66 protein-coding genes and 1 pseudogene are annotated in these 54121 nt (G+C 62.1%); 38 read left to right on the top strand and 29 right to left on the bottom strand.

Going from position 1 to position 54121, the window contains the following annotated elements:
- The coding region (locus VXJ37_RS19655; RefSeq protein WP_331324691.1) for a hypothetical protein at positions 1–247 on the bottom strand (247 nt) is incomplete at its 3' end.
- 88 nt (positions 248–335) lie between these two features.
- On the opposite strand from VXJ37_RS19655, the gene VXJ37_RS19650 reads away from it, so the two are divergent.
- Entirely contained in the window at positions 336–1586 is a 1251-nt protein-coding gene (locus VXJ37_RS19650) for an Nramp family divalent metal transporter (RefSeq protein ID WP_331324688.1), read from the top strand.
- Between the two features lie 5 nt (positions 1587–1591).
- Here VXJ37_RS19650 and VXJ37_RS19645 read toward each other — a convergent pair whose 3' ends face one another.
- A complete protein-coding gene (locus VXJ37_RS19645; RefSeq protein ID WP_331324687.1) occupies positions 1592–3049 on the bottom strand; it encodes a GH1 family beta-glucosidase in 1458 nt (485 codons plus the stop codon).
- Between the two features lie 395 nt (positions 3050–3444).
- Between VXJ37_RS19645 and rpsJ the strand changes: the two genes are divergently transcribed.
- The 24 genes and pseudogenes from rpsJ to map all read left to right on the top strand — a co-directional run bounded on the left by rpsJ (position 3445) and on the right by map (position 16558).
- Complete coding sequence (gene rpsJ, locus VXJ37_RS19640; RefSeq protein ID WP_003803825.1) at positions 3445–3753, top strand: 30S ribosomal protein S10; 309 nt, start codon at positions 3445–3447, stop codon at positions 3751–3753.
- Between the two features lie 17 nt (positions 3754–3770).
- Positions 3771–4421: a 50S ribosomal protein L3 gene (gene rplC, locus VXJ37_RS19635; RefSeq protein ID WP_141942678.1), complete on the top strand. Its 651-nt coding sequence runs from the start codon at positions 3771–3773 to the stop codon at positions 4419–4421.
- Positions 4422–4425: 4 nt separating this feature from the next.
- Positions 4426–5046: a 50S ribosomal protein L4 gene (gene rplD / locus VXJ37_RS19630; RefSeq protein ID WP_331324686.1), complete on the top strand. Its 621-nt coding sequence runs from the start codon at positions 4426–4428 to the stop codon at positions 5044–5046.
- Positions 5043–5348, top strand: coding sequence for a 50S ribosomal protein L23 (gene rplW, locus VXJ37_RS19625; RefSeq protein ID WP_011692807.1), 306 nt, complete (start codon positions 5043–5045; stop codon positions 5346–5348). The genes rplD and rplW overlap by 4 nt, the downstream gene beginning before the upstream one ends.
- A 29-nt stretch (positions 5349–5377) precedes the next feature.
- Positions 5378–6217 (top strand): 50S ribosomal protein L2, encoded by an 840-nt coding sequence (gene rplB, locus VXJ37_RS19620; protein WP_026264302.1) that lies wholly within the window; start codon positions 5378–5380, stop codon positions 6215–6217.
- Between the two features lie 12 nt (positions 6218–6229).
- Complete coding sequence (gene rpsS, locus VXJ37_RS19615) at positions 6230–6511, top strand: 30S ribosomal protein S19 (protein WP_003803803.1); 282 nt, start codon at positions 6230–6232, stop codon at positions 6509–6511.
- A gap of 38 nt (positions 6512–6549) precedes the next feature.
- The gene (gene rplV / locus VXJ37_RS19610; RefSeq protein WP_009358304.1) at positions 6550–6915 is read left to right on the top strand and encodes a 50S ribosomal protein L22; all 366 of its coding nucleotides are present in this window, start codon (positions 6550–6552) and stop codon (positions 6913–6915) included.
- Positions 6916–7746: a 30S ribosomal protein S3 gene (rpsC, locus tag VXJ37_RS19605; protein ID WP_331324685.1), complete on the top strand. Its 831-nt coding sequence runs from the start codon at positions 6916–6918 to the stop codon at positions 7744–7746.
- Entirely contained in the window at positions 7747–8163 is a 417-nt protein-coding gene (gene rplP, locus VXJ37_RS19600) for a 50S ribosomal protein L16 (protein ID WP_015937848.1), read from the top strand.
- 2 nt (positions 8164–8165) lie between these two features.
- Positions 8166–8495, top strand: a complete 330-nt coding sequence (gene rpmC, locus VXJ37_RS19595; RefSeq protein WP_018769136.1) for a 50S ribosomal protein L29 — start codon at positions 8166–8168, stop codon at positions 8493–8495.
- Positions 8492–8797 carry a 30S ribosomal protein S17 gene (rpsQ, locus tag VXJ37_RS19590; RefSeq protein ID WP_043454607.1) on the top strand — a complete coding sequence of 102 codons (306 nt, stop codon included), beginning with the start codon at positions 8492–8494 and terminating at the stop codon, positions 8795–8797. The genes rpmC and rpsQ overlap by 4 nt, the downstream gene beginning before the upstream one ends.
- Positions 8798–9296: 499 nt before the next feature.
- A complete protein-coding gene (gene rplN, locus VXJ37_RS19585) occupies positions 9297–9665 on the top strand; it encodes a 50S ribosomal protein L14 (protein WP_003803789.1) in 369 nt (122 codons plus the stop codon).
- 3 nt (positions 9666–9668) lie between these two features.
- Positions 9669–10031: a 50S ribosomal protein L24 gene (gene rplX, locus VXJ37_RS19580; protein WP_043454610.1), complete on the top strand. Its 363-nt coding sequence runs from the start codon at positions 9669–9671 to the stop codon at positions 10029–10031.
- A complete protein-coding gene (gene rplE, locus VXJ37_RS19575; RefSeq protein ID WP_043454613.1) occupies positions 10031–10612 on the top strand; it encodes a 50S ribosomal protein L5 in 582 nt (193 codons plus the stop codon). Before rplX ends, rplE begins: the two co-directional genes overlap by 1 nt.
- A gap of 82 nt (positions 10613–10694) precedes the next feature.
- Complete coding sequence (gene rpsH / locus VXJ37_RS19570; RefSeq protein ID WP_018769139.1) at positions 10695–11093, top strand: 30S ribosomal protein S8; 399 nt, start codon at positions 10695–10697, stop codon at positions 11091–11093.
- Positions 11094–11111: 18 nt separating this feature from the next.
- Entirely contained in the window at positions 11112–11648 is a 537-nt protein-coding gene (rplF, locus tag VXJ37_RS19565) for a 50S ribosomal protein L6 (protein ID WP_331324684.1), read from the top strand.
- 2 nt (positions 11649–11650) lie between these two features.
- Positions 11651–12034, top strand: a complete 384-nt coding sequence (gene rplR, locus VXJ37_RS19560; protein ID WP_141942669.1) for a 50S ribosomal protein L18 — start codon at positions 11651–11653, stop codon at positions 12032–12034.
- Positions 12031–12747 carry a 30S ribosomal protein S5 gene (rpsE, locus tag VXJ37_RS19555; protein ID WP_331324683.1) on the top strand — a complete coding sequence of 239 codons (717 nt, stop codon included), beginning with the start codon at positions 12031–12033 and terminating at the stop codon, positions 12745–12747. The genes rplR and rpsE overlap by 4 nt, the downstream gene beginning before the upstream one ends.
- A 2-nt stretch (positions 12748–12749) precedes the next feature.
- Positions 12750–12956 (top strand): 50S ribosomal protein L30, encoded by a 207-nt coding sequence (rpmD, locus tag VXJ37_RS19550; RefSeq protein ID WP_009358731.1) that lies wholly within the window; start codon positions 12750–12752, stop codon positions 12954–12956.
- Positions 12957–13442, top strand: coding sequence for a 50S ribosomal protein L15 (rplO, locus tag VXJ37_RS19545; protein ID WP_331324682.1), 486 nt, complete (start codon positions 12957–12959; stop codon positions 13440–13442). It begins immediately after the preceding gene.
- A gap of 210 nt (positions 13443–13652) precedes the next feature.
- Positions 13653–14963, top strand: coding sequence for a preprotein translocase subunit SecY (gene secY / locus VXJ37_RS19540; RefSeq protein ID WP_331324681.1), 1311 nt, complete (start codon positions 13653–13655; stop codon positions 14961–14963).
- Positions 14960–15079 (top strand): annotated as a pseudogene (locus VXJ37_RS19535) (nucleoside monophosphate kinase); the annotation flags it as partial. The gene secY and the pseudogene VXJ37_RS19535, both read left to right, overlap by 4 nt.
- Positions 15080–15092: 13 nt before the next feature.
- Positions 15093–15656, top strand: a complete 564-nt coding sequence (locus VXJ37_RS19530) for an adenylate kinase (protein WP_331324690.1) — start codon at positions 15093–15095, stop codon at positions 15654–15656.
- Positions 15657–15730: 74 nt separating this feature from the next.
- Positions 15731–16558, top strand: a complete 828-nt coding sequence (gene map, locus VXJ37_RS19525; protein ID WP_331324680.1) for a type I methionyl aminopeptidase — start codon at positions 15731–15733, stop codon at positions 16556–16558.
- An 87-nt stretch (positions 16559–16645) separates the two neighbouring features.
- Here the strand turns inward: map and VXJ37_RS19520 are convergent, their stop codons facing one another.
- From VXJ37_RS19520 to VXJ37_RS19510, 3 genes are all read right to left on the bottom strand, one after another.
- Positions 16646–17995 carry an ABC transporter substrate-binding protein gene (locus VXJ37_RS19520; protein WP_331324679.1) on the bottom strand — a complete coding sequence of 450 codons (1350 nt, stop codon included), beginning with the start codon at positions 17993–17995 and terminating at the stop codon, positions 16646–16648.
- Between the two features lie 73 nt (positions 17996–18068).
- Complete coding sequence (locus VXJ37_RS19515) at positions 18069–18989, bottom strand: carbohydrate ABC transporter permease (RefSeq protein WP_331324678.1); 921 nt, start codon at positions 18987–18989, stop codon at positions 18069–18071.
- Positions 18986–19945 carry a carbohydrate ABC transporter permease gene (locus tag VXJ37_RS19510; RefSeq protein WP_331324677.1) on the bottom strand — a complete coding sequence of 320 codons (960 nt, stop codon included), beginning with the start codon at positions 19943–19945 and terminating at the stop codon, positions 18986–18988. The genes VXJ37_RS19515 and VXJ37_RS19510 overlap by 4 nt, the downstream gene beginning before the upstream one ends.
- Before the next feature lie 223 nt (positions 19946–20168).
- On the opposite strand from VXJ37_RS19510, the gene VXJ37_RS19505 reads away from it, so the two are divergent.
- From VXJ37_RS19505 to VXJ37_RS19470, 8 genes are all read left to right on the top strand, one after another.
- A complete protein-coding gene (locus tag VXJ37_RS19505) occupies positions 20169–21104 on the top strand; it encodes a P1 family peptidase (RefSeq protein WP_331324676.1) in 936 nt (311 codons plus the stop codon).
- A 171-nt stretch (positions 21105–21275) separates the two neighbouring features.
- A complete protein-coding gene (gene infA / locus VXJ37_RS19500) occupies positions 21276–21497 on the top strand; it encodes a translation initiation factor IF-1 (RefSeq protein ID WP_009358723.1) in 222 nt (73 codons plus the stop codon).
- Positions 21498–21568: 71 nt separating this feature from the next.
- The gene (gene rpmJ, locus VXJ37_RS19495) at positions 21569–21682 is read left to right on the top strand and encodes a 50S ribosomal protein L36 (RefSeq protein WP_009358722.1); all 114 of its coding nucleotides are present in this window, start codon (positions 21569–21571) and stop codon (positions 21680–21682) included.
- Between the two features lie 184 nt (positions 21683–21866).
- Positions 21867–22241, top strand: a complete 375-nt coding sequence (gene rpsM, locus VXJ37_RS19490) for a 30S ribosomal protein S13 (protein ID WP_003803743.1) — start codon at positions 21867–21869, stop codon at positions 22239–22241.
- A 101-nt stretch (positions 22242–22342) separates the two neighbouring features.
- Positions 22343–22744, top strand: coding sequence for a 30S ribosomal protein S11 (rpsK, locus tag VXJ37_RS19485; protein ID WP_018760435.1), 402 nt, complete (start codon positions 22343–22345; stop codon positions 22742–22744).
- A gap of 129 nt (positions 22745–22873) precedes the next feature.
- A complete protein-coding gene (locus tag VXJ37_RS19480) occupies positions 22874–23884 on the top strand; it encodes a DNA-directed RNA polymerase subunit alpha (protein WP_009358719.1) in 1011 nt (336 codons plus the stop codon).
- Positions 23885–23952: 68 nt separating this feature from the next.
- Positions 23953–24498 (top strand): 50S ribosomal protein L17, encoded by a 546-nt coding sequence (gene rplQ / locus VXJ37_RS19475; protein ID WP_331324675.1) that lies wholly within the window; start codon positions 23953–23955, stop codon positions 24496–24498.
- Positions 24499–24530: 32 nt separating this feature from the next.
- Positions 24531–25424 carry a tRNA pseudouridine synthase A gene (locus VXJ37_RS19470; protein ID WP_331324674.1) on the top strand — a complete coding sequence of 298 codons (894 nt, stop codon included), beginning with the start codon at positions 24531–24533 and terminating at the stop codon, positions 25422–25424.
- A 136-nt stretch (positions 25425–25560) separates the two neighbouring features.
- Here VXJ37_RS19470 and VXJ37_RS19465 read toward each other — a convergent pair whose 3' ends face one another.
- Positions 25561–27228 carry a sensor histidine kinase gene (locus VXJ37_RS19465; RefSeq protein WP_331324673.1) on the bottom strand — a complete coding sequence of 556 codons (1668 nt, stop codon included), beginning with the start codon at positions 27226–27228 and terminating at the stop codon, positions 25561–25563.
- A 252-nt stretch (positions 27229–27480) separates the two neighbouring features.
- Between VXJ37_RS19465 and VXJ37_RS19460 the strand changes: the two genes are divergently transcribed.
- Positions 27481–28266 carry a response regulator transcription factor gene (locus tag VXJ37_RS19460; RefSeq protein ID WP_331324672.1) on the top strand — a complete coding sequence of 262 codons (786 nt, stop codon included), beginning with the start codon at positions 27481–27483 and terminating at the stop codon, positions 28264–28266.
- Positions 28267–28277: 11 nt separating this feature from the next.
- Here the strand turns inward: VXJ37_RS19460 and VXJ37_RS19455 are convergent, their stop codons facing one another.
- The 19 genes from VXJ37_RS19455 to VXJ37_RS19365 form a co-directional block, all read right to left on the bottom strand.
- Positions 28278–28790, bottom strand: coding sequence for an Hpt domain-containing protein (locus tag VXJ37_RS19455; RefSeq protein WP_331324671.1), 513 nt, complete (start codon positions 28788–28790; stop codon positions 28278–28280).
- A 94-nt stretch (positions 28791–28884) separates the two neighbouring features.
- Positions 28885–29769 (bottom strand): type II secretion system F family protein, encoded by an 885-nt coding sequence (locus VXJ37_RS19450; RefSeq protein WP_331324670.1) that lies wholly within the window; start codon positions 29767–29769, stop codon positions 28885–28887.
- Positions 29770–29776: 7 nt separating this feature from the next.
- On the bottom strand, positions 29777–30709 hold the full coding sequence (locus VXJ37_RS19445) for a type II secretion system F family protein (RefSeq protein WP_331324669.1): 933 nt from the start codon (positions 30707–30709) through the stop codon (positions 29777–29779).
- A 10-nt stretch (positions 30710–30719) separates the two neighbouring features.
- Positions 30720–32204 carry a CpaF family protein gene (locus VXJ37_RS19440; RefSeq protein WP_331324668.1) on the bottom strand — a complete coding sequence of 495 codons (1485 nt, stop codon included), beginning with the start codon at positions 32202–32204 and terminating at the stop codon, positions 30720–30722.
- A complete protein-coding gene (locus VXJ37_RS19435; RefSeq protein WP_331324667.1) occupies positions 32204–33400 on the bottom strand; it encodes an AAA family ATPase in 1197 nt (398 codons plus the stop codon). Before VXJ37_RS19435 ends, VXJ37_RS19440 begins: the two co-directional genes overlap by 1 nt.
- Complete coding sequence (gene cpaB, locus VXJ37_RS19430; RefSeq protein WP_331324666.1) at positions 33397–34152, bottom strand: Flp pilus assembly protein CpaB; 756 nt, start codon at positions 34150–34152, stop codon at positions 33397–33399. Before cpaB (VXJ37_RS19430) ends, VXJ37_RS19435 begins: the two co-directional genes overlap by 4 nt.
- A 43-nt stretch (positions 34153–34195) precedes the next feature.
- Positions 34196–35212: a pilus assembly protein TadG-related protein gene (locus tag VXJ37_RS19425; protein WP_331324665.1), complete on the bottom strand. Its 1017-nt coding sequence runs from the start codon at positions 35210–35212 to the stop codon at positions 34196–34198.
- Positions 35213–35214: 2 nt separating this feature from the next.
- Complete coding sequence (locus VXJ37_RS19420) at positions 35215–35604, bottom strand: TadE/TadG family type IV pilus assembly protein (protein WP_331324664.1); 390 nt, start codon at positions 35602–35604, stop codon at positions 35215–35217.
- Between the two features lie 94 nt (positions 35605–35698).
- The gene (locus tag VXJ37_RS19415) at positions 35699–35923 is read right to left on the bottom strand and encodes a Flp family type IVb pilin (protein ID WP_331324663.1); all 225 of its coding nucleotides are present in this window, start codon (positions 35921–35923) and stop codon (positions 35699–35701) included.
- 269 nt (positions 35924–36192) lie between these two features.
- The gene (locus VXJ37_RS19410) at positions 36193–37101 is read right to left on the bottom strand and encodes a type II secretion system F family protein (RefSeq protein WP_331324662.1); all 909 of its coding nucleotides are present in this window, start codon (positions 37099–37101) and stop codon (positions 36193–36195) included.
- 9 nt (positions 37102–37110) lie between these two features.
- Positions 37111–38058 carry a type II secretion system F family protein gene (locus VXJ37_RS19405; protein ID WP_331324661.1) on the bottom strand — a complete coding sequence of 316 codons (948 nt, stop codon included), beginning with the start codon at positions 38056–38058 and terminating at the stop codon, positions 37111–37113.
- Positions 38055–39491, bottom strand: a complete 1437-nt coding sequence (locus VXJ37_RS19400; protein ID WP_331324660.1) for a CpaF family protein — start codon at positions 39489–39491, stop codon at positions 38055–38057. Before VXJ37_RS19400 ends, VXJ37_RS19405 begins: the two co-directional genes overlap by 4 nt.
- Positions 39488–40684: an AAA family ATPase gene (locus tag VXJ37_RS19395; RefSeq protein WP_331324659.1), complete on the bottom strand. Its 1197-nt coding sequence runs from the start codon at positions 40682–40684 to the stop codon at positions 39488–39490. Before VXJ37_RS19395 ends, VXJ37_RS19400 begins: the two co-directional genes overlap by 4 nt.
- Positions 40681–41421 (bottom strand): Flp pilus assembly protein CpaB, encoded by a 741-nt coding sequence (gene cpaB / locus VXJ37_RS19390; protein WP_331324658.1) that lies wholly within the window; start codon positions 41419–41421, stop codon positions 40681–40683. The genes VXJ37_RS19395 and cpaB (VXJ37_RS19390) overlap by 4 nt, the downstream gene beginning before the upstream one ends.
- A gap of 21 nt (positions 41422–41442) precedes the next feature.
- Positions 41443–42450, bottom strand: a complete 1008-nt coding sequence (locus VXJ37_RS19385) for a TadE/TadG family type IV pilus assembly protein (protein WP_331324657.1) — start codon at positions 42448–42450, stop codon at positions 41443–41445.
- Positions 42447–42851 carry a TadE/TadG family type IV pilus assembly protein gene (locus VXJ37_RS19380; protein ID WP_331324656.1) on the bottom strand — a complete coding sequence of 135 codons (405 nt, stop codon included), beginning with the start codon at positions 42849–42851 and terminating at the stop codon, positions 42447–42449. Before VXJ37_RS19380 ends, VXJ37_RS19385 begins: the two co-directional genes overlap by 4 nt.
- 231 nt (positions 42852–43082) lie before the next feature.
- The gene (locus tag VXJ37_RS19375) at positions 43083–43274 is read right to left on the bottom strand and encodes a Flp family type IVb pilin (RefSeq protein WP_331324655.1); all 192 of its coding nucleotides are present in this window, start codon (positions 43272–43274) and stop codon (positions 43083–43085) included.
- Between the two features lie 29 nt (positions 43275–43303).
- Positions 43304–43498: a Flp family type IVb pilin gene (locus VXJ37_RS19370; RefSeq protein ID WP_331324654.1), complete on the bottom strand. Its 195-nt coding sequence runs from the start codon at positions 43496–43498 to the stop codon at positions 43304–43306.
- Between the two features lie 281 nt (positions 43499–43779).
- The gene (locus VXJ37_RS19365; RefSeq protein ID WP_331324653.1) at positions 43780–44445 is read right to left on the bottom strand and encodes a prepilin peptidase; all 666 of its coding nucleotides are present in this window, start codon (positions 44443–44445) and stop codon (positions 43780–43782) included.
- A 294-nt stretch (positions 44446–44739) separates the two neighbouring features.
- On the opposite strand from VXJ37_RS19365, the gene rplM reads away from it, so the two are divergent.
- Both rplM and rpsI read left to right on the top strand, forming a co-directional pair.
- Positions 44740–45183, top strand: coding sequence for a 50S ribosomal protein L13 (gene rplM, locus VXJ37_RS19360; RefSeq protein WP_043454696.1), 444 nt, complete (start codon positions 44740–44742; stop codon positions 45181–45183).
- 39 nt (positions 45184–45222) lie between these two features.
- Positions 45223–45729, top strand: a complete 507-nt coding sequence (rpsI, locus tag VXJ37_RS19355) for a 30S ribosomal protein S9 (RefSeq protein WP_043454698.1) — start codon at positions 45223–45225, stop codon at positions 45727–45729.
- Between the two features lie 67 nt (positions 45730–45796).
- Here rpsI and VXJ37_RS19350 read toward each other — a convergent pair whose 3' ends face one another.
- The 3 genes from VXJ37_RS19350 to VXJ37_RS19340 form a co-directional block, all read right to left on the bottom strand.
- Positions 45797–47680 carry a glycosyltransferase family 39 protein gene (locus tag VXJ37_RS19350; protein ID WP_331324652.1) on the bottom strand — a complete coding sequence of 628 codons (1884 nt, stop codon included), beginning with the start codon at positions 47678–47680 and terminating at the stop codon, positions 45797–45799.
- Positions 47681–47762: 82 nt separating this feature from the next.
- Positions 47763–48872 (bottom strand): acyltransferase family protein, encoded by a 1110-nt coding sequence (locus VXJ37_RS19345; protein ID WP_331324689.1) that lies wholly within the window; start codon positions 48870–48872, stop codon positions 47763–47765.
- A 19-nt stretch (positions 48873–48891) separates the two neighbouring features.
- A complete protein-coding gene (locus tag VXJ37_RS19340) occupies positions 48892–50115 on the bottom strand; it encodes a bifunctional glycosyltransferase family 2/GtrA family protein (RefSeq protein ID WP_331324651.1) in 1224 nt (407 codons plus the stop codon).
- Positions 50116–50417: 302 nt separating this feature from the next.
- Between VXJ37_RS19340 and VXJ37_RS19335 the strand changes: the two genes are divergently transcribed.
- On the top strand, positions 50418–51569 hold the full coding sequence (locus VXJ37_RS19335; RefSeq protein ID WP_331324650.1) for an acyltransferase family protein: 1152 nt from the start codon (positions 50418–50420) through the stop codon (positions 51567–51569).
- A gap of 116 nt (positions 51570–51685) precedes the next feature.
- Here the strand turns inward: VXJ37_RS19335 and VXJ37_RS19330 are convergent, their stop codons facing one another.
- Positions 51686–52666 carry a hypothetical protein gene (locus VXJ37_RS19330; RefSeq protein ID WP_331324649.1) on the bottom strand — a complete coding sequence of 327 codons (981 nt, stop codon included), beginning with the start codon at positions 52664–52666 and terminating at the stop codon, positions 51686–51688.
- A gap of 50 nt (positions 52667–52716) precedes the next feature.
- On the opposite strand from VXJ37_RS19330, the gene glmM reads away from it, so the two are divergent.
- On the top strand, positions 52717–54078 hold the full coding sequence (gene glmM, locus VXJ37_RS19325) for a phosphoglucosamine mutase (protein WP_331324648.1): 1362 nt from the start codon (positions 52717–52719) through the stop codon (positions 54076–54078).
- Positions 54079–54121: the final 43 nt, after the last annotated feature.

Here is a 54121-nt window from a genome sequence, read left to right as displayed (position 1 = left end):
TGGAGCTCGCACATTTACGAGTCCAACTTTCGGGGACCACTTCATCGAGCAGCGGGGCTTTCTTTTTGCCCTGATACTGTTGCAGCACTGAAAGGAGCTCATCATGGGATGGCTGATATTCCTCATTATTGCGGTTGCCGTCGTGGCCGGGGTGTTCTGGGTCAGAAGAAACTTCCGCCACGAGATTGACCGTGCCAAGCGGATCAACCGGGCAAACAAGAACCAGTAGCCCCAGCCCGCGGCGCACGCGCAGGTGTGCCTTAGTCCTACTTTTCGGTACACCTAAATTCGCGGTATCCTCGTCTTAGTAACGCCCCCAACGACGAGGACACGTGATGGCTGTTCCAACCATGACGGCGAAACCCGCCACCAAGAAGGCCTTCTCACGCCTCCTGCTCCTCGGGCCGGCGTTCGTGGCAGCTATCGCCTACGTGGACCCGGGAAATGTCGCGGCGAACCTGACCGCAGGAGCGAACTTCGGATACCTGCTGGTGTGGGTCTTGGTGGCCGCCAATGCCATGGCCGTACTGATCCAGTACCAGTCCGCCAAGTTGGGACTTGCCACCGGGATGAGCCTGCCGGAGATCCTGGGCAGGCGACTGGGGACCAAGCGCCGCCGCGCCTACTGGCTGCAGGCCGAGGTGGTTGCCGGGGCCACCGACATGGCCGAGGTTATCGGCGGGGCCGTGGCGCTCAACCTGCTGTTCGGCCTGCCCCTGCTGGCCGGCGGCGTCGTGATCGGCGTGGCCTCAATGGTGCTCCTGACGCTGCAGTCGCGCCGCAGCCAAAGGTCCTTTGAGCTCGCTATCCTCACCCTCCTGGGCGTGATCGCCGTGGGCTTCGTCTCGGGCCTGTTCGTAGCTCCGCCGGACGCCGGCGGCGCCCTTGCCGGACTCGTCCCCCGGTTCGAAGGAACCGACACCGTTTTGCTGGCAGCGAGCATGCTCGGTGCTACCGTCATGCCACACGCCATCTACCTGCATTCGGCCCTTGCGCGTGACCGGCACGGATTTTCCCACGACCCCCAGGTAAGGACCCGGCTGATCCGTGCCACGCGCGTTGACGTCGCCGGCGCCCTGCTGCTTGCCGGCGTCGTGAACGTCGCGATGCTGCTGCTGGCTGCCACCAGCCTCCGGGGCGTGGAGGGGACCCATACTATTGCCGGTGCGCACGCAGCTGTCACGTCGGCACTTGGGCCGGTTATCGGCGTCGTGTTCGCTGTAGGCCTCCTGGCGTCAGGGCTGGCGTCCACCTCCGTGGGATGTTACGCCGGAGCCACCATCATGGGGGGACTGCTGAAGACGAGGATCCCGCTGATGGTCCGCCGCACTGTCACGCTGGTTCCGGCGCTGGTGGTCCTGGCTGCCGGCGTAGAGCCCACACTGGCCCTGGTCCTCAGCCAGGTCCTTCTGAGTTTTGGCATCCCGTTCGCGCTCATTCCGCTGATCCGCCTCACTGGGAGCCGCGAGGTGATGGGGATTCACGCCGACTCCAAGCCGCTGCGGATTGCCGGCTGGACAAGTGCCACCCTGATCGTGGGCCTGAACTGCGTCCTGATCTTCCTCACGATGTTCGGCCGCGGCTGACCCAGTTATCCGTTTGCTCCTGTGGCCCGGCCCTGCCGCTTGGTGCGTGCACGCGAGAGCGCCTGGTACCAGTAGAAGGACCTCTTCGGGGTTCGCTGCAGCGAATCGAAGTCCACGTGGACCAGGCCGAAACGCTGCGAATAGCCTGCGGCCCACTCAAAGTTGTCCATCAGCGTCCACACGTAATAGCCGCGCAGGTCCACGCCTTCCGCGTTGCCGCCGGGCGCAGTGGCCTCAAGCGCTGCGCCAAGGTGCGCGGCGAGATAGTCCACGCGGTCGGAATCTTCGAGCGTCCCGGAAACGCGGTCTGGTTCCGGGAAGCTCGCGCCGCCCTCGGTGATGTACACCGGGGGAAGGGCCTGCCCGTAGCGGTCCCGCATTTCCTGGAGCAGGATGCCCAGATGCTCCGGTGCTACAGGCCAACCGAACCCCGTGCTGCCGAACTCCGGGTAGCCCACCTCATGGAAGGGCAGCTTGGCGAGTTCCTGGTGCATGTCGGCTGGCATCGGGGTGATGCCCGGTCCCAGGGCCACCTTGACGGGGAAGTAGTAGTTGAGTCCGTAGAAGTCCAGGGGCTGGTGGATCGTCGTGAGATCCGCATCGGAAATTTTTCCAATGGAGCGCAGCCAGGGCCTGGCGTACAACGGCAATGAGGGGTACCGGCCCAGCAGCACGGGGTCGGCGTAGACCCTGTTCATCAGCAGGTCGTAGAGGTGGGCAACGAGCCGGTCACCGACCTTCCGGCTGGCGGGCCTGACGGGGGAGTGGAGGTTGGTGATACCCACGCCGCCGGCTACGCCCGCTGCCCGCAGCGCCTGCACTCCGAGCCCGTGTGCCAGGAGCTGGTGGTGGACGGCGGGAAGTGCATTGAACATCAACCGGCGTCCCGGGGCATGCACTCCCAGTGCATATCCGTTCAGGGTGACCGAGACGGGTTCGTTGAGGGTGACCCATTGGGCCACGCGGTCCCCGAACCGCTCCCCGGCGGCACTGGCATACTCGCCAAACCGTTTGGCCGTATCGCGGTTCAGCCAGCCGCCGCGGTGCTCGAGCGGCAAGGGGGTGTCCCAGTGGTAGAGGGTGGCCATGGGAGAGATGCCGGCGTCAAGGAGCTGGTCAATCAGGCGGTCGTAGAAGTCCAGGCCTTCCCTGTTGAAGCCGCCCTGCCCGTCCGGCTGGATCCGTGGCCACGACAATGAGAACCGGTAGGAATCGACTCCCAGCTCCTTGAGCAGGGCTACGTCCTCCGGCAGCCTGTTGTAATGGTCGCAGGCCACGGCGGGGGAGTGCCCGTCCATGATCGTGCCGGGTTTCTCCGCGAACGCATCCCATCCCGAGGGGCCGCGGCCCCCTGCTTTGACTCCGCCTTCGATCTGGAACGCCGCAGCAGCGACGCCGAGGGTGAACGACGGCGGCACGCGCCCGGCCAGTTCCGTCACCGATTCAGTGCCTTCCAGGGTCATGCCCCTATCATCCAGCCCGTTCCCTTCCACGGCAATGGCATCAGGAGGGCGGCGGCGGCCCCGATTCGCATCTGCTGTTGTTTTCCGGCATACTAGATGAGTTGTTCAAGCGCTTCTTCGCGTCCCGATCCGGATAATGCCGGGTGCAGGGTCCAAGTTGAAGACCAAACATAACCCACCCCAATGGATTTGCGGATTTGTATGCGTGTTCAGCGCGACACGCCCGACCGCGGGGGTCGGTTGCGCCGGCAGGTTGAGGAACCCGGATTTATCCGGATTCAGCTTGTGCGGCGGATGGTGGTTACGACCTCAAATGCTTCGGCAGCCATACAACGAGAAAGTGAACAGGGCAGCCCTAAACCGGGGAAGCACAGACTGAAAGAGAGTCAGGCGACATGGCGGGACAAAAAATCCGCATCCGGCTGAAGTCATACGACCACGAGGTCATTGACGTTTCAGCACGGAAGATCGTTGAGACGGTCACGCGCGCAGGCGCAACGGTAGTTGGCCCCGTGCCGCTGCCCACGGAGAAGAACGTGTACTGCGTAATCCGCTCTCCGCACAAGTACAAGGACAGCCGCGAGCACTTTGAAATGCGCACGCACAAGCGTCTTATCGACATCATCGATCCCACGCCGAAGGCTGTTGACTCGCTCATGCGTCTCGACCTGCCGGCTGACGTGAACATCGAAATCAAGCTGTAGGGAGGTGCTGAGAAACTATGACCGCAACCCGTAACGTAAAGGGCCTGCTGGGCACGAAGCTCGGCATGACCCAGGTCTGGGACGAGAACAACAAGCTCATCCCCGTCACTGTGGTCCAGGCAGACTCGAACGTCATCACCCAGCTGCGCAACGCAGAAGTTGATGGCTACGTCGCCGTTCAGATCGGCTACGGCCAGATCGATCCCCGCAAGGTCACCAAGCCGCTGGCTGGTCACTTTGAGAAGGCAGGCGTCACGCCTCGCCGCCACGTCGTCGAACTCCGTACCGCAGATGCTGCCGAGTACGAGCTGGGCCAGGAGCTCTCCGTAGAGCTCTTCGAAGCCGGCCAGAAGATCGACGTCATCGGCACCACCAAGGGTAAGGGCTTCGCCGGTGTTATGAAGCGTCACGGCTTCCACGGCGTTGGTGCTTCCCACGGTGCCCACAAGAACCACCGTAAGCCCGGTTCAATCGGTGGCGCATCCACCCCGAGCCGCGTCTTCAAGGGCATGAGAATGGCCGGCCGTATGGGCGCCGTTCGTCACACCACGCTGAACCTCACCGTTCACGCGGTTGACGTCGAGAAGTCGCTGCTCCTGATCAAGGGTGCCGTTCCCGGTGCCCGCGGCCAGGTCGTCTTCGTACGTACCGCCGTGAAGGGAGCCTAGTTCAATGGCTAACACTGTCCAGGTTGACCTGCCTGCAGAGATCTTCGACGTTCAGACCAACGTGCCGCTGCTGCACCAGGTTGTCGTTGCCCAGCTCGCTGCTGCCCGCCAGGGAACCCACAAGACCAAGACCCGTGCTGAAGTTTCCGGTGCAGGCCGCAAGCCGTTCAAGCAGAAGGGCACCGGCCGCGCCCGTCAGGGTTCCATCCGTGCTCCGCACATGACCGGCGGTGGCGTTGTCCACGGTCCCACCCCGCGTGACTACAGCCAGCGCACCCCCAAGAAGATGATTGCTGCTGCACTGCGCGGCGCACTGTCTGACCGGGCCCGCAACGGTCGTATCCACGTTGTCTCCGAGCTGGTTGCGGGCGACAAGCCCTCCTCCAAGGCTGCTCTGGCGACGCTTCGCGGTGTTTCCGACCGCAAGAACCTGCTGGTCGTCATCGAGCGCGATAACGACGTTGCTGCACTCTCCGTGCGCAACCTCGCCGGCGTTCACGTTCTGTACGCAGACCAGCTGAACACCTACGACGTTCTCGTCTCTGATGACGTTGTCTTCACCAAGGCTGCCTACGACGCATTCGTTGCCGCTAAGGCAGCAAAGAACGAGGAGGATGCCAAGTGAGTGCAGCCACCATCAAGGATCCCCGCGACGTCGTGCTTGCACCCGTCGTATCGGAAAAGAGCTACGGCCTGATCGACGAGGGCAAGTACACCTTCCTGGTGGACCCCCGTTCGAACAAGACCGAGATCAAGCTGGCCGTGGAGAAGATCTTCTCCGTCAAGGTCGAATCGATCAACACCATCAACCGTGCCGGTAAGCGCAAGCGCACCAAATTCGGATGGGGTACCCGCAAGAACACCAAGCGTGCGATTGTCACCCTCAAAGAAGGCACCATCGACATCTTCGGCGGTCCGCTCGCGTAGCGGAGACCACTTTAACGAGGAAATAAATTATGGGAATCCGTAAGTACAAGCCGACTACCCCGGGCCGTCGTGGCTCGAGCGTAGCGGACTTTATCGAAATCACGCGGTCGACGCCGGAAAAGTCGTTGGTACGTCCGCTGCCCAAGAAGGGCGGCCGTAACAACACCGGTAAGATCACCACCCGTCACAAGGGTGGTGGACACAAGCGCCAGTACCGTCTGATCGACTTCCGTCGCCACGACAAGGACGGCGTCAACGCCCGCGTTGCCGAAATCGAGTACGATCCGAACCGCACGGCTCGCATCGCCCTCCTGCACTACGTTGATGGCACCAAGCGTTACATCATCGCTCCCAACAAGCTCTCCCAGGGTGACGTTGTTGAAGCAGGTGCCGGTGCTGACATCAAGCCCGGTAACAACCTGCCGCTGCTCAACATCCCGGTGGGTACTGTCATCCACGCAGTTGAACTGCGTCCCGGTGGCGGCGCCAAGATGGGCCGCTCCGCCGGCGCGTCGATCCAGCTTGTTGCCAAGGAAGGCCGCTTCGCCCAGCTGCGCCTGCCTTCCGGCGAAATCCGCAACGTTGACGTGCGCTGCCGCGCAACCGTCGGCGAGGTCGGCAACGCCGAGCAGTCGAACATCAACTGGGGCAAGGCCGGCCGTATGCGGTGGAAGGGCGTCCGCCCGACCGTCCGTGGTGTCGCCATGAACCCGGTTGACCACCCGCACGGTGGTGGTGAAGGTAAGACTTCCGGTGGTCGTAACCCCGTGAACCCGAACGGTAAGCGTGAAGGCCGCACCCGCCGCCCCAACAAAGAGAGCGACAAGCTTATTGTTCGTCGCCGTCGTACTGGCAAGAACAAGCGATAGGAGCCTGGACACATGCCACGCAGCCTGAAAAAAGGTCCTTTCGTTGACCAGCACCTCTTTGTGAAGGTAGCCAGGGAAAACGAAAAGGGCACCAAGAACGTCATCAAGACCTGGTCCCGCCGTTCGATGATCATCCCCGACATGCTCGGACACACGATCGCCGTACACGACGGACGCAAGCACATCCCGGTGTTTGTCACTGAGTCGATGGTCGGGCACAAGCTCGGCGAATTCGCTCCCACGCGGACATTCCGCGGCCATGTCAAGGACGACCGTAAGGGCAAGCGCCGCTAGGCGCCTGCGTTTACGTCAAAGACGAGAGAAGGAAAGCAATGGAAGCCAAGGCAATTGCGCGCCACATCCGCGTAACGCCTATGAAGGCCCGGCGCGTCGTCAACCTTGTTCGTGGATTGCAAGCGAATGAGGCTCTGGCAATTCTGAAGTTTGCCCCGCAGGCAGCTTCGGAGCCGGTATTCAAGGTAGTTCAGTCGGCAATCTCCAACGCCCGGGTCCTCGCGGACCGTGATGGCGTTGCGTTTGACGAAGGCGACCTCATCATCAGCGAAGCGTTTGTTGATGAAGGCCCGACCATGAAGCGGTTCCAGCCGCGTGCCCAGGGTCGTGCATTTCAGATCAAGAAGCGCACCAGCCACATCACCGTGGTAGTCGCTACCCCGGAGAAAGAGGAGGCTCGCTAAGTGGGACAGAAAGTAAACCCGCACGGGTTCCGACTCGGCATCACCACCGATCACGTATCGCACTGGTTCGCTGACAGCACCAAGGCCGGCCAGCGGTACAAGGACTTCGTTCGCGAAGACATCCGCATCCGCCAGCTCATGTCCACGGGCATGGAGCGGGCCGGCATCGCCAAGGTCGAGATCGAGCGCACCCGTGACCGCGTCCGCGTGGACATCCACACGGCACGTCCCGGCATCGTCATCGGCCGCCGTGGAGCAGAAGCAGACCGCATCCGCGGCGAGCTCGAAAAGCTCACCGGCAAGCAGGTTCAGCTGAACATCCTCGAGGTCAAGAACCCCGAGATGGAAGCCCAGCTTGTTGCCCAGGGCGTTGCAGAGCAGCTGACTTCCCGCGTGGCATTCCGCCGTGCGATGAAGAAGGCCATGCAGTCCGCACAGCGTGCAGGTGCCAAGGGCATCCGTATCGCCTGCTCGGGCCGCCTGGGTGGCGCTGAAATGTCCCGCTCGGAGTTCTACCGCGAAGGCCGTGTGCCCCTGCACACCCTCCGCGCGAACATCGACTACGGCTTCTACGAAGCCAAGACCACCTTCGGCCGCATCGGTGTGAAGGTCTGGATCTACAAGGGTGACGTCACCGCCAAGGAACTGGCCGCACAGGCTGCTGCCGCACCGTCCCGCGGTGGCCGTGGCGAGCGTCCGGGCCGCCCGGGTGGCGCTGACCGCGGTGACCGCCGCCGTCGCAACGACCGTCCGGCCGCTGAAGCAGCTCCTGCTGCCGAAGCACCGGCAGCTGAAGCTGCACCTGCAGCAGCAGAAGGAGGACAGGCTTAAATGCTTATCCCACGTCGAGTCAAGCACCGTAAGCAGCACCACCCGGGTCGTTCCGGCGCTGCTACGGGCGGCACCGAGGTCTCGTTCGGTGAGTGGGGTATCCAGGCTCTGAGCCCGGCATACGTCACCAACCGTCAGATCGAATCCGCCCGTATCGCGATGACCCGCCACATCAAGCGTGGCGGTAAGGTCTGGATCAACATCTACCCGGACCGTCCCCTGACCAAGAAGCCGGCCGAAACCCGCATGGGTTCCGGTAAGGGTTCACCGGAATGGTGGGTCGCCAACGTCAAGCCGGGCCGGGTTCTGTTCGAACTCTCCGGTGTCAATGAAGAGGTAGCTCGCGAGGCCCTGCGCCTGGCAATCCACAAGCTGCCGTTGAAGGCACGCATTGTGCGTCGCGAAGGTGGTGAGTAGAAATGGCAGTAGGATCCAAGGATCTGGCTCCCGCACAGCTGGACGGTTTCGACAACGAGCGTCTCGTTGAAGAACTCCGCAAGGCCAAGGAAGAGCTGTTCAACCTGCGTTTCCAGTCCGCCACCGGACAGCTGGAGAACCACGGTCGCCTGCGCGCGGTAAAGAAGGACATCGCACGCATCTACACCGTTCTCCGCGAACGCGAGCTGGGCATTCGTGCCGAGGTTGCCGCACCGGTTGTGGAAGCCAAGGAAGAGAAGAAGTCCAAGAAGGCTTCAACCAAGAAGGCCGACAAGGCTGAAAAGGCTGAGACCGAGGAGGACGCCAAGTGAGTGAAAAGGACCAGAACGTGACCGAAACTGCTACCGAAGCCAAGGCTGGGCAGCGCGGTTACCGCAAGACCCGTCGCGGTTACGTGGTCTCCGACAAGATGGAAAAGACCATCGTTGTCGAGGTTGAGGACCGCGTGAAGCACGCACTGTACGGCAAGGTCATCCGCCGTACCTCCAAGGTCAAGGCACACGACGAAGAGAACACCGCCGGCATCGGCGACCTCGTTGTCATCGCCGAGACCCGTCCGCTGTCCGCCACCAAGAACTGGCGGCTCGTGGAAATCCTCGAGAAGGCCAAGTAGCACCTGCTGCTTAGTCGAAGCCCCTGCTCCCTTCACGGGAGCGGGGGCTTCCTCGTTTAACGCACGCGTCACGCCAGGCAGGTTTTCCCAAAGACGGACGACGGCGGGGCCCGGTGTTGTGGGGGAGTGGCACTCTGGGTGGGCCGAAAGGCTGCAGTGCGTGACGCCGTCGTCCGTCCTGCGGGCAGGGGACGGTGCTTGCGGGGCGGGGGACGCGGGTGATATGGGAACGGGCGGAAACCGTGCTAGGATATTGAGTTTGTATGGCGCCTTTCGCGCGCCGTCATCAACCTCGTAAACAAGCGTGCCACAGCATAGTGCCCCTGTGCGCCCGGGATCCGTCCCGGACCGGATGGGAGCAACTGCTTCTGGCACGGGCGTTTAGGCCTGGTCTGGCAAAATCCAGGCAGGTCAAGAGACACCCCGATCAACCGTTCCGCAAGGCTCATTCCGTAGCAAGACCACGGCCTGAGAACCGGCGCGACGCAAGGAGTAAATAGTGATTCAGCAGGAGTCGCGACTGAAGGTCGCCGACAACACGGGTGCTAAGGAAATCCTTACCATTCGCGTTCTCGGTGGATCCGGCCGTCGCTACGCAGGCATCGGTGACGTCATTGTCGCCACCGTCAAGGATGCAATCCCGGGCGGCAACGTAAAGAAGGGCGATGTGGTCAAGGCCGTCATCGTCCGTACCAAGAAGGAACGCCGCCGTGCGGACGGTTCCTACATCAAGTTTGACGAGAACGCAGCTGTGATCCTGAAGAACGACGGTGACCCCCGCGGTACCCGTATCTTCGGACCGGTTGGTCGTGAACTGCGTGACAAGAAGTTCATGAAGATCGTTTCTCTGGCTCCGGAGGTGCTCTAGTCCATGGCTGCAAAGATCAAGAAGGGTGACCTGGTACAGGTCATCACTGGCGCCAAGGCTGAGCGCGGCGGCGACCGTGGCAAGCAGGGCAAGGTTCTGCGCGTTTTCACCGACACCAACCGCGTGCTGGTCGAGGGCATCAACCGCGTCACCAAGCACACCCGGGTTGGACAGTCGCAGCGCGGCACCAAGACCGGCGGCATCGAGGTCGTAGAGGCCCCGATCCACATTTCCAACGTGGCCCTGGTTGACCCGTCGACCAAGAAGCCGACCCGCGTGGGCTTCCGCCTCGACACCGTGGAGAAGAACGGCGTCAAGAAGACCGTCCGTATCCGCGTGTCCAAGAGCACCGGGAAGGACATCTAATGACTGAGACCATCGAGACTCCGGCAACGAAGATCGTTCCCCGTCTGAAGACCAAGTACGCCGAAACCATCAAGGGCCAGCTCCAGGATGAGTTCAAGTACGCCAACGTCAACCAGGTTCCCCGTCTGGTCAAGGTCGTTGTGAACATGGGTGTTGGAGATGCCGCCAAGGACTCCAAGCTGATCGACGGCGCCGTCCGCGACCTCACCCAGATCACCGGCCAGAAGCCGCAGGTTACCAAGGCCCGCAAGTCGATCGCACAGTTCAAGCTGCGCGAAGGCATGCCCATTGGTGCACACGCAACCCTGCGTGGCGACCGCATGTGGGAATTCGTGGACCGCCTGGTCACCCTGGCACTGCCCCGTATCCGCGACTTCCGCGGCCTGAGCGGCAAGCAGTTCGATGGCAACGGCAACTACACCTTCGGTCTGACCGAACAGGTTATGTTCCACGAAATCGACCAGGACAAGATCGACCGCGTCCGCGGTATGGACATCACGGTCGTGACCACCGCCAAGACCGACGACGAAGGCCGCGCGCTGCTTAAGGCGCTTGGTTTCCCGTTCAAAACCGAAGCTTAATTAACTACGTAAAAGGTCCGGCCGCTTCGACCCGTAAGGGACGGAACGGCGGAAACCGTTACGAGGAAGGGCATGAGCCCACATGACAATGACAGATCCTGTCGCAGATATGCTTACGCGCCTGCGTAACGCAAACTCGGCATACCACGACTCCGTGTCTATGCCTTACAGCAAGCTCAAGGCACGCGTTGCCGACATCCTCAAGGCCGAAGGTTTCATCGCCGGCTGGAAGGAAGAGGACGCCGAGGTTGGCAAGAAGCTGACCCTGGAACTCAAGTTCGGTCCGAACCGCGAGCGTTCCATCGCCGGCGTACGCCGCATCTCCAAGCCGGGCCTCCGCGTTTACGCGAAGTCCACCAACCTGCCGCACGTGCTGGGTGGCCTGGGTATCGCAATCCTGTCCACCTCTTCCGGCCTCCTGACTGACAAGCAGGCCGGCAAGAAGGGCGTGGGCGGCGAAGTCCTCGCGTACGTCTGGTAACGGGAAAGGAAGAGAATAATGTCACGTATTGGACGTCTCCCCATCACCGTTCCTGCCGGCGTTGAGGTCAAGGTTGACGGCTCTGTCGTCAGCGTCAAGGGTTCCAAGGGCGAGCTGACCCACACTGTGGCCAGCCCCATCGAGGTTGCCCTGGAAGAGAACACCCTGACCGTTACCCGCCCGAACGACGAGCGCGCCTCGCGTTCGCTCCACGGCCTGACCCGCACCCTGATCGCCAACATGATCCAGGGCGTCACCGCAGGCTACGAGAAGAAGCTTGAAATCGTCGGTACCGGTTACCGCGTTCAGGCCAAGGGTTCTGACCTTGAGTTCGCTCTTGGCTACAGCCACCCGGTCAACGTTTCGGCTCCGGCCGGCATCACCTTTGCAGTAGAGGGACCGACCAAGCTCTCTGTCTCAGGTATCAATAAGCAGCAGGTCGGCGAAGTTGCTGCCAACATTCGTAAGCTGCGGAAGCCGGACCCCTATAAGGGCAAGGGCATCCGTTACGCCGGCGAAGTCATCCGCCGCAAGGTCGGAAAGGCTGGTAAGTAACCATGGCCATCTCCATTAACAAGAAGCGTACGAACAAGAGCAAGGCTGCTGGTCGCAGCCGCCGCCAGCTTCGTATCCGCAAGCGCATCTCCGGTACTGCTGCCCGCCCCCGTCTGGTGGTCAACCGTTCCGCACGCCACGTATTTGTCCAGGTTGTCGATGACACCATTGGCCAGACCGTAGCAAGCGCGTCCACTCTGGAAGCTGACCTCCGTGCATTCGAAGGTGACAAGACTGCCAAGGCCAAGCGCGTTGGCGAGCTCGTTGCCGAACGTGCCAAGGCTGCCGGCGTTGAAGCTGTCGTGTTCGACCGTGGTGGTAACAAGTACCACGGCCGGATCGCCGCCGTCGCCGACGGTGCACGCGAAGGTGGGCTGTCACTGTGACCGAAGCAAACAAGGAAAAGGACACTGTGTCTGCAGATCAGAAGGCCCCCGAGGCCGCAGCTGCTGAGACCACTGCCCCCGCTGCCGAGGACCGCCGTGGTGGCGCCCGTCGCGGCGAGCGTGGCGACCGCGGCCAGGGCCGCGGCGACCGCGGTGGCCGTGGCGGCCGCGACGGTGGCCGTGAAGCCGAGAAGAACCAGTTCGTAGAGCGCGTTGTCACCATCAACCGCGTTTCCAAGGTCGTCAAGGGTGGTCGTCGCTTTAGCTTCACCGCACTGGTCGTCGTTGGTGACGGTAACGGCATGGTCGGCGTGGGCTACGGCAAGGCCAAGGAAGTTCCCGCTGCTATCGCCAAGGGCGTTGAAGAGGCCAAGAAGTCCTTCTTCCGCGTTCCCCGCGTTGGCAACACCATCCCTCACCGCGTTCAGGGTGAAGCCGCTGCCGGCGTCGTAATGCTGCGTCCGGCTTCCGCCGGTACCGGTGTTATCGCCGGTGGTCCGGTCCGTGCAGTACTGGAGTGCGTGGGCATCCACGACATCCTCTCCAAGTCGCTCGGCTCCTCCAACGCCATCAACATCGTTCACGCGACCGTTGACGCCCTGAAGCGCCTCGAAGAGCCGGCATCCGTGGCAGCACGCCGCGGCCTGCCGCTGGACGAGGTTGCCCCCCAGGCGCTGGTGAAGGCTCTCCTCGCCCCGAAGGCAGGTGCCTAGTCATGGCTAAGAACCTGGTCCCCTCCGACGCTCAGTTGGAGATCACTCAGATCAAGTCCGCCATTGGCGGCAAGCAGAACCAGCGCGACACCCTGCGGTCCCTCGGCCTGAAGCGGATCGGACACACCGTTGTCCGCACCGCCGACGCCGTGACCGTTGGAATGCTCAACACGGTTCCGCACCTGGTAAAGGTAGAGGAGGCGAAGTAAATGGCAGAGAACACTGCTGATAAGGCACAGGCTGCTGAGAAGCAGAACGCCCTGAAGGTTCACCACCTGCGTCCCGCCCCGGGTGCCAAGACCGCCAAGACCCGTGTTGGTCGTGGTGAAGGCTCCAAGGGTAAGACCGCTGGCCGTGGTACCAAGGGTACGGCTGCCCGCTACCAGGTGAAGGCTGGCTTTGCCGGCGGCCAGCTGCCGCTGCACATGCGCCTGCCCAAGCTGCGTGGCTTCAAGAACCCGTTCCGGGTGGAGTTCCAGGTTGTAAACCTGGACAAGCTCAACGAGCTGTTCCCGGAAGGTGGCGCAGTCACCGTGGAGAACCTGGTCGAAAAGGGTGCCGTTCGCAAGAACCAGCCCGTCAAGGTGCTGGGCACCGGCGACATCACCGTCAAGGTTGACGTCACCGTCCACGCATTCTCGGCCAGCGCCGCTGAAAAGATTGCTGCAGCCGGCGGAAGCACCACCGCCCTGTAAGGGACGGCGCCAGCTGTTGAACTCCCGGTATCCGCGGGCTTCGGCCCCGGATACCGGGAGTTTTCCATATCCGCCGGGCGAGTTTTTCCCGCCATCCGGCGCATACCCGCCGCTGCGGATTGTTCGCAGGGCGTATCCAACCGTTAGACTCGGTTGTCGGGATTTATCACAATCCGACACCCCACCCTTATTGACACCACAGGAGGACGCTTGCTTAGCGCATTTGGCCGGGCCTTTCGCACGCCTGATCTGCGACGCAAGTTGTTGTTCACGCTGGGAATCATCACCATCTTCCGCTTGGGTGCTTTCATTCCCTCGCCAGGTGTGAACTACCAGAATGTCCAGCAATGCTTGCACAATGGTCAGACGGCCGGCGGGCTGTACCAGCTCGTCAACCTCTTCAGCGGCGGCGCGTTGCTCCAGGTGTCCATCTTCGCCCTGGGCATCATGCCCTACATCACGGCGAGCATCATCGTCCAGCTGCTCCGGGTGGTCATTCCCCGGTTCCAGGAGCTCTATGACGAGGGCGCGTCGGGCCAGTCCAAGCTGACCCAGTACACCCGCTACCTCACCATCGCCCTGGGCCTGCTGAACGCCACCACCCTGGTGTCCCTGGCCCGCTCCGGGCAGCTGCTCCCCGGCTGCCAGCTGCCGATCATCCCGGACAGCAGCATCATTACCACCATCCTGATCATCATCACCTTGACGGCTGGCACCGGCCTCATCATGTGGATGGGCGAGCTCGTCACCGAGAAGGGCGTGGGCAACGGCATGTCGCTGCTCATCTTCACGTCGATCGCCGCCCAGTTCCCCACCTCGCTGGGTGCCATCTGGACCGCGCAGGGTCCCGGGACCTTCTTCATCGTCCTGGCCGTGGGCCTGCTGACGGTGGCCCTGGTGGTCTTCGTCGAACAGTCCCAGCGCCGCATTCCAGTGCAGTATGCAAAGCGGATGATCGGCCGCCGCACGGTGGGCGGGACCAGCACCTACATTCCCATCAAGGTGAACATGGCCGGTGTCATTCCGGTGATCTTCGCTTCCTCCATGCTCTACATTCCCGGGTTGATTGCGCAGTTCAACCAGCCCCGGAACGGTGAGCCAATGCCATCGTGGGTTGAGTGGATCAACAACAACCTGACCCGCGGTGACCACCCGATCTATATGGCGGTTTACTTCGTCCTGATCGTGTTCTTCACCTACTTCTACGTCGCGATCACCTTCAACCCTGAAGAGGTCTCGGACAACATGAAGAAGTACGGCGGCTTCATTCCTGGTATCCGCGCCGGCCGGCCGACCGCGGACTACCTGCAGTACGTGCTCTCACGGATCACCCTCCCCGGCGCCCTCTACCTGGGCTTCGTGGCGCTGATCCCGCTGGTGGCACTGGTACTGATCAACGCAAACCAGAACTTCCCGTTCGGTGGCACCTCGATCCTGATCATGGTGGGCGTTGGTTTGGAGACCGTAAAGCAGATTGATGCGCAGCTACAACAACGTCACTACGAAGGGCTTTTGCGATGACGAGAATGTTGATTATTGGACCTCCCGGTTCCGGAAAAGGAACGCAGGCGGAGCGGATTTCAGAACGCCTCGGCGTTGTGGCCATCTCCACCGGCGACATCTTCCGTGCCAACGTGAAGGGCGAAACNGATTATTGGACCTCCCGGTTCCGGAAAAGGAACGCAGGCGGAGCGGATTTCAGAACGCCTCGGCGTTGTGGCCATCTCCACCGGCGACATCTTCCGTGCCAACGTGAAGGGCGAAACCCCGCTCGGCCTCGAGGCCAAGAAGTACATGGACAACGGTGACTTCGTTCCGGACAGCGTGACCAACAAGATGGTCCGCGACCGCCTGGGCGAGTCCGACGTCGAAAACGGCTTCCTGCTGGACGGTTACCCGCGCACCACCGCGCAGGTGGACTACCTTGACGAGATCCTCGCCGACGGCGACGAGAAGCTCGACGTGGTCCTCCAGCTCACCGCTGGCGACGAGGAACTGGTGCACCGCCTCCTGGGCCGGGCCAAGGAAACGGGCCGGAGCGACGACAACGAAGCCGTCATCCGCCACCGCCTGGACCTGTACCACCAGCAGACCGAAGCCGTGGTGGCGAAGTACGCCGAGCGTGGCATCCTCACCCAGGTTGATGGGATCGGTCCCATCGACGAAGTCACCAACCGCGTGATGCAGGCCATCAAGGCCGCACAGGCAGCCTGATATCTAAGGCGCCCGGTTTATCGAGGCTCCTCCCGGCATCCGGGGGGAGCCTCAGCCATTTGAAAGGAAACACCATGGCCTTCGGCCAGCCCCGGATCGAATTCAAGAACAACGCCCAGATGCGCACCATGCAGGAGGCGGGCCTGGTCCTCAGCCGTGCGCTGGACGCCGCCGTTGCCGCGGCGGTGCCGGGCGTTACCACCAAGCACCTGGACGACGTCTTCGCCGCCGTCCTGAACGCGGCAGGGGCCAAGTCCAATTTCCTGGGCTACCACGGCTTCCCGGCCACCATCTGCACGTCCGTCAACGAAGAAGTGGTGCACGGCATCCCGGGCGCCCGGGTGCTCCACGACGGTGACATCATCTCGATCGACGGCGGCGCGATTGTGGACGGTTGGCACTCGGACTCCGCCCGCACGGTGATTGTGGGGACCGCCGATCCCGAGGACCAGCGGCTTTCCGACGTCACCCAGGCTGCCATGTGGCGGGGGATCGCCGCACTGGCCACCGGCAAGCACGTGGGGGACGTTGGCGCTGCCATCGACGATTACGTCTCCTCCGTCCCCGGCAAGCCGCTGGGCATCCTGGAGGACTACGTGGGCCACGGCATCGGCTCCGAGATGCACATGGCGCCGGACGTCCTGAACTACCGCACCAGCCACCGCGGCCCCAAGATCAAGCCGGGCCTGTGCCTTGCCATTGAACCCATGCTGGTCCGTGGCGGCATCGAGACGGCTGTCCTGGAGGATGACTGGACCGTGGTCACCACCGACGGCAAGCGGTCCTGCCAGTGGGAACACTCGGTGGCTGTGCACGAGAAGGGCATTTGGGTGCTGTCAGCGCCCGACGGCGGCGCGGAGCACCTGGTGCCCCTCGGCGTCACCCCGGTGCCGATCCCGTAAGGGACGCGCACGCTCGCCTGCCGCACGGAAAAGCCCTGGCGACCCCTGAATACAGGGGTCGCCAGGGCTTTTGTGTGTCGGCTACGCCTAGGCCTTCAGCTTCGGCTTTACGTCGTGGTCGTAGATGCCCTGCAGGGTGCTCTTGAGGTCCGTCATGGTGGACTTGACGTCGCCCTGCTGGGTGAGGATCTTGGCGGCGGCCTTGGCCATCTCCTGATCGGCGCCCGGCAGGAACACGCGCGCGTTGTCCTGGACCTTGGTGACGGCGAGCTGGTCGACGGCCGTCTTGATCTGCGGCGTCTTGGCGAGGACGGCGGACATGTCCGCCGACTTGCGGATGGGCATGTAACCCGTGGCCGCGGAGAACTCGACGGTGCTCTCGGGCTGGGTGACGAAGTCCAGGAACATCCCGGCGGCGAGCTGTTCCTCCTTGGTGATCCCGCTGGGGATGCCCAGGCCTGCGCCGCCGGTGGGGCAGACGTTGGTGGTGGCTTTGGGGCCGCCCGGCAGGAAACCGACACCGACGTTGAACTTGGCGGACTTCAGGATCCCCAGCAGGGAGCCCGTGGAGGCAATGGTGGCTGAGGTCAGCCCGGCGGAAAAATCGTCCGCTGCTTCCTTGGAGGAGACGCCCGCCCACTTGTCCTTGTAGATCGAGTCCTGGGCCCACTGCAGTGCGGCCACTGATTCGGGGGAGTCACAAATGATGTCCCAGTCCTTGGACCAGCCGCCGCCCCAGCCCCACAGCATGTTCTGCAGGGTCCAGCCCGCATAGCCTGCCAGGGCCGGGTAGATGTAGGCGTACTGGGCGCCGGAGCTGGCCTTCAGCTTGGGTGCCCACTGGCCGAACTCATCCCAGGTCTTGGGTGCGCGGTCCGGTATGCCGGCAGCGGCAAAGTGGTCCTTGTTGTAATAGAACAGCGGCGTGGAGCGGCCGTAGGGGAGTGCCCAGTGCTTTCCGTCGTACTTGTAGTCATCCACCAGGGACTGCTGGAAGTCGTCCATCTTCATGTCCAGCTGCTTGGTGAGGCTGTCTACCGGGATGATGCTGCCATTGGTGTAGTAGCGGAACCACCACACATCCGACAGGACCACGACGCCCGGGAGGCCGGACTTGGCAGCCTGCGCCGTCTGGAACTTCTGGGCGATTTCCTCGTAGTTGGCGCCGGCCGTCACCAGGTTGACGGTGATGCCGGGGTTCTTTGCCTGGAACTTCTCGATCAGGCTCTTCTCCACGTCCTGCGACTGCCCGGGGTGGCTGGACCAGAAATCGATCTTGGCCGCAGGCTTAACACCGCTGAAGTCGATATCGGCAGCCTGGGTGGTGGCCTGGCCGCCGCCGGTGGTTGAGGGTCCGCCGCATGCGGCCAGGGCAGCGGCGGAGGCGGTCAGCCCCGCCAGGCCCAGGAAATGCCTCCGGTCCAGATGAAGTGTCATGACAGTTCCTTTCGGTTGTTGCCTTTGGAAGTTCGGAATTCGAGGGTGTGAAAGTACGACGGCGGCCGGCGGCTTAGCCGGTCACGCTGCCCTGGGTGAGGCCCGCCACGATGTAGCGCTGCAGGGCCGCGAAGATGATCAGGATGGGGACGATGACCAGGACCGCCCCGGCCATGAGGACACCCCAGCCGGCGGCGTTGCTCTCGCTGTTCTGCAGGAGGGTCAGGCCCACCGGCAACGTCATGGTTTCCGGCCGGTCCGTGATGATCAGTGGCCAGATGTAGTCATTCCATTCGGTCACGATCGTCACCAGCGCTACCGTGGCGATGGACGGCACCGAGACGGGAACCACGATCTGCCACAGCCGGCGCCAGTGGCCGGCACCGTCCATCTCGGCCGACTCCAGGATTGAATTGGGCAGGGTCCGGAAGTGCTGGCGCAGCAGGAAGGTGCCGAAGGCCGTGCCAAGGCCGGGCAAAATGATGCCCCACAACGTGTTCTTTCCACCGATCCCCGCGATCAGGATGAAGTTGGGCAGGATGGAAACCTGCGGCGGCACCATGAGGGCCACCAGGATCAGCACGAAGATGAAGTTCCGGAACGGGAAGCGGACAAACACCAGGGCGTACGCGGTCAGGATTGCCAGGATGACTTTGATCGTGGCCCCGGCCAGGGTGACGATGGTGCTGTTCAGGAAGAACTGCGCAAACGGGACGGTGGTCATGGCGGTCCGGTAGTTGTCCAGGTTCAGGCTCTCCGGCAGGATCTTCAGGTCCGTGGTGACGATCTCGCCGGACTGCTTGAAGGAGCTGAGCACCATCCACAGCAGGGGCAGGAACACCACCAGCGTCGCGATGAGCAGGGGCAGGTAGCCGCCCACGAGCGTCTGGATGAGGTTGCGGCGCGACAACGGGCGGTCGCGGCCGGGTTCCGGGGCGGGTCCGGGAACGGCAGGAGCAGCGGGGTCCGGGTTCACCGGAGACAGGGAGGTCACGAGTAGTGCACCTTTCGTTCCACAAACCGCAGCTGGAGCACGGTGATGACCAGGAGGATGGCGAACAGGACCACGGAAATGGCTGCTGAGTAGCCGGCCCTGTTGTAGGCGCCGAAGGCCTGGAGGTAGGCCTCGTAGATCAGCGTGCTGGTGCCTGAGCCCAGCGGAGTCATGATCCGGATCAGGTCGAAGGCCTGCAGGGAGCTGAGCATGGTGGTGATCAGCAGGAAGAACGTGGTGGGGGACAGCAGCGGCAGCGAGATCGCCATGAAGCGGCGGAAACCGTTGGCGCCGTCAAGGGAGGCAGCTTCCATGACTTCCTTGGGAAGGGACTGCAGCCCAGCCAGGTACACCACGGCGCAGTAGCCCAGGTTCTTCCATACGTAAACCAGGATCACCATGACCAGGGAGAGCTGTGGATCGTTGATCCACTGCGGGCTTTGCTGCCCTAAGCCCCGCAGCAGCCAGGCAAGGACGCCATAGCCGGGGTCGAAGATGAAGAGCCAGACCAGGCCCACGCCGACTCCGGAGAGCACATAGGGGGCAAAGACGGCGGAGCGGGCGAAGGTGGTGCCGCGGACTTTCGCGTTCAGTGCCAGCGCGACCAGCAGGCCCAGCACCATGGAACCGCCCACGGTAACCAGGGTGAAGACCGCCGTGGTACCCAGGACCTTGGGCGCATCGTTGCTGCTGAAGAAGGTCACGTAGTTGTCCAGGCCCACCACCGTGGCGGTGGGGGAGCCCAGGGTCCAGTCCAGGGTCGAGTAATACATGTTGCTCAACAGCGGACGGTAGGTGAAGACGGCGATCAGCACCAGGTTGGGCAGCGCCATCGCAAGGAAAACCAAGAAGTCGCGACGGCTCCGGGCGGTCCATCTCCTGCGGGGTATCTTGGCGGTACCGGCCGGCGGGTCAGCGGGCCTGGTGGAGGGTCGTGGGGAGAGTTGACGTGTCATGCGGATCTCTCACGGGTTTCGGAGCCAGCTGTGGCCGGTCTCGCGGGTAAGGGGAATCAAGCTATTACTTCACCACATTGTTGGTGGGCGAAACCCCTGGAAAAGCCCTTCTCCTCCAATAGTTAACAAAGGCTTCGTTGCCCATTAACCCTGTGTTGTTTGCAGTCTCGCATAAAGTTCGCCGATGCGGCAGAGGCATGCCAGTCGAGGGGACAATAGGGGCATGGGAACCATTGCCGACGTACCGGGTATCCGTGTGGGGCATGTGCAGAAGGACGCTGACGGCTGGTTGACAGGTGTCACGGTGGTCCTTCCGCCGCAGGGCACCGTCGGCTCCGTGGATGTCCAGGGCGGCGGACCGGCCACGCACGAAACTGATGCGCTGGACCCCACCACCCTGGTAAGCAACGTGGATGCGGTAGTGCTCACGGGCGGCAGCGCCTACGGCCTGGTGTCCGCCGCCGGTGCGCAGCGGTGGTGTGAAGAGCACGGCCGCGGATTTCCGGTCCCCGGCGGGCTGGTGCCCATCGTCCCCGCCGCCGCGATCTTCGATCTGGGCAGGGGCGGCGACTTTGCCGCGCGCCCGACGCCGGACATGGGCTACGCTGCAGCCGCCGCCGCTGCCGCACACAAGGAAGGGCACGACGTCGGCCGCGGCAACGTGGGTGCGGGCACCGGAGCGCTCATCGGCAGGGGGCAGTTCAAGGGTGGCGCAGGAACCGCATCGGTCACCCTTGAGAACGGGGTGGTCGTCGGAGCGCTGGCCATCGTCAACGCACTCGGAGTGCCCTTTGGGTCAACGGGGCCGGACCCAGTCAGCCGTGCTGATTCCCAGCCACTGAACACCACTCTTGTCGTCGTGGCCACGAATGCCGTCCTTGACGTGGCCGAATGTAAAAGGACTGCCTCGGCCTCCCATGCCGGGATTGCGCGGGCCTTGAACCCGAGCCATACCCTGGCTGACGGGGATACCGTTTTCTGCCTGGCAACCGGTGCTGTGGCCCTCGACCGTTCGGACGACGCTGCCCGGCAGATCAGCCTCATCACGCTGCAAAGCGCGGCAGCCGACGTCGTCCGTTTGGCCATCCTGGACGGTGTGGCCGCGGCTGCTCCGGTGAGCACCCCCGCCGGCGAATATGGTGCCTACCGCACCGAGTAGGCTACTATGGCCGATTTAACTTTTACCGGCCAAGAGGGTAGTGTTGCTTGTTGGTTGTCTGGACTGCCACGCCCTTTTGGGCCTGGAGCCGGCAATCGATCCAACAAAAACGTTCGTGGTCATGCCCGGTGCAATCCGGCGGGGCTGCGGCAACAACAGTTAGCGGAGGGTATGGCCAAGAAGGACGGGGTCATTGAGATCGAAGGCGTTGTGACCGAGGCGCTGCCTAACGCGATGTTTCGCGTTGAGCTCACCAACAAGCACATCGTTCTGGCACACATCTCTGGAAAGATGCGTCAGCACTACATCCGAATCCTCCCTGAGGACCGCGTAGTGGTGGAGCTGAGCCCGTACGACCTCACCCGTGGTCGTATCGTCTACCGCTACAAGTAAATTGCTGGGCGGCGTCAGTTCGAACTGGCTGCCGCTCCAGTTGACCAAACTGCTACACGCAAAGGAATGCCATGAAGGTCAAGCCGAGCGTCAAGCAGATCTGCGAAAAGTGCAAAGTGATCCGCCGTAATGGCCGGGTCATGGTGATCTGCGAGAACCCGCGCCACAAGCAGCGCCAGGGCTAATTTCCTTCCCTGAAGGAAATCCTGGGTTGCTAACCCACGCAAGTAAATAAAGGCAGCACAAGCTGATCTGGAACATTGAGCTCGAAAGAGTCCGGACAGCTAACCCCCGGTCGGAGGCTGGGGCCGCACGGACCGTGCGGGTGTACTGCCTACGACCTCCGGTTTATCAAGGAGTACTGCCACTATGGCTCGTCTCGCTGGCGTAGACATTCCCCGCGAAAAGCGGCTGGAAATTGCGCTTACTTACATCTACGGCGTGGGCAAGACCCGTGCACACGAAACCCTGGCTGCCACGGGCATCAGCGCTGACGTTCGCGTCAAGGACCTGACTGACGCCCAGCTGGTTGAGCTGCGTGACTACATTGAAGGCAACTACAAGGTTGAGGGTGACCTTCGCCGCGAAGTAGCAGCTGACATCCGCCGCAAGGTTGAAATCGGCAGCTACGAGGGCCTGCGCCACCGCAAGGGCCTGCCCGTACGCGGTCAGCGTACGAAGACCAACGCACGTACCCGCAAGGGCCCGAAGCGTACCGTCGCCGGCAAGAAGAAGGCCCGTTAATCCCCACTTGCTCCCTAAAATCGCTGACGCGATTTCAAGGAACCCAGCAAGTGTGGGCCCATACAACGGACTTTCCCCAATAACTTTCTGTAGGAGAAAAAATGCCCCCGAAGACTCGTGGCGCGGTTCGCAAGCCGCGTAAGAAGGACAAGAAGAATATCGCGCTTGGCCAGGCGCACATCAAGAGCACCTTTAACAACACCATCGTTTCCATCACGGATCCGAGCGGCGCTGTTATTTCCTGGGCTTCCTCTGGCGAGGTTGGCTTCAAGGGCTCGCGCAAGTCCACCCCGTTCGCTGCCCAGATGGCTGCCGAAGCCGCTGCCAAGCGTGCGCAGGAGCACGGCATGCGCAAGGTAGACGTTTTCGTCAAGGGACCGGGTTCCGGACGCGAGACCGCCATCCGTTCGCTGCAGGCCGCTGGCCTCGAGGTTGGCTCCATCCAGGACGTCACCCCCGCAGCCCACAACGGCTGCCGCCCTCCGAAGCGCCGCCGCGTCTAATTCTTTCCGCAGCAGGAGCTTGCCCGGACCAGCGATGGTCCGGGCAAGCCCAGCGCGTTAAGTCTTCAGACCGAATTTCCACCACCTGTGTTGCGTCATATAGCGGATGCTCGCCGAAAGGAAACCTAAGTGCTCATTGCACAGCGCCCCACCCTCTCCGAAGAGGTAGTCTCCGAAAACCGTTCGCGTTTCGTCATTGAACCGCTGGAACCGGGTTTCGGCTACACCCTCGGAAACTCCCTCCGCCGTACCCTGCTCTCCTCCATCCCCGGTGCTGCTGTAACCAGCATCCGGATCGATGGTGTGCTGCACGAGTTCACCACGGTTCCGGGTGTCAAGGAAGATGTCACCGAGATCATCCTGAACATCAAGAACCTGTCGGTTTCCTCCGAGCACGACGAGCCCGTCGTTGCCTACCTGCGCAAGCAGGGCCCCGGAGTCGTCACTGCCGCGGACATCGCTCCGCCGGCCGGCGTCGAATTCCACAACCCGGATCTGCACATCGCCACGCTGAACTCGAAGGGCAAGTTCGAACTCGAACTCACCATCGAGCGCGGCCGTGGCTACGTTTCGGCAGCTCAGAACAAGTCCGGCGACGCAGAGATCGGCCGCATCCCGGTCGACTCCATCTACTCGCCGGTGCTGAAGGTTACTTTCCGCGTGGAAGCAACCCGTGTTGAGCAGCGCACCGACTTCGACAAGCTGATTGTCGACGTCGAGACCAAGCAGGCCATCGCCCCGCGCGATGCCGTAGCTTCCGCAGGCACCACCCTGGTGGAACTGTTCGGTCTGGCCCGTGAGCTGAACACCGCAGCTGAAGGTATCGAGATTGGCCCGTCGCCCACCGACGCTGCCCTGGCAGCGGACATGGCACTGCCGATCGAGGATCTGGACCTCACCGTCCGTTCCTACAACTGCCTCAAGCGTGAGGGCATCCACACCGTGGGTGAACTCGTTGCCCGCTCCGAGGCTGACCTGATGGACATCCGCAACTTCGGTGCCAAGTCCATTGACGAGGTCAAGGCAAAGCTGGTTGAACTGGGCCTGTCCCTCAAGGACTCGCCTCCCGGTTTTGACCTCGCAGCACGCGCCGCAGCAATCGAAGAGGACGACGCCGCCTTCGGCGACGACGAACTCTAAACCAGACCTTGGCCGGCGGGCAGCACCATGGTGTGCCGCCCACGGCTTCCACATGAGGAGAAACAATTATGCCTACCCCCACTAAGGGTCCGCGCCTCGGAGGCGGCCCGGCTCACGAGCGCCTCATGCTCGCGAACCTGGCAGCATCCCTGTTCGAGCACAAGCGGATCACCACCACGGTCACCAAGGCCAAGCGCCTGAAGCCGTACGCAGAGCGCCTGGTGACCTTCGCCAAGCGTGGCGACCTCGCTTCCCGCCGCCGCGTGCTCGGCCTGATCAGCAACAAGGGCGTCGTCCACGAGCTGTTCACCGACATCGCACAGGCAGTGGAGAACCGCGACGGCGGCTACACCCGCATCACCAAGATCGGCAACCGCAAGGGCGACAACGCTCCCATGGCTGTCATCGAACTGGTCCTCGAGCCGGTTTCCGCCAAGCAGGCCGTCGTAGCCGAGGCTACCCAGGCTGCTGCCAAGGCTGCTCCGGCCGCCGAGGAAGCTCCCGTTGAAGAGGCTCCGGCCGCTGAGGAAGCTGCTGCAACCGAAGAGGCACCTGCTGCTGAGGAAGCTGCAACCGAAGAGGCACCCGCAGCCGAGGAGAAGGACGCGAAGTAATTCGCTGATTTCCTTCGCATAGACTTAGGTCTGTGAACCACCAAAAACCCGCGGCCCCCGTTCCAGGGGGCGGCGGGTTTTTGCGTATCCGGCTCGATCTTTCCTACGACGGCGGCCCCTTCAGCGGGTGGGCAGTGCAGCCAGGGCTGCGGACCGTGCAGGGCGTCCTGGAGGAAGCGATCCAGCTTCTGGTGCGCCGGCCGGTGCGGGTCACCGTCGCCGGCCGCACCGACGCGGGCGTCCACGCACGGGGCCAGGTGGTCCATCTGGACCTGGCTGAAGCCGAGTGGCTGGGCCTGCCGCGCGGGCACGAGCTGGATCCCGCCGTCGCCATGCTGCGCAGGCTCCGCGGGGCCTTGAACCGGTCGCTCGGGGACCTGCCCGGGGCTGTGGAGGTGCATGCGGTTACGCTTGCTCCCGAAGGTTTCGACGCCCGCTTCTCGGCCCTCTGGCGCCGGTACAGCTACCGCATCGCCGATGGACCGGCCCTGTGGGACCCGCTGGAAAGGTACTTCACCCTGTGGCATAAGAACCCGTTGGATGTTGAGCTGCTCAACCAGGGCGCGTCGCAGCTGCTGGGCCTGCAGAACTTCCTGTCCTTCTGCAAGCCGCGCGAAGGTGCCACCACCATCCGCGAGCTGCAGCGCTTTGAGTTCCGGCGCGGCGAGGACGGCGTCATCGTAGCCACCGTCCAGGCCGATGCGTTCTGCCACAACATGGTCCGCGCGCTGATCGGCTCAGCCCTGTACGTGGGGGAGGGGGCCGTGGAGCCGGGCTGGTTGTACGAGCGGCTCCTGCTGCAGAAGCGGGACGCGAAGTCCGTCCTTGCGGCCCCGCATCCCCTGGTGCTGGAGGAAGTGGCGTATCCCTCCGACAGCGAGCTGCTGGCCCGTGCCGAACAAACCAGGGCCGTCCGCGAGTACTAAGTGTTTCGACGGGCCACTCAATCGAGTGCTCCCCACCGGCTCCCAGCCCTCGCAAGCTCGGGCCGGGGCCCTCGCCGGGGAGGGCACACTGCCGTTTTCGGCGCTCAAAACGGCAGTTACTCAACAATGGATGGTCCTAGAATGCCGGCGGAGGACCCTCTGCCGGCAGCGTTAACGTGAAGGTGCTGCCCTGGCCCTCGCCGCTCTCGCACATGATGCTGCCACCGTGCCGCTCCACGATCATCCGGGTGATCGAAAGTCCCAGCCCTGCCCCCGGAATGGCTGCCCTCCTGGCAGATTCGGACCGGAAGAATCGGTTGAATGCCTTCGCAGCGTCCTCGCTGGACATGCCCATCCCGGAATCCGTGACGCTCAGCTGGACCCACTGCTTGTCTGCCCGGGCGCTGATACTGACCCGGCCGCCGTCGGGGGAGTACTTGATGGCGTTGGACACCAGGTTGTCCAGCACCTGTCCGATTCTCAGGGGATCGGCGTAGGCCCACAGCGGTGACGGGACGTCCGCGGCGATCTCCACATGGGACCGCTCGGCCGAGGCCTGGGCGGAGCTCAGGCTGGTCTCCACTAGGCTGGCCAGGTCCGTGCGCTTGGGGTGGACGTTCAACGTGGTGGAGGCGGAGGTGGTGAGGTCGGCCACCAGGTCCAGCAGCCGTTCGGCGTTGCGCTGCACCACCAGCAGGCGCCGGGTGATGTGCGGCGGCAGGAGCTCTGCATCATCCAGCACCAGGTCCATATTCCCCACGATCGAGTTCAGGGGGTTCTTGAATTCGTGCGAGACGTTGGAGACCAGTTCCTGGTTGGCGGCAAGGGACTCTACCCAGCCGGTGACGTCGCTGTAAACCACGACTGCGCCCGTGAGGCGGCCCCCTTCGCTGACCAGCGGGCGGGCGGCGGTGGATACAGCGCGCTGGTCCGGGCCTTCGCCCGCCCAGACCAGGTAGTCGGCGAAGGACTCCCCGGCCATGGCCCGGCTGATGGGGCGCCGGTCCGGCGGAAGAAGGGTGACGCGGTCCTGGCCGAAGATGAGCTGGTGTCCCTGCCCGGGAATGGCCTCATCGGCGCCCGTGGCGCGGCGGAAGTTGCGCTGCCTGCTGTTGGAAACCAGGAAGTGCCCGGAGCGGTCGACGGCGGCAATACCTACGTCCGTAGCGTCCAGCACGGTTTCAAGAAGCTTCTCCCGTTCCCGGCTGGCGGCCAGAAGGTCCCGGAGTTCCCGGTCCTTGTCCGCCAATTCAGCCTGCTGCTGGCGGAGGCTCACGCTGGCGAAGCGGATGGCCAGCGACACGGCGAGCATCATGAGGGGAAACAGGACGGCGCTGGTGACGTCCCCGGCGGTGACGGCAGGAAAGTCTTCGGCCACTGAGGGAAGCATGATCAGGAGGGGGCCCAAGAAACTGAGCACCAGGCTGCTGCGGGCCAGCATGCCGGAGGCAGAGAGCCAGATGACCGGGAAAACCACCAGCACTGCCAGACCCGGCAGGAGGGGCGCCGCCCCGTTCCGCAGGAGCCCGATGGCGACGAAGTCCAGGACCGGAATCAGCAGGTATGGGCGGTGGGCCAGGCGCTCCCACGGGACCAGGAAGCAGCCAAGGAACAGGATTGCGTGCAGGGCGATCCCGGCCAGATAGAGCGGGCTATGGGTGAGGGAAGGCCACGCAAAGGGGGTAGCCACGGCAATTGCGGCCGCAAGGAGCGAAAGGGGGAGCTGGCACAAAACCACCTGGGCTCGCGTTCCCAGCCGGCGGAAGATGCGGCCGGGTCCACGGCGGAACAACGGCTCGGCCATGTTTTTGACTCGTACCCCTTTACGTCTGGAAAGCAAGTGTTGCCAAGGTTATCTATTACCCCCAGTTGCCTTGGACAATCATCCTTTCCTTCGGATATTGCACATGCCTTGTCATAATAATTGACTTTTCAATTTCCGGCGCAGATTGGGGTGTCATCAGCCCGGCTTACTAGTAGCGTATAAATGGTTGGAGCGGGATGGCATTGGCGCTGGGCCAATGGGGGGCCATCTCCGCCTGGCGCAGGGATAGTAATGGACGATCTTGGTGTAGCTGTAGTCATCGAAGATGATGCCGATGTGCGTAACCTCCTTGAAGGAGTGCTGACGCAGGCAGGCTTCGAAGTGCATACGGCAGTTGATGGGCGCTCCGGGGTTGAGGTGGTCCGCGGCAAGCAAGCCAACGTTGTGACGCTGGATATCGGTTTGCCGGACATTGACGGGTTTGAGGTTTTGCGGCGGATCCGGAATTTCAGCAACGCGTATGTGGTGATGCTGACCGGACGCACCGACGAGCCTGACCTGCTATCGGCCCTCAATGCCGGGGCTGATGATTACATAGCCAAACCCTTCCGCCCAAGGGAACTGCGGGCGCGGGTGGCGGCGATGATGCGCAGGCCGCGCCACGAGGCGGATGGGCAGGAGCCGTCTCCTGCACACTGGGGACAAGCGCAGGCGCCTGCCGCCCACCATCCCGAACCCGGGGTTCTGCAGCATAACGGGCTCCTGCTGAACCACCGCACCCGCACGGTGGAGGTCAAAGGTGAACCGCTGGGCCTGACGCGCAGCGAGTTCGACCTGCTCCACGTGCTCCTGAAGGGCGGGGGCGCGGTGTGCACCAGGGCGGACCTGGTGCGCGCGGTCCGCGGCGATTTCTACGACCGGGACACCTACATCAGCGAGGCCGACGAGCGTGCCGTGGAGGTCCATGTGGGAAACCTGCGGCGCAAACTCAAGGAGGACCAGCTGTCGCCGCGGTGGCTGCAGACAGTTCGCGGTGTGGGTTACCGCCTGGCGCCGCGGCGTCCGGACGACGCGTAGGCGCTGCCCCCTTACGGCGCACACGTCCCTTCTGCCGTGCCGCTGGCCGTTTCCAGGATGTACGTTGTCTGCAGCTCGGAAACAGTGAGTGCGCCGTCCTGGGCTATATCCGCCATCATGGCCTGGCTCCGGGCGAAGTCGCCCTGCCGGATCAGGCTTTCGAGGAGTTCGGCGAGCCGGGCCAGCCGTACGCCGCCCACCATGGCAGAGCTGATCTTGAGGCTGATGACAGCGTCCAGGGCGGAGGCTTCATCCTCGCTGTCCACGGCTGTTCCCAGCCGGGCCAGGCGGATGTCCCACATGGCGGCGTAGTCGCGGGCGAAGCGGCGGGCCAGTCCGGATCCTGCCAGTTCGTCTTCCAGTTCATCCAGTACGGCAGCATCAATGAGCGGCAAAAGTCCGGCCGCTTCCAGGGAATGGACCTGGCCTGGCTCCGGAGTTGGCGGGGCTGGCAGAGTGACCCCGGGGAGCAGTGAGTCCGCGGCGGGGCTCTTTCCGCTGGTGCCGGGATCTGGACTGTGCATTGTTCAAGGCTACTTCCTGGAAATCCTTCGCGGTTCAATTTCTCATCATTCTGTGTAAACCTTGAGGCAACCTTGCCGCCCCCCTGCGTATCCCTTAGTGGCCGCTGAAGGTCATCACCGCGTTGATTACGGCCGGTCCCAGAATGGCGATGAAGAGGACCGGGAAGATGAAGAAGAGCAGCGGGAAGAGGATCATGACGGGAAGCTTCATGGCTTTTTCTTCAGCGCGTTGGCGCCGTTTGACGCGCATGACCTTGGCCTGGACCCGCAGCACCCGGCTGATGGCAATGCCGTAGGTATCGGCCTGCACCACGGCCTGCACAAAGCTGCGCAGTTCCGGGATGCTGGTCCGTTCCGCCAGGGCGATGTAGGACTCCCTGCGGCTGCGCCCCACCTGCATGTCCTGGAGGGTACGGACCAGTTCCTCCGCGAGCGGACCCTTGCCGTTCTCGCCGGCCCGGGCCATTGCCCCTTCGAAACCCAGCCCGGCTTCCACCGAAATCAGCATCTGGTCCAGGGTGTTGGCGAGTTCCAGCTGCATGGCCTTCTGCCGCTCCTGGCCTTTGCTGTACAGGAGCAGGTCCGGGATGAAGTAGCCCAGGACCAGGACGAAGATCCCGGCGAGTTTCATAATCGGCGAGCTGCCAATGGAGGTCAGATAGAGGCCAATTGCCGCCCCTGCCACGCCAAGGCCCAGCTTCGATCCCAGTACCTTGCCCAGCGGCATTGAGGCCGGCCGGCCGGCAAGGGACAGCAGCCGGTCGAGGAAGGCCACGTACGCCGGGGGAGTAAGCCGCCGTCCGATCCCTTCCAGCAGGCCGGCCTTGGAGACGGGGGCGGCGGTGACGGTCGGGGCGCCGCGGGAGAGCAGCTCGGTCACAGCCACGCGCCCCTGTTTGTCCACGGTGAGCACGGACCAGGCCAGCAACCCCACAGGTACACACACCAGCAGCACGGCGAGCAAAACGGTCAGGTTCATGGCGTCCTCAGAACTTCAGGTCGATGATCTTGCGCATCCACAGCGCACCGATGGTCATGAGGACAAAGGAGGCGCCGATCATCACCCAGCCCAGCGGGTGGGTGAACATCGCGTTCATGTAGTTGGGGCTCACAGCCAGCAGCATGGCCACAATGCCGAACGGCATGGCGATCAGGATGTAGGCGGAGAACTTGCCTTCCGCGGCCAAGGCCTTGATGTGGCCCTTGATTTCGGTGCGCTCGCGGATCGTTTCGTTCACCTGGTCCAGCACCTCGGCCAGGTTGCCGCCCACCTCACGGTTTATCTGGATGGCCTGGGAGATCCAGACGAAGTCCTCGTTCTTCATCCGGTCCGCCGTGTCGTTGAGGGCAGCCAACAGATCCCGGCCCAGGCTGGTTTCGGTGATGACGCGCCGCATCTCCTCGGACGTCGGCTTTTGGGACTCCGCGGCAGCGGCGTCGATGGCGCGCAGGATGCTGTGCCCGGCCCGCAGGCCTCCCGAGAGCAGCTGCAGCGTGTCGCCGAGCTGGCCGTCGAAGGCGGCACGGCGCTTGCCGGCCAGGAAACCGAGGACGAGTTTGCCCACGAAGGGTGCCAGCAGGGCCAGCAGCAGTCCCATGACGGGACCCACGGTGACCAAACCCACCAGCAGTCCCACGCACGCGCCGATGCCCACGAGCAGGAAGAATTCGGCCTGGCTGAGGCGGAGGCCGGCGTGTTCCAGTTCCGCACGGGAAAACAGTTTGACGTTCCGGCCGGCGAGGAGGCGTTCGAAGGACCTCACCCCAGACAGCGCCAGGCGGGACAGCGAGGACGGGGGCTCGGGTTCAAACGGACGACGGCGGTCCAGCGGCACCGAGGGTGCGCCGGGCAGGAGCACGGCCACACCGAGGAGGCAGATGGCTGCCAGGAGGATGACGCTTCCGAGGGCGATGAGCATGGCCGCGTCCCTACTTGGCGCCGGGCGAAAGTGATCCGGCGAATACCGCGGGAGAGACATGGATGCCCAGGTCCTCGAACCGGTCGATGAAGCGGGGCCGGATCCCTGTGGCGACTGGCCGCCCGAGAAAGCGTCCCTGCGCGTCAACGCCTGCGGAGTAGTCGAAGACGAAGGCGTCCTGGAGGGTGACTATGTCGCCTTCCATGCCCTGGACCTCGGTGACGTGGGTGATGCGGCGGGAGCCGTCGCGGAGCCGGGATATCTGGACGATGAGGTTCACGGCGGAGGCGATCTGCTCGCGGATGGCGCGCAGCGGAAGGTCCATGCCGGCCATCAGCACCAGGGTTTCCAGGCGTGCCACGGCGTCGCGGGGGGAGTTGGAGTGCACGGTGGAGAGGGAGCCGTCGTGCCCGGTGTTCATGGCCTGGAGCATGTCCAGTGATTCCCCGCCACGGACCTCGCCCACCACAATGCGGTCCGGTCGCATGCGGAGGGAGTTGCGGAGGAGCTCGCGGATGGTGACCTCACCCTTGCCCTCGGTATTGGGTGGCCGGCTTTCGAGTCGGACCACGTGCTCCTGCTGGATCTGCAGTTCCACCGCGTCCTCGATGGTGACGATCCGTTCGTCGTGGGGCAGGAAGGAGGACAGGACGTTGAGGAGCGTGGTCTTGCCCGTGCCGGTACCGCCGGAGACGATGATGTTCAGCTTGGCTTTGACGCAGGCGTTCAGAAGCTCGGCCATTTCCGGGGTCAGGGTGCCGAAATCGATGAGGTTGCGGACCGTCAGTGGTGTCTTGCTGAACTTTCGGATGGTGAGGGATGACCCGCCCACGGCCAGTGGCGGGATGACCGCGTTGACACGCGAGCCATCCTCCAGGCGTGCGTCCACCAGCGGAGATGACTCATCAATGCGGCGTCCCACCTTGGACACGATCCGTTCGATGACCTTGCGCAGGTGTTCTTCGGAGCCGAACCGTGACTCCGTGAGCGTGAGCTTGCCTTTGCGTTCCACGTAGATCTGGTCCATGCGGTTGACCATGATTTCGGTGACCGCCGGATCGTCCAACAGGCGCTGGAGCGGGCCGTAGCCCAGCACGTCGTCGGCAACGTCCTGGACCAGGCGGGTGCGTTCCTCCGGGGTCAGCGGCACCTGCTCGGCGTCGACGATGCGGGTGAGTTCCTCCTTGGCGGTGCTCCTCAGTTCCTGCTCGGTGACGGCGGCGTCATTGAAGCGCGTCCCCATGCGTTCAAAAAGGGCCGTGGCCGCCCTGTCCTTCATGGCTGCGAAGACGTCCACCTTGGGTGCGGAGGGCACCGGCTGGGTGCCGGCGTCGTGCGTTGAATGCACGACGGCGGCATGCCCCGGGAGGTGCCGCTCCAGACTTTCCGCGGGGGACGGCGAGGGTGCCGGGAGGGGAGCGTCGAGCAGCGCGGTGCCCGCACCGGCCGCCTGGCTCCGGTTCTGGACCGCATTGATGCGTTCGGAGAGTTTCATCAGATAACCACCCTTCGGTGAAGCTTCCGCTGGGCCTGTGTACGCCATGCCGGGTTGAAGCGCTCCACCAGCTGGCGAAGGCTCTTGACGGCGGGGTCTTTCTTGGATTCCTGGAGGATTGGGACGCCGCGGTTGGTGGAGAGGGCCACCGCACGGGAACGGGGGACGCTGACGTCCACGGGTGCGCCGATGGTGGATTCGACGTCCTGGACATTAAGGCCGGTTTTGGTGTCGGCCATGTTGAGAACCACGTGGCGGGATTCGGGCATGATCTCCAGCTGGCGCAGCACCTCCAGGCCGGAGCGCAGGCCGCGGAGGCTGGGGATGTCCATGGCGCTGACCCAGACCACGTCCGTGCACTGTTCCATGGCGGCGAGGCCGATTTCCGGCATTCCGGGGGCCGTGTCGATCACCACGTACTGGAACTCCTGGGCGAGCTGTTCGAGCAGCCGGCTGACCTGGGCCGGGGTGATGTGGTCCGCGTCCACGGGGTTGGGCGGCGCGCACAGGGCGTAGATGCCGGCAGGATGGACGGTGAGGAAGGCCTTGAGGACCAGGGAGTCCTGCGCGGCGGCCGGCGTGACGGCGTCCGTGACCGTGTGCTGCGGGTTAAGGTAGAGGCCGGAGGCGACGTCGCCGAACTGCAGGTCCAGGTCCACGATCACCACGCTCATGGGTGCCATTTGGCCCAGGCCGATGGCGATGTTGGTGGCCAGGGTGGTTTTTCCCACGCCGCCCTTGGGGGAGAAGACGCCGATGACCAGGCCCTTGGTGGTTGCTTCCGTCTGCTGTGATTCGGTGCCGCGGTGGCGGGTGGCGAAGGACTGGCAGGCACGTTCCAGCAGGACCCTGATTTCGGCAGCGTCCGCCTGCGGGCTGAGGATGTCCCTGACGCCGGCGCGCATGGCATGAAGGAGGAACTCCGGCTGTACGTCGCTGACCAGGACCAGGCTGAGGCCCGGGAGCTGGACGTCGAAGACCTTGGCGAAGCGCAATGCCTCTTCGTACGGAACGTCGGGGCCGATGATCAGGACTTCCGGCTGCTCCTGGTTGAGGAGGGCGAACAGTTCCGCCGGGCCTGCCGGGAGGATGTCCGAGGCGATGGTCTGGACGGTGCCGCGCAGGCCGTTGGCGACGGCGGCGCGCAGCTTCTGGTCAAAGTCGGTGTTGGGGGAGAGGAGGACGAAGCGGCTCATTTGTACACGTTGTCCTTCCTGGCGATGAACGGGCCGTTGTCCTGGGCGTCGAGGGGTTCCTTGGTGAGCCAGAGGTCACCGTTGTTGGAGGAGTAGATGATTTTCGCGGCGTCGATGTCATTGACGGCCACGGTCACCATGAAGGATCCCTGCGGGAGGGTGGTGTCCTGGGGGTTGGTGCCGTCCGTTGGCTTTGCGGTGGCCGATGGCTGCGGTGCTCGCTGGACGGCGGTGACCAGGGCCTTGCGGATGGTGAGCTGGGTAGTTGGATCGCCTGCCTTGGTCTTGTCGGCCCCGGATGTGAAGTTGAGCGCAATGCCTACGTGGTCGCCGGGCTCCAGGCGGCCTCCCACGACCTTTTTCGGCTCCAGCTCGAACGTGACCTCCTGAAGTCCCGCGGGCACCTTGACAGCACCGCTGGTCTTGGCATCAGCGGGGTCGACCAGACGTTCCTTCAGGAGTTGCTCCCCGGGGACCAAGTCCACGGCGGCCACCTTGCCGGCCGAATCATCGAGGTTTTTCAGGGCGGTCTTCGATATAGCGGTGGCGGGAACCTGCTGCACTGCCACGGAGGCCTTCACGATATCGAGGGACGAACCTGCCGGGACAGCCTTGGTCACCACCAGCACATCAGTTGGATCCATATCCTTCATTGCCCGCTGATCGGCACCCTGGGCATAGGTGACGATGAGGACCGCTCCGATGATGGCCAGCACTATTGCTGATACACCGGCCAACATACGAGACTTCACGAACTGCTCCTGTTGCTCTTAGAAAACCACTTTGATGGGTGGGCTAGCTGCTGAGGGCGACGACGGTGGCGCCGTCCGGATTCACGGGGCCCAGGGTGTAACCGTTGGCCAGGGAGACATATTTGACGAAGGTTCCGATGATTCCGCGGCAAGGCTCTTTGCACTGCAGCGCGGCAGGCACGTCCGGCGTCCTGTTGCGGAACGTATAGGGCAGCCCTGTGGGGCCGAATTTCCAACCGGCAACTTTGAATGCGGCGAAGGTAGTGAGGCCGAAGACGGCATTGGTTCCGGTACCGGTGACGGCGTTGAAGATGGGAATCAGCACAATGACGTCTTTTCCGGCTGTCATGTCTGCCGCCCATGAGTTGAGGAGAGTGTCGCAATAGGGCGGGGGATTGTTGCCGGTATCGCCGCCGGCGGTGCTTTTTGAGATGTCGATCGTTGCGCCACAGGCATTAGGGTCCTGCTTAAGTCCGCCGAAGCCACCGTCCACTGCCGCGCCGGACGGTCCGTAGTTGCAGGAAGGGTTGGCTCCCGTCCCGTGCATCTGCAGAAGTTGCATGACGCCGTATTGGCCACGGACCTGGCAGATTGAGATGGTGATGGGGAAGGCAGCCAAACCTTTGGTTGGACTGCCCCACTGGACGGATGCCGGTGCATTGACCTCAGCGGTGCTTATTCCAAGGGCCTGCGCAAAGAAGAGGGACACCTGGTTTGGCGTGTGCCCCGCTTCCTGGGAGGCGACCGTAACAGTCACTTGGCGGTTGGTCTTGTCCAGGATCACCGACTTGACGTTGCTAAGGCTGTCATTGGCGTTGTTGTTCGCCAGGTTCGCCGCCAACGTTGACGTGGTTGAGCAGTCCGGATCTGTCAGGTTGCTGGCACACTTTTGGGCGATTGCCAAGGCGGCGGCGTCGGCTCCGTTGTGCAGTTGGGTGCGTTCCGCATACATCATCGCCACGTCCACGGCCATGGCACCAAAGCCGAGGAGGACCACCAGCATCAGCGCGACGACGACGCTAACAGCGCCGTGTTCGCCATCGCACGTCCTTTTAGACATGTTTAGCCTCCGCACAGCATGGCTCCTTGGCCAGTCATGCTGAACGGTCCCGCTATCCCTGTCAGGGTGGACAGCGAGTACGTAATGGTTACGGACATACGGTTCCCGGAGGCGCAGGTCGTCGTACCCGTGTCGAGATTTTTGAACGTGATGTTCGAATCAGTTAACGCGGGATTAAGGGACACTGCGGTGTTCTTGGCTGCGGTTCGGGAAGCGGTCGGATCGTTGGATATGGCCATAACCCGCACACCTTCGCGCGCGGCTGCTGATAACGATGCTTGGGTGTTGTACACCCGGCTGAATTCCATGATTCCCAAAAGCAACATGACGAGGACAGGAACCACTATCGCGAACTCGACAGCAGCAGCGCCGCGTTCGGATTGGCGATTCATGGGTGTGCCTCTCGTTTGCATACGCTCCGTTACTGAAACGGAAGTGGCGGCGATCCAAATGCCGCCGCCACCACGTTTGGAAAGCCCTGACGGTTTACTTGGAGCAGCTGCCTGCGGCGGCGGCGGTCGTCGCCGTCCATGTGCCGCCCTTGACGGAGCAAGCAGTGCTATTGAAGAGCTCGGTGAGGTTACCACCAAGCAGAGTGACGGCGACGATGATGGCAACAGCAATGAGGGCCACCATGACGCCGTATTCAACGGCGGTTGCGCCCTTTTCGCTGCGAAGGCGGACCGAGAGGTTGGTGTAGAGAGAAAGCATTTTGACTCCTGTGCGAGACGGATAGGCTGGCCCAGCACCAGCGCTTCAATGAAGTTAGCAACGCTTGATACGACATTGACCGGATCTTGCAACATCCTGCGCAAAGTCTTTACGGACTGCCTGCTCGCTGCGCTTTTGCATGGTTTTTGCTGCGCTGACGCTGCGTTTGCCGAACACCACGGCAGGCACACAAAAGGACCCCCTCGGTTCTGGGTGCCGAGGGGGTCCGGTCTATTGGGCGCCGAAGGGGCGCCGGCCTTGGTGGAAGGTCAAAAAGCTCCTACGAAGTTCTTCATCACGTTGATGACTGCAGGCCCCATGATGACGATGAACAGGGCTGGGAGAATGCAGAACATCAGTGGAAAGAGAACCTTGATGGGCAGTTTCATGGCTTTTTCCTCAGCCCGTTGCCGCCGCTTGACGCGCATCTGCTTTGCCTGCGTCCGCAACACGTTTGCGATGGCAATTCCGTAGATGTCCGCCTGGACAACGGCTCGAACAAAGGCACGAAGATCGGGCACATCGGTGCGGGAGGCCAACGCGAGGTAGGCGTCCCGGCGGCTCCTGCCCACCTGCATGTCCTGGAGGGTTCTCATGAGCTCGAAAGCCAGGGGACCTTTTCCGTTTTGTGCTGCCCTCGCCATGGCAATTTCAAACCCCAATCCTGCTTCCACGGAGATCAGCATCTGGTCGAGGGTGTTTGGCAGTTCGAGTTCGATTGCTTTCTGACGCTCGGCGCCCCTGCCGTGAACCAGGATGTCCGGAACAAAGTAGGCGAGGATTGCCGCCAGCACTACGAACAGGTAAGCCGATGCTGTGGGATTCTTGCTGACGATAAGGATCCCAAGTACCGCAACGAGGAGTGCCAATGCCGGCTTGGCAATCAGCAGCCGCGGAAGGGGAAGCTGTGCAGGCCTGCCGGCCCTGGCCAGGAGTTTATCCAGCCAAGCGACGTACCCTTTGGGCGTCACCTTCATTCCCAGGGGGACCGATGGTTTGGAATCAACGGCCCCGATCGCCCCTGCCCCGGGCACCGCACCCTCCACGAGGCGGATGCCGCGGCCCAGGTTGCTGCGAACTGCTGCGAACCCCCTCCTGTCTACCGCCAGGAAAGACCACACCAGGAATGAAGTAGGAAACACGATCAGGCCAACAATCAGCCAAGCCATTGCTGTCATGTCTTCCTCCTAGAACTTGATCTTTACGACGCGGCTGAGCCAAAACGACCCTGCAACCAGGAGGACAACTCCCACTCCCAGCAGGACCCACCCGATTACGGTGGTGTAAAGGGTCGCGATGTATGAGGTGTTGGCGACTGACATGTACAGGAACATTCCAATCGGGAGAGCCACCAGGATGTAGGCGGAGAGCCTGCCCTCAGCGCTTAGCGCCTTGACCTGGCCTTTGATCTGGCTGCGCTCGCGGATGGTTTCACCCACCTGGTCGAGGACTTCTGCAAGGTCCCCACCCACCTCACGATGGATCTCGATCGCCTGGCCCACCCACTCGAAGTCTTCGCTGCGCAGCCGGTGGGCAGCATCAATCATCGAGTCCTTGAGGTCCCGCCCAAGCCTGTTCTCGTTGACCAGCCTTGCAAACTCCTCGGACGTGGGTGCCTCGGCTTCCTTGGAAACTGCGTCTACGGCCCGGAGCAGGCTGTGTCCGGCGCGAAGGCCTCCGGAGAGCATTTGCAGGGTGTCACCCAGCTGCGCATCGAACTTTGAACGGCGCCGGGAAGAAAGGATGCCCAGGACCAGCATGGCCAGCAAGGGAGTCGCCATGACGAAGAGCAGCGCTGCGACAATTCCTCCGAGAATGAACCCGACAAAGCCGGCGGTGATGGCTACGGACGCAACCAACAACAGGAAATCTGCTTGGCGCATCTTCAGGCCGGCCTGTTCCAACGACGCCCGGCTGCCGAACCTGGCGTTCTTGCTGACGTTCCTTTCAAGGTAGGACGTGGCCGAATCCGTTACGCGGGTGAGTAGGGTGGGGCCGTTGGCTACCCCGGGCCTCCGACGGGACATGGCGATCGCACCGCGGCTGCTCTTGAATGTGATGAAGAAGAGGACCGTGCCGGCACCCAGGCAGAGAGCCACTCCGAGCGCCAGGAAGACCGGGCTGGTGGTGTTCACCTGAAGCCACCGCCCACGGGCGAGCTGCCAAACACCGCGGGCGACAGCGAGATGCCGAGGTCTGCGAAATGGTCCACGAAGCGCGGACGTACCCCGGTCGGTACAGGGCGTCCCAGGAATCTTCCGTTGGCATCCAGGCCCGCACTGTAATCAAATACGAAGGCGTCCTGGAGAGTGACGATGTCGCCTTCCATTCCTTGAACTTCGGTCACGTGCGTGATTCGCCGGGATCCGTCCCGCAGCCTGGAAATATGGACAATGAGGTTGACAGCCGAGGCAATCTGCTCACGGATGGCGCGCAGCGGCAGATCCATGCCGGCCATGAGGACCAGGGTCTCCAGCCTGGAGATGGCATCACGTGGCGAGTTGGCGTGCACGGTTGAGATTGAGCCGTCATGGCCGGTGTTCATCGCCTGCAGCATGTCAAGCGATTCCCCTCCACGGACTTCGCCGATCACGATGCGGTCAGGCCGCATGCGCAGGGAGTTGCGGACCAGGTCCCGGATGGTGATTTCGCCCTTGCCCTCGATATTGCGCGGGCGGCTCTCGAGCCGTACCACGTGTTCCTGCTGGAGCTGGAGTTCTACCGCGTCTTCGATGGTGACGATCCGCTCGTCAGAGGGCAGGAACGACGACAGTACGTTGAGCATCGTCGTCTTGCCGGTACCGGTTCCTCCGGACACGATGATGTTGAGCCGGGCCTGGACGCATGCGTGAAGAAGCTCGGCGATTTCTGGAGACATCGAACCCAGGGAAATGAGGTTGTTGACTGTCAGCGGAACCTGGCCGAACTTGCGGATTGTCAGGGATGAACCGTTGACGGCCAGGGGCGGAATGATGGCATTAACACGGGATCCGTCGCTAAGCCGTGCATCCACCAGCGGTGACGACTCGTCAATGCGCCGTCCAACCTTTGTCACGATCCGCTCGATCACTCTGCGAAGGTGGTCCTCGTCATTGAAGCGGGCACCGGTGACGCCGAGCTTGCCCTGGCGTTCAACGTAGATCTTGTCCGGGCCGTTGACCATGATTTCCGTGATGTCCCCGTCTTTGAGGAACTTCTCAAGCGGGCCCAAGCCCAGGACGTCGTCGATAATTTCCTGGACAAGGCGGTTTCGCTCGGTGAGCGTCAGCGGGATGTCCTCTTCTTCGATGATCTTCTTGAGTTCATCCTTGACGTACTGCTGCAGTTCCGCGTCCTCGATGGAAGAATCCGTGATCCGGCTGCCCATGCGCTCATACAACGCCACGCCGGCCCGCTCCTTGACGGCAGTGAGGGCTTCGCTGGGTTCACTTGTGTACGCCGGGGAAACGAGCGGATCGGCAACCGAGGCACTGTTGGGGCTCCACGGGGCTGCCGGAACTGCCGCGTCGGGACCGTTCCTGACCTCGTCGTTTCCGCGGGCTGCTTCCAACCTTCTTGCCAGACTCATTGCACTACCGCCCTTCTGTGCAGCTTCTTGTGCTGTTTTTCCTTCCAATCAGGCTTGAGACGCTCCACCAGCTGACTCAAGCCCCGCGCAGCGCTGTCTCGGCTGCCGTCCTGGAGGAGCGGCACGCCCTTGTTGGTGGAAAAGGGAACGGCCCGGGAACGCGGCAGGACTATGTCCACCGGGCAGCCAATCGTGGCTTCCACATCCTGCACCGTGAGCCCGCTTCTGCGGTCCGCGAAGTTCAGCACAACGTGCCGGTTCTCGGGCAGGAGATTCAACTCCTCGAGGATCCGGAAGCCTGTCCTCAAGCCCCTGATGCTGGGAATGTCCATGCCACAAACCCAGACGGCATCGGTGGCACGGTCCAAGGTTGCAAGGACGTGTTCACCCAAACCGGGTGCGGTGTCGACCACGACGTACTGGAATTCGGAGGCCAGTTGGGCGATAAGGTGGCCCACCTGTTCGCCGCTGATTTGGTCGGCTTGGGCAGGATTGAGCGGAGCGCACAGCGCATAGACACCTGATGGGTGCAGGGTCAGGTAGGACTTCAGGACCATGCTGTCCTGGACGGCCGCTCCGGTGACGGCATCAATCAAAGTACGCTCCGGTTCCAGCATGAGGCCGGAAGCGACGTCGCCGAACTGAAGGTCAAGGTCCACTACGACGACGTTGCTTGGTGAGACTTTGCCCAGCCCTACCGCCAGGTTCGTTGTCACGGTTGTTTTGCCTACTCCACCCTTGGGCGACATCACCGCGATAATGCGGGTTCCCGTGGGTGCTTCCGCTACAGACGCACCCAGGCCCCGCCGTCGTCCCGCTGATGCCAGGCTTGCCCGTTCCAGCATCGCCCGGATGTCGTCGACGGACGCCTCCGGGCTGAGGAGGTCACGGATACCGGCGCGCATGGCCGGCAGGGCGACGTCGGATCCTCCCTCAGTGACCAGGACCACACTGATCTCCGGGAACTGGAGATCGAAGAGGCTCGCAAGCCGGATGGCATCTTCAGTTGGAAGCCCGGGACCCAGGAGGATCACTTCCGCCGGGTCCCCGTTGATGGCGCGAAGGATGTCGTCCGGGCTCGGCGGCAGGTAATCGGCCTGCAACGTCTGCACAGCACCGTGAAGGCTGTTCGTGGCCTGCTTGGTCCGCTGGGTGAAGTTGTTGTCCGGGGTGATCAACACGAACCTGCTCATTTGACCAGCTCGACTTTCTTGATGACGGCCGGAGCGCTTTCCGTAGCTGATGCCGGTTCCTTCGTAAGCCAGAGCTTTCCGAACTCTGCGGCAAAGGCGATCTTTTGAGCGTCAGCGTCGCTGCGGGCAAACGTCACCAGCAACTGGCCCGTTGGCAGCTGCGTGTTTGCCTGTTCGCTGGATCCCTGGTTGCTCGCCGAGTTTTGGGTGACCGCCCGCTGAACGCTGGTGACCAGTACTTTGTGGAAGATCTGCTGCGCGGTCGCGCCGTCAGGGCCGTCTCCAGCGAACAGGGCTACTACTCCCACAGTGTCGCCGGCCGCGATACGTCCGCCAACAACCCGCTGCGCGTCGAGCTGTACCGAGATTTCCTGCATGCCGGCAGGAACGGGAACGGATCCCGGGGCTGCCAGAGACGTCGGGTCAACGAGGCGAACACCCAGGAGGGGTTCGCCCGGCACCAGGTCAGCCGACGCCACTTTCCCGTCGAGGCCGTCGAGGCTCTTCAGTGCTCCATTGGGCACTGAGGCTGACGGGAGAGACGTGAGCTTGACCGCCGACTTGATCTGGTCCAGCGTCGATCCTTGAGGGATCTGCTTTTCCACCACCAGAACGTCGATGGGTTGCAGGTCCGCCTGGGCCCTGGCTTCAGAGCCTTGAACGTATGAAATGAGAAGCAGAGTGCCGACTACGGCGAGCACGAGCGCAACGATGCCTCCCAGAAGGCGAGTTTTCAATGTATTCCCCTAACTTGGTTCCTATTTGATGAGTGAGACACTGTCTGTCCCGAAGTCCGCTCCGCCGCCGCCTCCCACGGAGGTCGAGTATTCGACGAATTGGCCGATGATGCAGCGGTCGTTTCCACCAGAACAGGCCAGGTTGGCGTTCATGCCCGGATCCGTGGCAGTGTCCCGGAACTCGTAGGGCCCGGCGGAATTTCCGAAATGCCAGCCCCAGATGCTGAACGTCGCATACCCCACGATGTGGAATACGCCCGTATTTCCGCTGCCCGAGGCCGTATCAAAAATGGGGAAGGTGACCTTTACGGTCCCGCCTGCCAGGAGCGTGTCTTTCCAGCCTTGGAGGATGGTTTGGCACGTCGTGGGCGGGTTGTTGCCGGGGTTGCTCGAGGTGAAGTTTCCAACGGAGGTGACTGCGGTGCAGGGATCCGTTGATGTGTCGTCCAGCCATCCCCAGCCCCCCGGAACAGTGAGCCCGGACGCGTTTGTGCAGGAGGGAGTTCCGGGCTTCCAGGTGATCTTCTGTGCATCGCCGCCCGCAGGTGTTGCCGGCCCCAGGTTCCAGCAGCTTTGCGAGAAGGCCAGAGGAAATCCTTTGCCGCTGCTGGGGTAACCCCACTTGGCCGACGCCGAAGCCCGGATGTCTGCTGTCGGAATGCCTATAACCCTGGCGAACTGAAGAGAGAAGTGGTTGCTTCCATCGGGGTCCTGCGACTGCAGGGTAATGTCAATGGTTCCCGCCGTGGCGTCCGCTACAGCGCTAAAGACATTGCTGTGTGCATCCAGTGCGTTGCCGTTGGCATACCCAACTGCTGCAGAGGATTGATCGGCCGCGCAGGGCGTAGCCGACTTGGCGCACTCCCTGGCGATGGCGAGTGCCGAAGCGTCGGCACCGTTTTGAAGTTGTGCATGCTCTGAATACATGGTGGCAACGTCGACAGCGAAGGCTGCCATACCCAACAGGAAGACCATAATGAGGGCTGTCAGAGGGGCAACGACGCCGCGCTCAGACTTCGTTTTCTTCATGCGCCGCATCTCATGACACCTTTGCCTTGAATGTTGAGGCTGGCCGGCATCCCAGGAATCAGGTTGGGAAAGCCTGTCATCCATGGAGTTGTGTAGCTGACGCTGACCGAGACGTCATTGCCGTCAGCGCATGAGCCAGTCCCCGTGTACGAGATGGCAATGTTCGCGCTGGTCAGAGGCACAGAAGGAGCGGCTGCCACGCCTGCTGCCTGCGCGCTGGAGGGTGAGTAACCTGCCTCAGAGCAATGGACGGCCGCATAGCGCGATGCCTGGCGTGCCGCTTCGCTAAGGGACACCTGGATGTTGAATGCCCGCCCCATCTCAGCGATGCCGAGGACTAGGGCAAGAAAAATTGGTAGAACCAGAGCAAATTCGACAGCAACCGCGCCGGCCTCCCTCATTCCGCGAGGGCGCGCTGGGCGCTTAGCAAGGGGCTTCATATTGATGACCGGGATTCTTGAGGGCCGGAAGGGAAATCCGGCGAGCCATATGATGAGGTTTCATCGCTTGAATTGCTTGGGCCGGCAGGAATTGCCTGGAACAAAACGTGAAGCCCAGAGGCGGTGACGGAACTGAGGATCAGTTGCCCAACCCGCCCGCCACCGTCTCTGGGCTTCCAGAACTCCGGCTTCCTACAGCTGACCGGCGACCGTGTTGAACGCGGTGTTGATCTGGGTGCCCAACGTCGCCACCACCACGATGATGACTGCGGCGATGAGGGCCACCAGGAGGCCGTACTCAACAGCGGTTGCTCCCTTTTCCGAGGTAACGCGCTCCTTCACGCCTGCAATCAACGCGAGAATCGGAACCATTAGAGATGACACTTTTCCCCCCTTCAGCGGTGTAAGGGCCGTCAGAGCTTGCCGGAGATGGTTGTGAATGCGGTGTTGATCTGCGTGCCGAGGGTTGCGACTACCACGACGATAACCGCAGCGATCAGTGCAACCAGGAGACCGTATTCAACGGCCGTGGCACCCTTTTCGTCACGAGTGAAACGATCCTTGACGCCGGCGACGAAAGCCATCATCGAGACCATGAGAGAAGTCATTTTAGTGTCCTTAATTCGGTGAAATGAATTGATATTTTGATTTCAACGAATTTCCAGCTGCCCCCGTAAATTCTTAGCGGCTGGACTTCGCTAAGAAGAGATTGTCACTGGACGGTATTGACCAACAATGCGTAGTTGTACTCGACTTTTAGCAGACGAGGCAAAAGTACGTACTCGAAAGATGTGGCCAGTACTCAGAAAGGCAGGCGGGTACCGTGCCGACTACTTGGAAGCCGGCGCTGGATGCCGCGGGAGGGCTGGGGGAATTGACGCGAAAATGCCTAACCGGTGAAGAGTGCGATCGCTGCCAGAGCGCCCAGCATGGAGGGGCCATGTGGCACTTCCGTGGCTTGTTCCCGGCCTTTTCTCCGTAGCACCAGTACCGTGACGGCACCGTTGAGAACGAAGCCGAGCAGGCCACCGTAGAGCAGTTGGGACCAGCCTAGGTACCCCAGGTAAAGGCCGACCGGCGCGGCCAGCTTCACATCGCCCATGCCGATGCCACCGGGAGATATAAGTCCCAGAATCAGGTAGGCGGCAAACAAAACGACGGCTCCGAGGACAGCCCGAAGCAAGTGGTCAGATTGCTTATCAATTAGTCCGGGAAATAAAAGCAATAAAAGACCGCCGGCGAGCAGTATCAACACGAGGGGATTGGGCAGTAAGTGGAGCGCCACATCGATCCGGGCCAGCTGTACGCCGAGTAACGCAAGGAATATAAAAGCGGGAAGGGTGAAGGTAATCCCAAAATGCAATGCAAAGGCGACGCATGCGCTCCCGGTGAGCGCCGCCGTCGCAGTCCGGACGCGGGGCGACGGGGCGTGGCCGAGCCGCGGAAGGAGCTTTGCTATCAATGCATCGGCGATGAGGGAGAGGAGGGCGCCGGCAAGGCCGGCCGCAAGGACCAGGAGCAGGCTGCTGGAGTCGCCGTTCCCCGCTAACAACACTGCGTCTCCCTATATAGGTTGAGCCGGCACGGCCACAGTGGCCGTTGGCTACCCCATTTTGACCCTGATGCCCCGGACGCGCTAATCTTGGTAGTCGTTGTGCGTGTCCTGTTCCGATGGTGCGTGCCCGCTTGAGAATCCGGTTGCAGGATAGCTACTCAACGTGCACATTCGGAACTTCAGGATGACTGGTTACATGGAGCCCTCACCTCTGTTCCGGTAGCGCGCAGACAGTAGGTGCGCGAGCTAGCGACACCTAAACAAGAACGCCAGAACAAGAACGAGGCAAACACCGTGCGTACGTACACCCCGAAGCCCGGCGATATCAACCGCCAGTGGCACGTCATTGACGCCACCGACGTTGTCCTTGGTCGTCTTGCAAGCCAGACCGCAATCCTGCTGCGCGGCAAGCACAAGGCCACTTTCGCATCCCACATGGACATGGGCGACTTTGTCATCATCATCAACGCTGAGAAGGTAGCCCTGACCGGCGCCAAGCTGGAGCAGAAGCGCGCTTACCGCCACTCCGGCTACCCGGGCGGCCTGACCTCCGTCAACTACGCGGAACTGCTGGAAACCAACCCGGTCCGCGCCGTTGAGAAGGCCATCAAGGGCATGCTCCCCAAGAACTCCCTGGCTGCCCAGCAGCTCGGCAAGCTGAAGGTGTACCGCGGTGCCGAGCACCCGCACGCCGCCCAGCAGCCCAAGACTTTCGAAATCACCCAGGTCGCCCAGTAGTCCTGGCCACCAAACAACTTACTTAATACAAGGAGAATCGTGGCTCAGAACGAAGAACTGACCACCGAGGCCCCCGAGGCCGAGGAAAACCTGACCAGCTACACCTCTGAGAGCTCCGCTGCTGAAGCTGCTCCCAAGAAGGAGCGCCCGGCACTGACCGTTGCCGGCGCAGCTGTTGGCCGCCGCAAGGAAGCCGTTGCACGCGTCCGCGTTGTGCCCGGCTCCGGCAAGTGGACCATCAACGGCCGTGAGCTGGCGAACTACTTCCCGAACAAGCTGCACCAGCAGGATGTCAACGAGCCCTTCAAGATCCTCGATCTCGAAGGCGCCTACGACGTCATCGCCCGCATCCACGGTGGCGGCATCTCTGGCCAGGCCGGCGCACTGCGCCTCGGCATCGCCCGTTCGCTGAACGAGATCGACGTCGAAAACAACCGCCCGACGCTGAAGAAGGCCGGTTACCTGTCCCGCGACGCCCGTGTCATCGAGCGTAAGAAGGCCGGTCTCAAGAAGGCCCGTAAGGCCCAGCAGTACTCCAAGCGCTAAATCCGCTTACAAAAGCCCGTCCCGCTGTTCAGCGGGACGGGCTTTTTGCATGCCGGATCCATAGGCGCTATCTAGACAAGTCGTAAAACTCCACTCCATCGAGGGTCTCCTTGGGAAAGTTCGCTCTTACCCAACTGACAATTCGGGCAGACTCTCCGCGACCTTCGAGGGTCAGGGGCGGCAGGTTCTGGATTGTCAGGGAACCCACCTGCTTAGCGGCCACCATCGCCGTGAACTGCTCAAGTGTTGGGAATGGATCAGTTCCGTCAAAGCCCCCCACTGGCAGCACCGGGCGCCTAAGTTGAAGTTGATAATTGGCGGCGGACTCAGAGCCTACGACAGCCGTAGCCCATGTAGTGCTGGTCCCCGAACTTTCCAGCCTGCGGAGCACAGATGCGTTAGGGATATCCCCAAACATCACAGCGATGAAGCTCGGTGGCACAGTGGGTCCCAGCTGCTGTCTATCCGGGTGATCAGTACGGATGCCGAGCAGGCTGGGTCCTGCTACTACGCCAGCCCCTACATGCGGGCTCAAGATCGTGTTCACGGACCAAATTACTGGGCCTAGCATCAGTGCGAAGAGCAGCAGCACGGTTGACACCGCCTGGAATGGGTTCCTGCCAGGGACTAGTTGGACAGCTGCAACTATTGCCCACAGCCCTAGAAAGACCTGGGGGAGGCCCGGAAAGTCCGCGGTGGAGCGCGATGCCGTAGCGAATACCAACACCATGGTTGACAGAAGCGTGATGGCAAGGAGCGCTCGCGGCTTCCAGCCGCTGCGCCATCCCGAGAGTTTCATGAACCCAACCGCTGCCAACGCGCAAAGCGAGGGAACCACTCCCAGCGAGTAGTAGGGGTGAACGATCCCGGACATGAAGGCGAGCACGGTGGCTGAGCAGGCGAACCACACCGCCATGAACAGCAGGAATGCGCGCCTGCTTTGGTTTTCGCGTCTCTTCCACAGAGAGTAAAGGGCAATCCCCAGTCCGGTCACTGCGAAAGGAAGGAACCAGCCGAACTGTCCGGAGAATTGCGGTTGGAGAAAACGCTGGAAGCCCGCGTCCAACTGCTCCGCAAGGGCTTGGGTATCTGGCGACATCGTCCGGCTGGCGTCAGCGCCCGTCAGTCTGTCCAGACCGTTATAGCCAAACGTCAGCTCCACGACGTTATTGAGTCGCGTTCCCCCGACAAACGGCCGCTTTGACGTGTCGGTTAGCTGGACCAGCAGGAACCACCACCCGCCGGCAACCAGTGAAGTAGCAGCGGCGAGGAGAAGGTGGACAAGTCGGCGCCGAATGGTCCCTGAGGCATACGCAAGATATGCCACGGTCACGGCGGGAAGAATCAGTCCGACCTGCAACTGTTTGGTCAACAGGGCTGCGCCGATCAGTACCCCAGTAAGAGTGAGCCATCGTAGCGACGAGCGTCTAATGGCTTCCAGGGCAGACCAGGCAATTCCGATCATCAACAGGCAAAGTAAGGCGTCAGGATTGTTGTAGCGGAACATCACCGTGGCGACCGGTGTAACAGCCAGGAAGGCTCCCGCAAGGAGGCCGGTTCTCGCGTCAGTGTACGTGCGAACCATCCGAAACAGCAGATAGACGCTTGCAACCCCCATGAGCGCCTGCGGCACGAGAATGCTCCATGGGCTCAAGCCGAACATCCGAACGGACAGTGACATAATCCAAAGGCTCAGTGGCGGCTTGTCGACGGTGATCGCATTGGCTGCATCGGAGCTGCCAAAAAGGAAGGCTGTCCAGTCCTGGGCCCCGGACATGACAGCCGCAGAATAGTAGGAATTCGCCCAACCGTTCCGGTCCAAACCCCACAGGTAAGTTACGGCGCTAACAACCAGCAGGATCGCGGCAAGGTAGTTTTCACGGGCCCCAGTTAGTCCACGTTTTGCCTCTGGGTCATTGGCCGTTACGGCCGGGGAAATAGGGGTCACCATGAGTATCGCGCCTGTATCAAGTAGGCCCGTGAGCTGGACTGAAAAGAGTGAGCCCCTCCCTGGATGACTGCCCCAATCTTCCTCATGCTGGCTTTTCCTTCCGATGTGTCCTTTGCACGGAACCCGTTTCGCTTGCATCGCCAACGTTGGTCTTGCCCAAGCTTTGGGCTGGGCGCTCGACCAGAAGCCAACTTAGCCAGGCAACGGGAAAGGTTGCGAGTATGCTCGCAATGCCAAACATGACAGGGCCCGCCACAGACTCGAGACCGGACATGGCCAGGCATTGCTGGACTGGCCAACCGTATATGTACATCCCATAGGAGACGTCGTGGTGACCGCCCAGCTTCTTTAGGGGCAGTAGCAGCGAAAGCATGAGGATGATGGATACAAATGGAACAAAGACCAGATAGTAGCCTTGGCCTGTTGCCAGAATTGAACCAGCAAGTATGGCTGCGATCATCAAATTCCGTGCTGAGAACGGTAAACGGGCCCGGAAACAGGAAATTGTTGATCCCGCGAAGAATGCGGTGAGAGGAGCCATGGGACCATTCACTACCCAGTAGGACACCTCCTGCGACTGACTTGCCATCCATAGACCCGCGGTACCAAGAACCAACAGGATCAGAACAGCGGAGGTGAAGAGCCTCGGGCGCAAGAACGCACCCAGCAGGCCAACGATCACGTAACAGAAGGCTTCCCAGAACAACGTCCATAAGGGTGCATTCCATAACTGGGCGTCCGGAAGACCTGCGAGGCTCCCGCCAATGGGCCCTGACCCCGGAGGAGCGGCCAGTAGGAGACCATTGTGTACCGCGAACCGAACGGCATCCCCGAGACTATAGTTCCGGTCCCTAAGGAATGCGGAGACCGGTGCAATTCCGAAGGCAACGAGAACAACGGACACCCACAGACCTGGGACGATCCTGAGGATTCTGGCGCGAAAGTAGCGAAGTGTGCCTGTGTTGGCTAGCCTGCTGGTCGTTATCAAGTAGCCGGAGATACCGAAGAACGCCAAGACAGCCCAAGCACCAAGACCGATTCCGAAGAACTGCGGCTCCGGGCCGAATCCACCGATGTGCCAGGCGTGGGAGAAAATCACACTCGCTGCCAAGCATAGACGCAGGACGTTCAGCGAATTGGGTCGGGTGGAGAAGGCCCGTTCCAGGCTTTCAGAATGGTTGGTTGGGAGCATTCGGATAGCTTGAAAAGACTCAAGCATGCGCTACCCCTAATCTTGCCGGCCTAGAGTCGCGGCGGTGAGGCCTGAAAACCCAGAGACGCATCAGGACGAAACGTACGAGGGTAGCCAACACATTCGCCCCCGTAAGTGTCGCCAGCTCGAGGCCAGGGGGAGTGTCGGCCACGATCGCCTGAAGTATTGTGAGCGAAGATGATGTAATTCCCCACGCGAGGATGAATACGATAAGACCTTGAAACTGTTGCATAAACAGTCTCGCCGGTCCTCGGATCCCGAAGGTGAACCGCCGGTTGGCGGCAGTGTTGGCGACCGCCGTGAGGAACAGCGCCGCAAAATTAGCCTCCTGCGGGCCCATATGGCCTTGTAGCGCCAGGTACAGCAGCGCATAGGCCAGCGTTGAAGCAACACCCACCAATCCGAATCGAAGCACCTGGCCAAAGAAGCTAGGCCTTCCCGCCGCCACCAGCGGACGACGTCCGAGCTCCATATATATTGCATGGATCGGAATTGCACCCCTGATCAAGGAGTGTGCCACCCGCATCATGCCCTTAATATCATCGCGCGCGGTTTGGGCAATATCTACGCGGCTGTCCGGATCATCCACCCAGTCAACGGGAATTTCATGAATACGAAGGCCAGCTTGCTCCGCAATAATAAGCAGCTCGGTATCGAAGAACCACCCATTATCCTTCACGTGCGGAAGAAGGCGATGAGCAACGTCTGAGCGTATTGCCTTAAAACCGCATTGCGCATCGGAAAAACGGACCTGCATCGTCCGGCGCAACAACATGTTGTAGGACCTGGAAATGAACTCCCGTTTAGGCCCTCGGTCTACTCGTGCATTCCGGCCGAGTCGGGTGCCGATTGATATCTCTGAGTGTCCAGAGAGCAGGGGGGCCACCAGCGGCGGCAAAGCTGCCAAGTCGGTGGACAGGTCAACGTCAAGATAGGCGAGAACTCTCGCTGACGATGCTTGCCAGGCATCCCTCAGTGCATATCCCCGGCCCTTGACGTCGAGGCGGCGGTATTCAACATTTGGCATGCACTGGCTGAGTCGAGCGGCGATCATTGATGTCCGATCGGTGCTCGCATTGTCCGCGATGGTGATCTTCCACGTGAACGGCATTTCCTGCGTTAAGTAGTTCGCGAGCCTTGTGATGCTGTTCTCGAGTACCGCTTCCTCGTTGAAGACCGGTACAACAATCTCAAGCGCCAAGCCCCCATAGCTAGGTGTCATGCATGGATCGTAGGGCCCCATGAATGAGGATTGCGAGAGTCTCGCGTAAAGACAGGTACCACCGGCTAAAAGCAAGTAGTCCGGGCAAGACCCTCCCACAACAGGCGGGTAATCAAGGCTTTCGGGCAGGTAGGACTGGTTGTGGCCGGCGATGGGCTAAGCCATTTAGAACTCAGGGATCCTCCTCGCTTTTCCAAATGTTGGACCCGAGACAATGAGTTGCAGCCTCTTTGGGGAGAACGGAGAGGACAGGTACCTGCTACTCGTTTCCTGCTGATCGGTGGCCATTAACATAGCCAGGCATGGGAGACAACGATCAGTCGGGCCTGGCCCCGCGTCTGACTGCCCTGGATGGGCTTCGCGGGGTCGCTGCGGCGGTTGTACTCGTTCACCATTGCCTCCTGACATCCCCCGGACTTGATGCTGCTGTGAACGCCCAGGGTGCAGGGGCAGGGGCAACTGTCCCCTGGATATGGTGGGCAACGTATACGCCGTTGCATTTGCTCTGGGCGGGTCGCGAGGCAGTCTATGTCTTCTTCATATTGTCCGGGTATGTTATCGCTCTGCCGTTTTTGAAAGCCGGGCGGCCAAGATGGCGGGGTTTCTATGCAAAGCGCGTCATACGTATTTACCTGCCTGTGTGGGCTTCAATTCTGGTGGCTCTGCTTTTAGCGTGGGTAGTCCCAAGAGAAAACTCTCCTGACCTCAGCAACTGGCTCAATGCTCATTCTGGCGAATCGAACATAACGCGCGACCTTCTGCTGCTTCTCGGCACGGGGCAATTGAACTCGCCACTTTGGTCACTGCAATGGGAACTGCTGTTTTCGCTGCTCCTGCCGCTGTACCTACTCGCTGCGTCACGTTTCCAGCGCTTATGGGTTCTCTGGATTTTTGTTCTCGCGTTATTTATAGGTCTGGCGCAAGCCAGCAATATGGCCGCCCCGGTCTTCCTCCCGATGTTTGGCATGGGCGTGCTGATGGCTGCTCGTCACGGCCTGCTGATTAGATGGGCTGCACGTCTTCCTCAGGTTGGCTGGTATTTTGTAGTCGCAGTGTCTCTGTTCTTGCTGCTCACGCCGTGGTTATTTCCGCGACAGCCTGGAACAATCGGCACCGCAGCGATCGGAGGATCCCTCATGGTATTTACATTCCTGGGATGCAGGCCTGCGGTCACCTTAGGGAACGGCCCATTCTTACAGTGGCTGGGGAGCCGCTCGTTCAGCCTTTACCTGATCCACGAGCCAGTAGTTGTATCCGTCGCTTTCGCTTTCCACGCGTCGGACGCGTTGCTGGTGGCTGTAGTTGCCATCCCGCTTTCGCTCGCCGCCAGTGAACTATTCTTTCGTGGGGTGGAACGACCGAGCCTGCAGTTGGCTCGGGGAGTCGGAAGTCTTCTGGTCGCCCGGTCCCAACGGCGTTCGGCATCCGTACCCCAAACTAAACCAGCGGCGTGAACAGTCAACGGCTGTAGAGGGCTCTGTCGCCGGCACGTTCGAAATCGCCGTTGGCAAGCGCCCGTTGACCGGCAATTCTTTTTGTTTCGGTGGGCCGAGTATCAGGCCGCTACGTACTACGGCCTTGAGCCTGCCGCCGAAAGCCGGGGGATGGCGGCCAAGAGGGTAAGTGTGGGCAGGGCAAATACCGGAGAGGCGAGAACCATGGCTGGCGCCATGACCCAATGGAGATTCTTTTTAGCCCCCCACATCACGGTCATGACGGCTGCAAGGCAACGCAGGACAAAGCTGACGGTCCCGTCTTGAGTCCCCCCACTGTTCGACAACAGAAAGTGGAACCATGCTTGCCATTCGTTTGGCGTCAGTATGTAAGAGACGGCGGCAATAGCTGCGGTAAAAGTTAGGATCTTCGCAACGTTCATCCACTCACGCCGTGCCGCGTACCAAAAGAGGCCCACGCCGCTCGTGATCTTCGTAAGGAGCGGGAAAGCCCAGGACACGGGATATCGGGTACCTATGACTGCGCTGGCAGCAAGCAGAATGAAGATGTTGGCATTTACCAGCTCCGGGACACAGAGCAGGAAGATTGGGATGGACCACCGGAAAGGAAGGGGCTTCAGTAGCCAGGCCAACAGTGATCCCTGAAGAACAACCCAGGCTGCGAAGAAGAATGGCCAGTCGAGCGCTGCCAGCGGACGGACAGCCGTAGCAAAAGCCGGTGAGTACAAGTAAGCGTCTATTTCCCCGGCTACACGACTGTAGTCAACAGGGCCGCGACCCGCGAGCCAATAGGCATGGGCATCGATTCCAGGGTTTCTGTTCAGAACAGCAAAGTAGACGCCATGAGCGGCGAAGTACGGACCGATTAGCCACGTCAGTACAAGGGCTACCTTGGTGAATAGTGGAAATTTGCTGGTGAATTTGCCTAGGCCGCTTTGGGTGCCGGCGGTGCTGATAGCTGTTGAAGTTCTCCCCATGACGTCATGATTGCAGAGTAAACACTCCGTGACCACGAAAAAAATCTGCAAGACCGGGCTTTTGTTGCCGCGGCAAGGGGCATCCGTCGGTCGCTGAATCCCGTCCATGTCCACGCCCACGGCTCGAGAGGATCGCGATGCCTCCCGCACCCATCCTCTACACTTGACCGGTGTCTAGATTATTTGGAACTGATGGTGTCCGGGGCTTGGCCAACGGCCTGCTGACAGCAGAACTGGCCCTGCAGCTGGCCCAGGCGGCCGCCGTCGTGCTTGGTCATGACCGCAGCGCAAACGGCGCGAGGCCCCGCGCCGTGCTGGCCCGCGACCCGCGTGCCAGCGGCGAGTTCATCGCCGCCGCCGTCGAAGCCGGCCTCTCCAGCTCAGGCATCGACGTCTATGATGCCGGCGTCCTGCCCACGCCTGCCGCCGCATACCTGGTGGCGGACCTGGAGGCGGACTTCGGTGTCATGATCTCCGCCTCGCATAACCCGGCGCCGGACAACGGCATCAAGTTCTTCGCCCGCGGCGGCCAGAAGCTGCCCGACGACGTTGAGGACGCCATCGAAGCCCAGATGAGCCGGGAAGCTGTCCGTCCCACCGGCGCCGACGTGGGCCGCATCCAGCGCTTCTCGGACGCCGAGGACCGCTACATCGTCCACCTGCTCCGCACCCTTCCGCATCGCCTCGATGGCCTCACCGTGGTGCTGGACTGCGCCAACGGTGCCGCCAGCGGCTGTTCACCCCAGGTCTTCAAGGACGCCGGCGCCCACGTCATCGTCATCGGCGCCGACCCGGACGGCCTCAACATCAACGAGGGCGTCGGTTCCACCCACCTCGGCCCGCTCAAGGAGACGGTCGTCAAGTACGGCGCGGACCTCGGCATAGCCCACGACGGCGACGCCGACCGCTGCCTGGCCGTGGACCACGAGGGCAACGAGGTGGACGGCGACCAGATCATGGCCATCCTGGCCGTAGCGCTCCAGAAGGCCGGCAAGCTCAGGGACGACGTCCTGGTGGCCACCGTGATGAGCAACCTGGGCCTCAAGCTCGCCCTCCGCGACGCCGGTATCACCATCGTGGAAACCGCAGTGGGGGACCGGTACGTGCTCGAAGGCATGCGCGACGGCGGCTACAACCTGGGCGGCGAACAGTCCGGCCACGTCATCTTCTCCGACCACGCCACCACCGGCGACGGCCTCCTTACAGGTCTTCAGCTGGCCGCCCAGGTGGCCCTGACCGGGAAGGCACTCAAGGAACTCGCCACCGTGATGACCAAGCTCCCGCAGGTGCTGATCAACGTGAAGGGCGTGGACCGCAGCAAGGTGGGCAGCAGCGATGTCCTGGCCCAGGCGGTGGCAGCGGCGGAGGCAGCGCTCGGCGAAACCGGCCGTGTCCTGCTCCGCCCCTCCGGCACCGAGCCCGTGGTCCGCGTGATGGTGGAAGCCGCAGACGAAGAGACCGCCCAGTCCATCGCCGAACACCTCGCCCAGGTGGTCCGTACAGAACTCGCGTTGGAGCTTGCCTCAAACTAGCGAAGCGCAAGAAAAGTGGCCCGTCTCCCATATGGGAGACGGG

Origin of the sequence: Pseudarthrobacter phenanthrenivorans (genome assembly GCF_036455295.1) — a bacterium.
In the GTDB taxonomy this organism is placed as follows: domain Bacteria; phylum Actinomycetota; class Actinomycetes; order Actinomycetales; family Micrococcaceae; genus Arthrobacter; species Arthrobacter phenanthrenivorans_C.
Note: the sequence above shows the minus strand (reverse complement) of the source record. Positions and strands in the feature narration are given on the sequence as shown.

What these genes read in the sequence shown, in the direction of transcription:
- VXJ37_RS19650 (WP_331324688.1), top strand. Translation starts at nt 336, where the DNA reads ATGGCTGTTCCAACCATGACGGCGAAACCCGCCACCAAGAAGGCCTTC.
- VXJ37_RS19645 (WP_331324687.1), bottom strand. Translation starts at nt 3,049, where the DNA reads ATGACCCTGGAAGGCACTGAATCGGTGACGGAACTGGCCGGGCGCGTG.
- rpsJ (WP_003803825.1), top strand. Translation starts at nt 3,445, where the DNA reads ATGGCGGGACAAAAAATCCGCATCCGGCTGAAGTCATACGACCACGAG.
- rplC (WP_141942678.1), top strand. Translation starts at nt 3,771, where the DNA reads ATGACCGCAACCCGTAACGTAAAGGGCCTGCTGGGCACGAAGCTCGGC.
- rplD (WP_331324686.1), top strand. Translation starts at nt 4,426, where the DNA reads ATGGCTAACACTGTCCAGGTTGACCTGCCTGCAGAGATCTTCGACGTT.
- rplB (WP_026264302.1), top strand. Translation starts at nt 5,378, where the DNA reads ATGGGAATCCGTAAGTACAAGCCGACTACCCCGGGCCGTCGTGGCTCG.
- rpsS (WP_003803803.1), top strand. Translation starts at nt 6,230, where the DNA reads ATGCCACGCAGCCTGAAAAAAGGTCCTTTCGTTGACCAGCACCTCTTT.
- rplV (WP_009358304.1), top strand. Translation starts at nt 6,550, where the DNA reads ATGGAAGCCAAGGCAATTGCGCGCCACATCCGCGTAACGCCTATGAAG.
- rplP (WP_015937848.1), top strand. Translation starts at nt 7,747, where the DNA reads ATGCTTATCCCACGTCGAGTCAAGCACCGTAAGCAGCACCACCCGGGT.
- rpmC (WP_018769136.1), top strand. Translation starts at nt 8,166, where the DNA reads ATGGCAGTAGGATCCAAGGATCTGGCTCCCGCACAGCTGGACGGTTTC.
- rplX (WP_043454610.1), top strand. Translation starts at nt 9,669, where the DNA reads ATGGCTGCAAAGATCAAGAAGGGTGACCTGGTACAGGTCATCACTGGC.
- rplE (WP_043454613.1), top strand. Translation starts at nt 10,031, where the DNA reads ATGACTGAGACCATCGAGACTCCGGCAACGAAGATCGTTCCCCGTCTG.
- rpsH (WP_018769139.1), top strand. Translation starts at nt 10,695, where the DNA reads ATGACAATGACAGATCCTGTCGCAGATATGCTTACGCGCCTGCGTAAC.
- rplF (WP_331324684.1), top strand. Translation starts at nt 11,112, where the DNA reads ATGTCACGTATTGGACGTCTCCCCATCACCGTTCCTGCCGGCGTTGAG.
- rplR (WP_141942669.1), top strand. Translation starts at nt 11,651, where the DNA reads ATGGCCATCTCCATTAACAAGAAGCGTACGAACAAGAGCAAGGCTGCT.
- rpmD (WP_009358731.1), top strand. Translation starts at nt 12,750, where the DNA reads ATGGCTAAGAACCTGGTCCCCTCCGACGCTCAGTTGGAGATCACTCAG.
- rplO (WP_331324682.1), top strand. Translation starts at nt 12,957, where the DNA reads ATGGCAGAGAACACTGCTGATAAGGCACAGGCTGCTGAGAAGCAGAAC.
- map (WP_331324680.1), top strand. Translation starts at nt 15,731, where the DNA reads ATGGCCTTCGGCCAGCCCCGGATCGAATTCAAGAACAACGCCCAGATG.
- VXJ37_RS19520 (WP_331324679.1), bottom strand. Translation starts at nt 17,995, where the DNA reads ATGACACTTCATCTGGACCGGAGGCATTTCCTGGGCCTGGCGGGGCTG.
- VXJ37_RS19510 (WP_331324677.1), bottom strand. Translation starts at nt 19,945, where the DNA reads ATGACACGTCAACTCTCCCCACGACCCTCCACCAGGCCCGCTGACCCG.
- VXJ37_RS19505 (WP_331324676.1), top strand. Translation starts at nt 20,169, where the DNA reads ATGGGAACCATTGCCGACGTACCGGGTATCCGTGTGGGGCATGTGCAG.
- infA (WP_009358723.1), top strand. Translation starts at nt 21,276, where the DNA reads ATGGCCAAGAAGGACGGGGTCATTGAGATCGAAGGCGTTGTGACCGAG.
- rpmJ (WP_009358722.1), top strand. Translation starts at nt 21,569, where the DNA reads ATGAAGGTCAAGCCGAGCGTCAAGCAGATCTGCGAAAAGTGCAAAGTG.
- rpsM (WP_003803743.1), top strand. Translation starts at nt 21,867, where the DNA reads ATGGCTCGTCTCGCTGGCGTAGACATTCCCCGCGAAAAGCGGCTGGAA.
- rpsK (WP_018760435.1), top strand. Translation starts at nt 22,343, where the DNA reads ATGCCCCCGAAGACTCGTGGCGCGGTTCGCAAGCCGCGTAAGAAGGAC.
- rplQ (WP_331324675.1), top strand. Translation starts at nt 23,953, where the DNA reads ATGCCTACCCCCACTAAGGGTCCGCGCCTCGGAGGCGGCCCGGCTCAC.
- VXJ37_RS19465 (WP_331324673.1), bottom strand. Translation starts at nt 27,228, where the DNA reads ATGGCCGAGCCGTTGTTCCGCCGTGGACCCGGCCGCATCTTCCGCCGG.
- VXJ37_RS19460 (WP_331324672.1), top strand. Translation starts at nt 27,481, where the DNA reads ATGGACGATCTTGGTGTAGCTGTAGTCATCGAAGATGATGCCGATGTG.
- VXJ37_RS19455 (WP_331324671.1), bottom strand. Translation starts at nt 28,790, where the DNA reads ATGCACAGTCCAGATCCCGGCACCAGCGGAAAGAGCCCCGCCGCGGAC.
- VXJ37_RS19450 (WP_331324670.1), bottom strand. Translation starts at nt 29,769, where the DNA reads ATGAACCTGACCGTTTTGCTCGCCGTGCTGCTGGTGTGTGTACCTGTG.
- VXJ37_RS19445 (WP_331324669.1), bottom strand. Translation starts at nt 30,709, where the DNA reads ATGCTCATCGCCCTCGGAAGCGTCATCCTCCTGGCAGCCATCTGCCTC.
- VXJ37_RS19440 (WP_331324668.1), bottom strand. Translation starts at nt 32,204, where the DNA reads ATGAAACTCTCCGAACGCATCAATGCGGTCCAGAACCGGAGCCAGGCG.
- VXJ37_RS19435 (WP_331324667.1), bottom strand. Translation starts at nt 33,400, where the DNA reads ATGAGCCGCTTCGTCCTCCTCTCCCCCAACACCGACTTTGACCAGAAG.
- VXJ37_RS19425 (WP_331324665.1), bottom strand. Translation starts at nt 35,212, where the DNA reads ATGTCTAAAAGGACGTGCGATGGCGAACACGGCGCTGTTAGCGTCGTC.
- VXJ37_RS19420 (WP_331324664.1), bottom strand. Translation starts at nt 35,604, where the DNA reads ATGAATCGCCAATCCGAACGCGGCGCTGCTGCTGTCGAGTTCGCGATA.
- VXJ37_RS19415 (WP_331324663.1), bottom strand. Translation starts at nt 35,923, where the DNA reads ATGCTTTCTCTCTACACCAACCTCTCGGTCCGCCTTCGCAGCGAAAAG.
- VXJ37_RS19410 (WP_331324662.1), bottom strand. Translation starts at nt 37,101, where the DNA reads ATGACAGCAATGGCTTGGCTGATTGTTGGCCTGATCGTGTTTCCTACT.
- VXJ37_RS19400 (WP_331324660.1), bottom strand. Translation starts at nt 39,491, where the DNA reads ATGAGTCTGGCAAGAAGGTTGGAAGCAGCCCGCGGAAACGACGAGGTC.
- VXJ37_RS19395 (WP_331324659.1), bottom strand. Translation starts at nt 40,684, where the DNA reads ATGAGCAGGTTCGTGTTGATCACCCCGGACAACAACTTCACCCAGCGG.
- VXJ37_RS19385 (WP_331324657.1), bottom strand. Translation starts at nt 42,450, where the DNA reads ATGAAGAAAACGAAGTCTGAGCGCGGCGTCGTTGCCCCTCTGACAGCC.
- VXJ37_RS19380 (WP_331324656.1), bottom strand. Translation starts at nt 42,851, where the DNA reads ATGAGGGAGGCCGGCGCGGTTGCTGTCGAATTTGCTCTGGTTCTACCA.
- VXJ37_RS19370 (WP_331324654.1), bottom strand. Translation starts at nt 43,498, where the DNA reads ATGACTTCTCTCATGGTCTCGATGATGGCTTTCGTCGCCGGCGTCAAG.
- VXJ37_RS19350 (WP_331324652.1), bottom strand. Translation starts at nt 47,680, where the DNA reads ATGGTGACCCCTATTTCCCCGGCCGTAACGGCCAATGACCCAGAGGCA.
- VXJ37_RS19345 (WP_331324689.1), bottom strand. Translation starts at nt 48,872, where the DNA reads ATGCTCCCAACCAACCATTCTGAAAGCCTGGAACGGGCCTTCTCCACC.
- VXJ37_RS19340 (WP_331324651.1), bottom strand. Translation starts at nt 50,115, where the DNA reads ATGACACCTAGCTATGGGGGCTTGGCGCTTGAGATTGTTGTACCGGTC.
- VXJ37_RS19335 (WP_331324650.1), top strand. Translation starts at nt 50,418, where the DNA reads ATGGGAGACAACGATCAGTCGGGCCTGGCCCCGCGTCTGACTGCCCTG.